General features: G+C 39.9%; 56 protein-coding genes and 2 pseudogenes (2 of these 58 only partly in view). 16 read left to right on the forward strand and 42 right to left on the reverse strand.

Annotated features, from left to right (window positions below):
- Positions 1–466, forward strand: partial view of a Crp/Fnr family transcriptional regulator gene (locus ACNAZ4_RS05635; protein WP_415813246.1) — the 3' portion only. The gene continues 158 nt to the left of window position 1, outside the view; the window shows 466 of its 624 coding nt (coding positions 159–624); its start codon lies beyond the left edge, outside the window; the stop codon is at positions 464–466.
- Here ACNAZ4_RS05635 and ACNAZ4_RS05640 read toward each other — a convergent pair.
- The 8 genes from ACNAZ4_RS05640 to ACNAZ4_RS05675 form a co-directional block, all read right to left on the reverse strand.
- Positions 463–1086, reverse strand: a complete 624-nt coding sequence (locus ACNAZ4_RS05640) for a Crp/Fnr family transcriptional regulator (RefSeq protein ID WP_415813247.1) — start codon at positions 1084–1086, stop codon at positions 463–465. The two genes, ACNAZ4_RS05635 and ACNAZ4_RS05640, sit on opposite strands and share 4 nt — an antisense overlap.
- A 507-nt stretch (positions 1087–1593) precedes the next feature.
- On the reverse strand, positions 1594–3531 hold the full coding sequence (locus tag ACNAZ4_RS05645) for an FtsX-like permease family protein (protein ID WP_415813248.1): 1938 nt from the start codon (positions 3529–3531) through the stop codon (positions 1594–1596).
- Positions 3521–4285 carry an ABC transporter ATP-binding protein gene (locus tag ACNAZ4_RS05650; RefSeq protein ID WP_415813249.1) on the reverse strand — a complete coding sequence of 255 codons (765 nt, stop codon included), beginning with the start codon at positions 4283–4285 and terminating at the stop codon, positions 3521–3523. Before ACNAZ4_RS05650 ends, ACNAZ4_RS05645 begins: the two co-directional genes overlap by 11 nt.
- Positions 4286–4516: 231 nt before the next feature.
- Positions 4517–5521 (reverse strand): sensor histidine kinase, encoded by a 1005-nt coding sequence (locus ACNAZ4_RS05655; RefSeq protein WP_415813250.1) that lies wholly within the window; start codon positions 5519–5521, stop codon positions 4517–4519.
- Between the two features lies 1 nt (position 5522).
- Positions 5523–6215 (reverse strand): response regulator, encoded by a 693-nt coding sequence (locus ACNAZ4_RS05660; protein ID WP_415813251.1) that lies wholly within the window; start codon positions 6213–6215, stop codon positions 5523–5525.
- Between the two features lie 181 nt (positions 6216–6396).
- A complete protein-coding gene (locus ACNAZ4_RS05665; RefSeq protein ID WP_415813252.1) occupies positions 6397–7704 on the reverse strand; it encodes a DUF4179 domain-containing protein in 1308 nt (435 codons plus the stop codon).
- Positions 7697–8221 (reverse strand): sigma-70 family RNA polymerase sigma factor, encoded by a 525-nt coding sequence (locus tag ACNAZ4_RS05670; protein WP_415813253.1) that lies wholly within the window; start codon positions 8219–8221, stop codon positions 7697–7699. The genes ACNAZ4_RS05665 and ACNAZ4_RS05670 overlap by 8 nt, the downstream gene beginning before the upstream one ends.
- A 258-nt stretch (positions 8222–8479) precedes the next feature.
- A complete protein-coding gene (locus ACNAZ4_RS05675; RefSeq protein ID WP_415813254.1) occupies positions 8480–8686 on the reverse strand; it encodes a ChaB family protein in 207 nt (68 codons plus the stop codon).
- 190 nt (positions 8687–8876) lie between these two features.
- On the opposite strand from ACNAZ4_RS05675, the gene ACNAZ4_RS05680 reads away from it, so the two are divergent.
- Positions 8877–9713 carry a DUF1206 domain-containing protein gene (locus ACNAZ4_RS05680; RefSeq protein ID WP_415813255.1) on the forward strand — a complete coding sequence of 279 codons (837 nt, stop codon included), beginning with the start codon at positions 8877–8879 and terminating at the stop codon, positions 9711–9713.
- A gap of 205 nt (positions 9714–9918) precedes the next feature.
- On the opposite strand, the gene ACNAZ4_RS05685 is transcribed toward ACNAZ4_RS05680, so the two are convergent.
- The 3 genes from ACNAZ4_RS05685 to ACNAZ4_RS05695 all read right to left on the reverse strand — a co-directional run bounded on the left by ACNAZ4_RS05685 (position 9919) and on the right by ACNAZ4_RS05695 (position 12683).
- On the reverse strand, positions 9919–11571 hold the full coding sequence (locus ACNAZ4_RS05685) for an FAD-binding dehydrogenase (RefSeq protein ID WP_415813256.1): 1653 nt from the start codon (positions 11569–11571) through the stop codon (positions 9919–9921).
- A gap of 284 nt (positions 11572–11855) precedes the next feature.
- Complete coding sequence (locus ACNAZ4_RS05690; protein ID WP_415813257.1) at positions 11856–12281, reverse strand: hypothetical protein; 426 nt, start codon at positions 12279–12281, stop codon at positions 11856–11858.
- Between the two features lie 123 nt (positions 12282–12404).
- Complete coding sequence (locus ACNAZ4_RS05695) at positions 12405–12683, reverse strand: DUF4362 domain-containing protein (protein WP_415813518.1); 279 nt, start codon at positions 12681–12683, stop codon at positions 12405–12407.
- A gap of 234 nt (positions 12684–12917) precedes the next feature.
- Here ACNAZ4_RS05695 and ACNAZ4_RS05700 point away from each other — a divergent pair, with 234 nt between their 5' ends.
- On the forward strand, positions 12918–13643 hold the full coding sequence (locus ACNAZ4_RS05700; protein WP_415813258.1) for a hypothetical protein: 726 nt from the start codon (positions 12918–12920) through the stop codon (positions 13641–13643).
- Positions 13644–13882: 239 nt separating this feature from the next.
- On the forward strand, positions 13883–14323 hold the full coding sequence (locus tag ACNAZ4_RS05705; protein WP_415813259.1) for a cell wall hydrolase: 441 nt from the start codon (positions 13883–13885) through the stop codon (positions 14321–14323).
- 176 nt (positions 14324–14499) lie between these two features.
- On the opposite strand, the gene ACNAZ4_RS05710 is transcribed toward ACNAZ4_RS05705, so the two are convergent.
- The 9 genes and pseudogenes from ACNAZ4_RS05710 to ACNAZ4_RS05750 all read right to left on the reverse strand — a co-directional run bounded on the left by ACNAZ4_RS05710 (position 14500) and on the right by ACNAZ4_RS05750 (position 23206).
- Entirely contained in the window at positions 14500–15183 is a 684-nt protein-coding gene (locus ACNAZ4_RS05710; RefSeq protein WP_415813260.1) for a type 1 glutamine amidotransferase domain-containing protein, read from the reverse strand.
- 247 nt (positions 15184–15430) lie between these two features.
- Positions 15431–15985, reverse strand: coding sequence for a GNAT family N-acetyltransferase (locus tag ACNAZ4_RS05715; protein ID WP_415813261.1), 555 nt, complete (start codon positions 15983–15985; stop codon positions 15431–15433).
- 141 nt (positions 15986–16126) lie between these two features.
- A pseudogene (locus tag ACNAZ4_RS05720) lies at positions 16127–16646 on the reverse strand (GNAT family N-acetyltransferase).
- Positions 16647–16826: 180 nt separating this feature from the next.
- On the reverse strand, positions 16827–17801 hold the full coding sequence (locus ACNAZ4_RS05725; protein ID WP_415813263.1) for a sigma-70 family RNA polymerase sigma factor: 975 nt from the start codon (positions 17799–17801) through the stop codon (positions 16827–16829).
- Between the two features lie 164 nt (positions 17802–17965).
- Positions 17966–18820, reverse strand: coding sequence for an alpha/beta fold hydrolase (locus ACNAZ4_RS05730; RefSeq protein ID WP_415813265.1), 855 nt, complete (start codon positions 18818–18820; stop codon positions 17966–17968).
- Positions 18821–18863: 43 nt separating this feature from the next.
- Positions 18864–19700: an aminoglycoside adenylyltransferase domain-containing protein gene (locus ACNAZ4_RS05735; protein ID WP_415813266.1), complete on the reverse strand. Its 837-nt coding sequence runs from the start codon at positions 19698–19700 to the stop codon at positions 18864–18866.
- A 214-nt stretch (positions 19701–19914) separates the two neighbouring features.
- The gene (locus ACNAZ4_RS05740; RefSeq protein WP_415813267.1) at positions 19915–21720 is read right to left on the reverse strand and encodes a S9 family peptidase; all 1806 of its coding nucleotides are present in this window, start codon (positions 21718–21720) and stop codon (positions 19915–19917) included.
- 299 nt (positions 21721–22019) lie between these two features.
- Positions 22020–22934, reverse strand: a complete 915-nt coding sequence (locus ACNAZ4_RS05745) for a hypothetical protein (RefSeq protein WP_415813268.1) — start codon at positions 22932–22934, stop codon at positions 22020–22022.
- A 125-nt stretch (positions 22935–23059) separates the two neighbouring features.
- Positions 23060–23206 carry a hypothetical protein gene (locus ACNAZ4_RS05750; protein WP_415813269.1) on the reverse strand — a complete coding sequence of 49 codons (147 nt, stop codon included), beginning with the start codon at positions 23204–23206 and terminating at the stop codon, positions 23060–23062.
- A gap of 197 nt (positions 23207–23403) precedes the next feature.
- Between ACNAZ4_RS05750 and ACNAZ4_RS05755 the strand changes: the two genes are divergently transcribed.
- A complete protein-coding gene (locus ACNAZ4_RS05755) occupies positions 23404–23529 on the forward strand; it encodes a hypothetical protein (RefSeq protein WP_264188227.1) in 126 nt (41 codons plus the stop codon).
- A gap of 47 nt (positions 23530–23576) precedes the next feature.
- Here the strand turns inward: ACNAZ4_RS05755 and ACNAZ4_RS05760 are convergent, their stop codons facing one another.
- Positions 23577–25115: a DUF4145 domain-containing protein gene (locus ACNAZ4_RS05760; protein ID WP_415813270.1), complete on the reverse strand. Its 1539-nt coding sequence runs from the start codon at positions 25113–25115 to the stop codon at positions 23577–23579.
- Between the two features lie 200 nt (positions 25116–25315).
- On the opposite strand from ACNAZ4_RS05760, the gene ACNAZ4_RS05765 reads away from it, so the two are divergent.
- Positions 25316–25825: a CBO0543 family protein gene (locus ACNAZ4_RS05765; protein ID WP_415813271.1), complete on the forward strand. Its 510-nt coding sequence runs from the start codon at positions 25316–25318 to the stop codon at positions 25823–25825.
- Positions 25826–25864: 39 nt separating this feature from the next.
- On the opposite strand, the gene ACNAZ4_RS05770 is transcribed toward ACNAZ4_RS05765, so the two are convergent.
- The 13 genes from ACNAZ4_RS05770 to ACNAZ4_RS05830 all read right to left on the reverse strand — a co-directional run bounded on the left by ACNAZ4_RS05770 (position 25865) and on the right by ACNAZ4_RS05830 (position 37248).
- Positions 25865–26083 (reverse strand): hypothetical protein, encoded by a 219-nt coding sequence (locus ACNAZ4_RS05770; RefSeq protein WP_415813272.1) that lies wholly within the window; start codon positions 26081–26083, stop codon positions 25865–25867.
- Between the two features lie 94 nt (positions 26084–26177).
- The gene (locus ACNAZ4_RS05775; protein WP_415813273.1) at positions 26178–27056 is read right to left on the reverse strand and encodes a proline iminopeptidase-family hydrolase; all 879 of its coding nucleotides are present in this window, start codon (positions 27054–27056) and stop codon (positions 26178–26180) included.
- A gap of 12 nt (positions 27057–27068) precedes the next feature.
- Positions 27069–27989, reverse strand: a complete 921-nt coding sequence (locus ACNAZ4_RS05780; protein WP_415813274.1) for a DMT family transporter — start codon at positions 27987–27989, stop codon at positions 27069–27071.
- Positions 27990–28180: 191 nt separating this feature from the next.
- Entirely contained in the window at positions 28181–28696 is a 516-nt protein-coding gene (locus ACNAZ4_RS05785) for a YhcN/YlaJ family sporulation lipoprotein (RefSeq protein WP_415813275.1), read from the reverse strand.
- A 145-nt stretch (positions 28697–28841) separates the two neighbouring features.
- The gene (locus ACNAZ4_RS05790) at positions 28842–30008 is read right to left on the reverse strand and encodes a YeeE/YedE family protein (protein ID WP_415813520.1); all 1167 of its coding nucleotides are present in this window, start codon (positions 30006–30008) and stop codon (positions 28842–28844) included.
- An 847-nt stretch (positions 30009–30855) separates the two neighbouring features.
- A complete protein-coding gene (locus ACNAZ4_RS05795) occupies positions 30856–31731 on the reverse strand; it encodes a phosphotransferase family protein (protein ID WP_415813276.1) in 876 nt (291 codons plus the stop codon).
- Between the two features lie 23 nt (positions 31732–31754).
- Positions 31755–32285: a P-loop nucleotide/nucleoside kinase family protein gene (locus tag ACNAZ4_RS05800; RefSeq protein WP_415813278.1), complete on the reverse strand. Its 531-nt coding sequence runs from the start codon at positions 32283–32285 to the stop codon at positions 31755–31757.
- A 157-nt stretch (positions 32286–32442) separates the two neighbouring features.
- On the reverse strand, positions 32443–33204 hold the full coding sequence (locus ACNAZ4_RS05805; protein WP_415813280.1) for an SDR family oxidoreductase: 762 nt from the start codon (positions 33202–33204) through the stop codon (positions 32443–32445).
- A gap of 145 nt (positions 33205–33349) precedes the next feature.
- A complete protein-coding gene (locus ACNAZ4_RS05810) occupies positions 33350–34270 on the reverse strand; it encodes a phosphotransferase enzyme family protein (RefSeq protein WP_415813281.1) in 921 nt (306 codons plus the stop codon).
- Between the two features lie 65 nt (positions 34271–34335).
- Positions 34336–35199 (reverse strand): phosphotransferase family protein, encoded by an 864-nt coding sequence (locus ACNAZ4_RS05815; protein ID WP_415813282.1) that lies wholly within the window; start codon positions 35197–35199, stop codon positions 34336–34338.
- A gap of 73 nt (positions 35200–35272) precedes the next feature.
- Positions 35273–36583: a uracil/xanthine transporter gene (locus tag ACNAZ4_RS05820; protein ID WP_415813283.1), complete on the reverse strand. Its 1311-nt coding sequence runs from the start codon at positions 36581–36583 to the stop codon at positions 35273–35275.
- 70 nt (positions 36584–36653) lie between these two features.
- Positions 36654–36797 (reverse strand): hypothetical protein, encoded by a 144-nt coding sequence (locus ACNAZ4_RS05825; RefSeq protein WP_415813285.1) that lies wholly within the window; start codon positions 36795–36797, stop codon positions 36654–36656.
- Positions 36798–36897: 100 nt separating this feature from the next.
- A complete protein-coding gene (locus ACNAZ4_RS05830) occupies positions 36898–37248 on the reverse strand; it encodes a nuclear transport factor 2 family protein (RefSeq protein WP_415813286.1) in 351 nt (116 codons plus the stop codon).
- A gap of 132 nt (positions 37249–37380) precedes the next feature.
- On the opposite strand from ACNAZ4_RS05830, the gene ACNAZ4_RS05835 reads away from it, so the two are divergent.
- Together ACNAZ4_RS05835 and ACNAZ4_RS05840 are read left to right on the forward strand one after the other, a co-directional pair.
- Positions 37381–37569, forward strand: coding sequence for a hypothetical protein (locus ACNAZ4_RS05835; protein WP_415813287.1), 189 nt, complete (start codon positions 37381–37383; stop codon positions 37567–37569).
- Positions 37570–37717: 148 nt separating this feature from the next.
- The gene (locus ACNAZ4_RS05840; RefSeq protein WP_415813288.1) at positions 37718–37912 is read left to right on the forward strand and encodes a DUF4083 family protein; all 195 of its coding nucleotides are present in this window, start codon (positions 37718–37720) and stop codon (positions 37910–37912) included.
- 181 nt (positions 37913–38093) lie between these two features.
- Here ACNAZ4_RS05840 and ACNAZ4_RS05845 read toward each other — a convergent pair whose 3' ends face one another.
- Together ACNAZ4_RS05845 and ACNAZ4_RS05850 are read right to left on the reverse strand one after the other, a co-directional pair.
- The gene (locus ACNAZ4_RS05845) at positions 38094–38369 is read right to left on the reverse strand and encodes a hypothetical protein (protein ID WP_415813289.1); all 276 of its coding nucleotides are present in this window, start codon (positions 38367–38369) and stop codon (positions 38094–38096) included.
- Between the two features lie 1067 nt (positions 38370–39436).
- Positions 39437–40000, reverse strand: a complete 564-nt coding sequence (locus tag ACNAZ4_RS05850; RefSeq protein WP_415813290.1) for a nucleotidyltransferase family protein — start codon at positions 39998–40000, stop codon at positions 39437–39439.
- Positions 40001–40172: 172 nt separating this feature from the next.
- Here ACNAZ4_RS05850 and ACNAZ4_RS05855 point away from each other — a divergent pair, with 172 nt between their 5' ends.
- From ACNAZ4_RS05855 to ACNAZ4_RS05885, 7 genes are all read left to right on the forward strand, one after another.
- Positions 40173–41168 carry an ArsR/SmtB family transcription factor gene (locus tag ACNAZ4_RS05855; protein WP_415813291.1) on the forward strand — a complete coding sequence of 332 codons (996 nt, stop codon included), beginning with the start codon at positions 40173–40175 and terminating at the stop codon, positions 41166–41168.
- 131 nt (positions 41169–41299) lie between these two features.
- Positions 41300–42280, forward strand: a complete 981-nt coding sequence (locus ACNAZ4_RS05860) for an ABC transporter ATP-binding protein (RefSeq protein ID WP_415813292.1) — start codon at positions 41300–41302, stop codon at positions 42278–42280.
- Positions 42277–43059 carry an ABC transporter permease gene (locus ACNAZ4_RS05865; protein ID WP_415813293.1) on the forward strand — a complete coding sequence of 261 codons (783 nt, stop codon included), beginning with the start codon at positions 42277–42279 and terminating at the stop codon, positions 43057–43059. The genes ACNAZ4_RS05860 and ACNAZ4_RS05865 overlap by 4 nt, the downstream gene beginning before the upstream one ends.
- Before the next feature lie 2 nt (positions 43060–43061).
- Positions 43062–43850: an ABC transporter permease gene (locus tag ACNAZ4_RS05870; RefSeq protein ID WP_415813294.1), complete on the forward strand. Its 789-nt coding sequence runs from the start codon at positions 43062–43064 to the stop codon at positions 43848–43850.
- Positions 43851–44233: 383 nt separating this feature from the next.
- Positions 44234–45322 carry a GerAB/ArcD/ProY family transporter gene (locus tag ACNAZ4_RS05875; protein ID WP_415813295.1) on the forward strand — a complete coding sequence of 363 codons (1089 nt, stop codon included), beginning with the start codon at positions 44234–44236 and terminating at the stop codon, positions 45320–45322.
- On the forward strand, positions 45309–46733 hold the full coding sequence (locus tag ACNAZ4_RS05880) for a spore germination protein (protein ID WP_415813296.1): 1425 nt from the start codon (positions 45309–45311) through the stop codon (positions 46731–46733). Before ACNAZ4_RS05875 ends, ACNAZ4_RS05880 begins: the two co-directional genes overlap by 14 nt.
- A gap of 1 nt (position 46734) precedes the next feature.
- Positions 46735–47922 (forward strand): Ger(x)C family spore germination protein, encoded by a 1188-nt coding sequence (locus ACNAZ4_RS05885; protein ID WP_415813297.1) that lies wholly within the window; start codon positions 46735–46737, stop codon positions 47920–47922.
- 140 nt (positions 47923–48062) lie between these two features.
- Here the strand turns inward: ACNAZ4_RS05885 and ACNAZ4_RS05890 are convergent, their stop codons facing one another.
- Positions 48063–50252: a PAS domain-containing protein gene (locus ACNAZ4_RS05890; RefSeq protein WP_415813299.1), complete on the reverse strand. Its 2190-nt coding sequence runs from the start codon at positions 50250–50252 to the stop codon at positions 48063–48065.
- 232 nt (positions 50253–50484) lie between these two features.
- Between ACNAZ4_RS05890 and ACNAZ4_RS05895 the strand changes: the two genes are divergently transcribed.
- Complete coding sequence (locus tag ACNAZ4_RS05895) at positions 50485–51480, forward strand: DUF3231 family protein (protein WP_415813300.1); 996 nt, start codon at positions 50485–50487, stop codon at positions 51478–51480.
- Positions 51481–51553: 73 nt separating this feature from the next.
- Here ACNAZ4_RS05895 and helD read toward each other — a convergent pair whose 3' ends face one another.
- The 5 genes and pseudogenes from helD to ACNAZ4_RS05920 all read right to left on the reverse strand — a co-directional run.
- Positions 51554–53893, reverse strand: a complete 2340-nt coding sequence (gene helD / locus ACNAZ4_RS05900) for an RNA polymerase recycling motor HelD (protein ID WP_415813302.1) — start codon at positions 53891–53893, stop codon at positions 51554–51556.
- A gap of 265 nt (positions 53894–54158) precedes the next feature.
- Positions 54159–54734, reverse strand: coding sequence for a hypothetical protein (locus tag ACNAZ4_RS05905; protein WP_415813304.1), 576 nt, complete (start codon positions 54732–54734; stop codon positions 54159–54161).
- Between the two features lie 191 nt (positions 54735–54925).
- Positions 54926–55174: a hypothetical protein gene (locus tag ACNAZ4_RS05910; RefSeq protein ID WP_415813305.1), complete on the reverse strand. Its 249-nt coding sequence runs from the start codon at positions 55172–55174 to the stop codon at positions 54926–54928.
- A 254-nt stretch (positions 55175–55428) separates the two neighbouring features.
- Positions 55429–56397, reverse strand: a pseudogene (locus tag ACNAZ4_RS05915) (NAD(P)-dependent alcohol dehydrogenase).
- A gap of 686 nt (positions 56398–57083) precedes the next feature.
- Positions 57084–57671: the final stretch of a DUF2812 domain-containing protein gene (locus ACNAZ4_RS05920; RefSeq protein ID WP_415813307.1), read on the reverse strand. The gene runs 600 nt beyond the window's last position; 588 of the gene's 1188 nt are visible here — the last part of the coding sequence; the start codon falls outside the window, past its right edge; it ends in the stop codon at positions 57084–57086.

Raw genomic sequence — 57671 nt, forward strand, 5'->3', positions numbered from 1 at the left:
AGCCACAGGCAAGGAAAACATGCTGAACATCGTCATTCCGAATCAGCTGTTGGGAGTCCAGTCACTTGACCAGAAAACACATTTCACCACCGCTATCTCAGTTAAAGATTCAGTAGTTTATCATTTTTCAGCTGATGAATTCCGTAAACTGATGATCATCCACCCAGAACTCTTCGAACTATTTTCCAAAAGTGTCATCCACAAAATGAAAATCCTTTTAGATCGCATAAATTTGAATGCGCTTACATCGGAACAAAAACTAGCCGTTTTACTCCACAACATTTGCGATGAGTTTAAAAATTACGAAATTCCTATTTCTCAGCAAGACCTTGCCTGCTGCACGGGGCTGACAAGAATAACCGTCTACAAAGTACTGAGAAAATGGCAGGAATCAGGTATTATCGAAATTCACAAGCGAAAATACTTCATAAAAAAACCAGATTTCCTGAGAAACCTGGTTGGTTAATTCGCATGATGATAACTGGCGATGGCCCTTATTTTATGAAAGTCGATGATGATGATTTCACGCTTCTTAAGCTCTATGTATCCGTTCTGCTTCCATTTTTGAATAATCTTGTTCACGGTAATACGGGACGTGCCAATGTATTTAGAAAAAGCCGTCTGGTTCATCGAAGCATTCCCGTTCTCCTGAACAAGTTTCAGCAAATAAAACGCCATTTGCTGCTCAACAGGAGAGTCCAAATGAGCAATGATTTCGGCAAGCGTCCTGAACTTATAAATCAATGAATCTGTATAAATGCTCGCAGCTTCGGGATGGTTCTTGCATATCTTCAAAATGGCTTCATCGGAAAAATAATATACAGTCGATAGGCAAGTCGTCGTCCCACTCGTCAAATATGGTTCCCGGTGAATCCCATGTTCACCAAACAGCATACCAGGGGGAACCATATTGATGATCCGCTCATCTCCCTTGTCCGAAAGAAGCGTAACCTTGATTCCACCCTTCTTCAAATAATAGATACCTCTGCCAGCTTCCCCTTGCAAATAGACAACCTTGTTCTTCCCAAACTCAAACAGTTGCCCATATGACAAATACGGTTCCCATTGATGACGAAGAATTTGCATATCATCACCTTTCTTTAGTCGATAATTTTTCTAATAATTATGATAATTATAACACTATGAAGAATATAAGCGGTTAAAGTTATAATGAGTTCAACGAAGTTTTGGAAGATTAATAGAATGAGAACAAAAGTATAATTGAGTTGTATTTCATCCACTCAGTGTTCCAATACACTCTATTGGTTACACCATTCTCCTACTTTCTTACAAATAATGTTCCAAAACACTCTATTGGTGACCNCNTTCNCCTATTTTNTTACAAATAAGNGNTCNAATACGCTCTATTGGTGACTTCATTCTCCTATNTTNTTACAAATNAGTGCTCNAATACGCTNTATTGGTGACTTCANTCTCCTATATTCTTACAAATGAGTGCTCCAATACGCTCTATTGGTGACCACATTTTCCTATTTCCTTACAAACCAGTGCTCCAATACACTCTATAGGTGACCATATTCTCCTAAAACATACAATTAAGGTCGCCAATTTGTTCTATTGGCGACCCATTTTCTAATTTTGCAACTGGTTCAACAACATGTTCTTCCTCGCATAAAAGAATGATCCTATCTGAATGATCAAGTATGTTCCTGATGTTAAAAGGAAGTGCATCAAAATATCCGGATTGTTCATGATTCCTCCTACGTCCGTCGATAGAATTACCAGGTACAGGAAGGCTAGTGTCGTTCCGAGCAAGGTTGGGACGAAGAAAATCGCACCCAGTTCTCTCGTAATATTCCCTTTTATTTCTTTTGCGGACATCCCTATTTTATTCAACTTCCGATATTTGGCTTTTTCGGTCTCTACTTCGGAAAAAAGATTTAGATACAGCAGGACGAACGTTCCCACAAAGAACATAATACTTAGGAATGTCGTAACATAGAACATCATGCCATTGATCGTTTTATTGGATTCATAGTCATCTACCTTAGATGCTACTCTGAACAATTCCTCTTCTTGGACAGATTCGTTGCCGGGATATTCAATTTTCGGAGTTTCTTGATTTCCGGCAGCTAATTGCTCTTTTAACTGCTCCACTGCAGCTCCACTCGATTTCCAGTCTTCCACGTTGAGTAAATGAAGATTTAAAAAGTACCCTTCAGCACTCTCCCCCAAATTCTTGAAAACTTCAGGGTTAATAACAATGAACTCATACGCATTAGGGAGGAGATTGATGTTTCTTTCAATGACCTGACCTTTTTTCGTAAAAGTTTTCATGTCATTTTCAACCGAAATTTCAACACGGTCAGCAATATCTGCAGGAGCATACTCTGGTTCTGAGTTTAAATAGAATAGATATTCATTTTCTCTTAATTCCTTGTTATTGGAAGTCAGCCTATTGAAATCATCTAATGACATAAAGTTATAAGTTTGGTATCCGTCCACATACACTAGTTTTTCATAGTAGTTGAATACTGGAAACGTTTCATGTTCTTTTAAATCCAATATCTTGTCGAGTTCATTGTTTGAAATCGAATTCTTGGTTTCTGTCTGAAAAAAGGCCACATCATATGGATTATTGTTTACAGCATCTTTTTCCGAAGCCTTATAAAACGTCAACAGAAGCGTGCTATAAAAAATCGTGATCATGATCATTACCGACACAAGCATAACGATGGAAGTAAGCTGTTTGAATTTATAATCAAGGTTACTAAGGAAAAGCAGTCTTCGATAATAAAACCCTGGAAATCTTTTACCAATATAAATCAGGAAACTAACTGACTGATTAAGAGAGATATACAGTCCTAGAAACATGGACATTGTCCAAAGCGGAAGGTATGAACCCGAAGAGTCCTCATAGGTTAAATAGAGGATCAGCAACGAGCCGATAAGAACTACCAGGCCGAATGCACCGAGTAGCGGGCTTCTCATTTTGATTGTCTCTGCAAATCTGTTGCTTTTCATGCTAAGGATGACGCTGCTTCTTAGCATTTGGAACAATGATTTTCCAACAGCTAGTAAAAATACAGCCGCAAAAGCGCCGATTGAGTAAGCAAACATTTTTCCAGAAAGATGGAACGGAATCCCCTCTAGTTCAATCAGGTTCATTAACAGCATGAAAAATAACCTCGAGAACACGGCTCCGGCTAAAATTCCAGAAAGAATAGATGCAAGGGCAATGATCCCATTTTCCAGGACCAGCAATTTGCTAATATCCCTCCTCGACATCCCGAGAGTCATGAACAGCCCGAACTCGCTTCGCCTCTTTTTCATGAAAACATTGTGGGCGTAGCTGATGAAAAAGACGGTGAAGATAATCAGTGCGACACCAGGGATGGAGAGAGCATCCTGGAGGCTCTCCGTTTGTTTTCCCTCGTCCACCCTGCTGTTAAAATAGACCGTAGAGAACATAAAGAAAAACATCACGGCAAAGCTGTTACACAGGTAATAAAAAATATATTTCTTATTGTTTACCTTCGCCATCTTCCATACTACTTGATTAAAGGTCATAGGATCTTCCTCCCAAAACGGCAAGATGATCCATGATCCGGTCCAGGAACTCCTTCCTGCTCCCTTTTTTCACGATGCTCGAATGAATCATCCCGTCTTTGATAAAAACAACCTTTTGACAGTAGCTGGCTGCGAATACATCATGCGTCACAAGCAAGACGGTCGTTGCAAGTTGTGCAACAATTTTTTCAAAGGATTCCATGATGACCGCGGAAGCTTTGGAATCCAGATTACCCGTCGGTTCATCGGCAAAAATGATTGCTGGATCATTCGTAAGGGCCCGGCTCACAGCTGTTCGCTGCTGCTGTCCGCCCGAGATTTGATATGGATATTTATCCAATGTCGATTGAATATCGAAAAGATCTGCCAGGCTCTTTGCTTTAGATTCCATTTCAGCCGCTGACTTCTTTTCAAGCACCATTGGAAGCATGATATTCTCTTTAACTGTCAAGCTATCCAACAGATTGAACTCCTGGAACACAAAGCCAAGCTGCCTGCGGCGAAACAGCGCTAGCTCATCTCCCGTCATCTCGCTCAATTCAGTACCTCTAATTGAAACCGTGCCTGATGTGGGCTTATCAATCCCGCTAAGAATATTCAGCAAAGTAGTTTTACCGCTCCCAGAGGGACCCATGATGGCAACAAACTCTCCTTCGTTCACAGAAAGGCTGACCCCGTCAAGAGCCCTCGTTGCCCCTTCTTCACTCGAACCGCCGTACACTTTCACAATCGTATTTGCTTCTAAAATAGGCATATCTTTTTCCCCCACTTCTCGCCGGTGAATTTTTCTGTAGTTGCATTTGATCAGACACTCCCATGGCTTCACCTGAAAAATTTGTCTCGGCTTCAGATATTTCCTCCGCTTTCCCCAGTGACATCCGAAGTTGAAGAGGCTTTCCATCAACCTTATAAGCCAATATTAAGCCGTTTGAAGTTTCACAGCCATCGATGATGCTAAAAAATACCTTACAGTTTTGTAAGGTATTCAAAGCCTATTTTGTTTCTTTCCAGCTAGCCATTGGAAGATGACGGTTGTTCCTTCATGCTGCCTGGAATGGATTCCAATGGTGGCACCTATTTTGTCAGCAATTTTTTTACTAAGGTATAAGCCAATGCCGGTTGAATTAGGATGCTTTCTTCCGTTTTCTCCCGTGAAAAACGGCTGAAAGACCCGCTCTAAATCATAGTCAGGGATTCCGACCCCCTCATCTAGGATCGAAAGCCGTACATGTTCCTTCTGTTTCTCTATCCGGAAAATTAACTTCTTGTTGCCAGGCTTCTGCCCGGAATACTTGATCGCATTTGATATAACCTGCTCAATCATAATTTCATTCCATTTTGGATCCGTGATAATAAACGCAGCTTCCTCGGCAAATTCGATCGAAGGAAAAATGGACTGGTAAATACACTCCCTTTTCCGCGCATTGATCAATTTGCGCAATGAAGCGAGTATGTCAACAGACTTAAGTTCAAAGTCGTTTTCAAAGCTGTCCATCCGAATCATAGTCAGACCTTGTTCAATCGAGGAATGGAGCCGTGAGTTTTCATTTTGGATATTATCGAGTACAGGGCATTTCCCTTCTTTACTGATCATCAACTCAATCACCGAAACGGGTGTTTTTAAATGATGCATCCAATGGGAAAGAAAATAAAATCTCTCTTTATTTTGTTCTTTCAATTCAATGTACTTATAAGAGTGCTCACTCACTGTCTTTTCTATTAACTTTTTAAAAGCCTTCTGTTCTTCCGTGTGAGCCACGATTTCCACATCCTCATTCCTTAACTGCCCGGCAACACTCCGGTTCGCCGGATAAAATCGCAGCCAATCAATCGACAAATAAATCAGCAGTAAAAAAAGCCCAATCATCAATGGATAGAAAAACTCTGTATCACCCTGCACGCTAAGGTAAAAAAACAACAGGATGCTAGCTAGATTCATTATGTATATCAGAATCAGGAGAAGACGGTCTTTTAAAAACGTTTTCACCATATCATTCACCCGCAGGATACTGAAGCATATACCCTACTCCTCGTTTGCTTTTGATCAAGTCCTTCAGCCCGAGTTCTGACAGTGTTTGTTTGATTCTTGTCATGTTTACAGTTAGTGTATTATCATCCACGAATGAAACTGAGTCCCAGACTTCTTCAATTAACTCTTCCCTTGAGACAAATGAATTCTCTTTTTCCATTAATTTTTTCAGCAGTTTAAACACTTTTTTAGAAACCTCGACCTTCGCTTCCTTATATTCAAGTGTCATTGTTTTCTCCACAAGGCACAGTGGACCGACACGTGTGTTTCTCTCGTCAATGACTGCATATTCCCCATACACCCTGCGAATGGTCGCTTTGACCTTGGAATGCAGCATATCGAATGTAAACGGCTTTGTTATAAAATCATCGGCTCCCAGTTCAATCGCCAAAATTTGGTCCATCTCCTGACTGCGCGCCGAAATCATCAGAATGGGCACAGTCGATTTCTGCCTGATACTCCTGCATAAAAAATATCCATCATAATATGGTAGATTAATATCCAGTAAAACCAAGTCCGGTTTGATATTCAAAAACTCTTCTTCTATATGGGCAAAATGCTGTGGCAAAATAACCTCATATCCATAGCGCTCCAAATTTTCCTTAATCAGTCCGCAAAGCTGGTGATCATCTTCAATCAGCATTACTTTATACATTTTGATAACTCCTCTTTTTCTAAAACTCTCTTTCCTTAGTATAAATTTTTCTGATCATAAAATCAGCAGAATTTTCCATCATGATTAAATCTTGCACCCTAAGTGCAAGACACTTTAGCCGAATATTAAACAGAAAAATGACGTATGCTTGACTGCATACGTCATTCCATTGCTGTTAATTCTATCTCTCAGGGATATCGATTTCAAATCCTTCGAACATCTCGGGTAAAGGCTGATGACGTGTTTTCAGCGTCAATCCCTTCTTTTTGCCGGTATTGAATTCTTTCTTAAAACTATGATCCTTAATTCGTTCAGCAAATGGCTTTTCATCCAGCAACAGTTTTTCACCATTTTCATCTTCAATCCAAAGAGGGTTCATGCTCGCATTATTGTCAATAACAGCCTCACTTTTGACATTATAGTAAACGATTGTGCGGTCCCCTTCATACTTTATATCCGTTATAATAATGTAACCATATTCGCCTTGACTCATCGTAAATGGCAACTCGATATGATCCAGCTTAACCGATTCTTCCTTTAGGTCTCCCAAAGGAAATTCAATACGATAAGGTATAACTTTTACACTCCGTACGCTTTCATCAAGTGGCTCATATAGTCTTTGAAGTGCACCATACTCTTTCCCATCGACTGTCTCTCCCTGAAGCCTCCCATTCAAGAAATTAATGACACTCCCTTTATCATCGATAAGGTAAAATTCCAGACTATTAGGATCAAGCAATCCAGAGTCAGCAATGATTTTCATATCCAGAACTGTGCCAGCAGGCCCAATCTTCAATGAGTTTACATTAAGCTCAGCTCCCATAAGCTTCATTTTCTCATCAAGACTGATAACCTTCACCTCATTTGATTGTCTGACAGGAAACTGAAACGACCAATTACCCGGTACTAGTCCTACTGCATCGAAGTGAATCTTCATATCGAAATTTTCAGGAAGTTCCTCCGTCGGGGTAATATCCACTATGCCCTTATACTTTTGAGGAGTTATAAATTCACCAGAATAACCAGAGCTAAAGTTGATTTCCTTTCCATCCGCTTTAATTACCGGGCGCTCAAGTTCGCCTAGCGGTAAAAGGGATTCCTGTGTGTACCCTAATGTCAATCGCGTCCCATCGTAAAATACCTCATTAATTGTCAATGTGATGCCTTTATCTTTTGCTGTCTGATCCACAGTGTGCGTTAATCCCTTTTGCCCCGCTATCTTTAAACCCTCATCACCTACATCATTGAAAAAAGTGCTTACGATAGGGATATTTGCAGCAACCTTCGCCATCGCTGGAGAAACCATGGCCGAGCCAATAAATAAACCGAAGCCTACAACCGCAGCACTCATTGAATACCAAACAATGCGCTTTTTAGGCTTCTTCACCTTCGTTCCACTAACTGTCTGTGCAATAATGTTATCCAGTTTCTCGACTGGAACCGAAATTTGGTCCATTTCATTTTTAACATTCGGGAATTGGCTACTCATTCACACAATCCTCCTTTAATCTACCTCTTAATAAGTTCACGCCACGGTGGATTTTCGTTTTCACAGTACCCTCAGGACAATCGAGAATTTCCGCGATTTCCTTTACTGATAAGTCTTTATAAAACCGAAGAATCAACACCTCTTTATACTTTTCCTCAAGCTCCATCACAGCCTCAAGCAATTCGGAGTGACGTTCACTCTCAATATATACCGGAGCCTTACTTTCAAGCGCATTCCGTTCCATCGGGATGACTCTTTTCTTTTTCCTTAATAGATCAACAGCATTGTTGATGAGAATCCTCGTCAACCACGTAGAGAAATACCGCTCTTCCTTCAAATTTCCAATGGACACAAGAGCTTTATAAATCGTCTCCTGAAAAACCTCCAGTGCATCGGCTTCATTTTTCATATAAACGTACGCTATTTTGTAAAGTTTCACTTTCTCTTCTTCCATCAATTCCTGAAAAGCCTTTTTGTTCCCTTTGATTGCAAGGCGTACCTTTTTGATATCTGCCAAACCAGTGCTCCCCCCTTCTTCCACTGTTAGACAAACGGGATATGTAAAACGTTTCATTTAATTTCATAAAAAAAGAGCAAGACTGAAATCTCAGTTTGCTCTGTAAGCTTTATTATACCAGATATCGCCAATTATAATCAGTCTACTATTTTTTCAAGTAAGCTATATACATGCTTAATAGTAAAAAAGTCTTCCTGCATTTGAAGCCCTCTTAATAGTTATACATTTAAATGAAACAAAGGAATCCTTCCCATACTTCTAATCTTCCTCTTTTTTCACCCAATCACCATCGTCATTCTTCTCATAATCGTTTTTAACCGCGCTCCAGGCGACTTTAAATGCTGTTTCTTCTTCATCATATTGCTCTGAAGCAGAATTGAATGCCTCCTTGAAAATTTCCTGGGCGTGGTGCGGCAGATTATCTTTTACTGAATCGGGTAGGTCTCCTAGAGATTTGTAAGGCATTTCTATACCTCCTAATTTAAGTAGATTTAGCTTTCATTTTCCCTCACTGTGAAAAAATGAAACAATTCGCTTACACATCCCAGCAGCTATACAATGCAGGTAAACCATTCCACGCTTCTGTTGGTTTCCTTTTTGCCTAAAGGGGGAACATTTCATGTAACAAGAGAATAATAGAGGAAGTGTTCGTTATATGAATTCACCGTCGACTGCAGAAGTTAGGAATAAAGTGAGAGAAATGAAACCGTGGGTGCGCCGATTTGGGCGTTTTGGCTTTGTTGCCAAGGGGCTGGTATACGTAATGGTTGGGGTGCTTGCTGCACTGGCTGCATTCGGTCCAAAAGGAGATACAACAGGAACATCGGGAGCCCTGCAATCCATTGCTGCAATGCCCTTTGGTGAAATTGCATTATGGTTCATAGGAATTGGGCTGATTGGTTATATATTATGGGAGTTTATCATTGCGATAAAGGATCCTGAGAATGAAGGAACTGATCCTAAAGGGCTGGTCAAAAGGACAGGATACTTTATTAGTGGATTGATCTATGCGAATCTAGCTTACGGGGCAATCAAATTAGCCAGCAACACTGGTTCCGCTGGTGGAGACAATTCCGAAAAAGCGATTTCCGCAAAGTTAATGGAACAACCATTTGGCGAATGGCTGGTTGGCATAGTAGGCGCGATTATTATTGGCTATGGAGTTTTTGAATTGTATAGCGGAGCAAAAGAAAAATTCATGTCTAAATTCAAGACCTATGAAATGGATGAAAAAGAACGGAAAATTGCGGTTGTTTCCGGCAAAATCGGATTAATATCCAGGGGAATTGTTCTAAGCATGGTTGGATTTTTCTTTATCCGTACTGCATACACTAATAATCCAAACGAATCTAAAGGACTGGGCGGTGCGTTAACCGAGCTGGCAGATCAGCCATTTGGCCAGGTGATGCTAGCAATCGTCGCGATCGGGCTGATATTATACGGAATCTATCAAATCATTCGCGGACGTTTTCAGCACATGAATTTTGGGTGAGATAAAGTGAATTTCCTAACATGGAGAAATGATAAAAATAGTAGTGAATAACATACCGTTGCAGTGCAAATAGCAAACCAAAGAACGCTAGGATTTTACTCATCCTAGCGTTCTCTTTTGTTCTTGTCTATTCAACAAAAATAACTGTCAGTATAAAGAAAGATCTCATATTTTTAAAAGATATGATTATTGAAGATTGCTAAGACTATAATTCTGCAGCAATAGTTCTACCTGCTACTCGTCCTGTAAAAAGGCACCCGCCTAAAAAAGTTCCTTCAAGTGAACGATACCCATGTATTCCCCCGCCACCAAATCCTGAAACTTCACCCGCAGCATATAATCCCGGAATAGGGTGTCCAGAAGAGTTCAAGACTTTTCCCGACAAATCAGTTTGTAAGCCTCCCAGGGTTTTCCGGCTGAGGATATTCAAACGGACTGCAATTAAAGGGCCGTTTTTGGGATCAAGGATTTTGTGAGGTGATGCCACACGGATTAATTTATCACCAAGGTAATTACGCGCGCCGCGCATAGCGGTTATTTGCAGGTCCTTTGTAAATGTATTATCGATTTCACGGTCTCTTGCTTCTATTTGTTCTTTGATATGTTCCAGATTCAACAGGTTTTCACCTGTTAGTTTATTCATGCCTGAAACCAGCTCGGCCAGATGATCGGCAACAATAAAATCTTCGCCTTTTTCCATAAAAGCTTTTACAGGAGCTGGAACCCTTTGTAACGCCCTTCCAATTACTTTACGAATGCTTTTTCCAGTTAGATCAGGATTTTGTTCTGAACCTGAAAGCGCAAATTCCTTTTCAATAATCTTATGTGTGAGAATAAACCAGGAATAATCATAGCCAGTCTTTTTGATTGCATCAAGGGTTCCCAATGTATCAAAACCCGGAAAATTTGGTGCCTGGAACCGCTTCCCTGTTGCATCCAGCCAGATGGAGGATGGTCCAGGAAGAATTCGTATCCCATGGTTGCTCCATATAGGATTCCAATTCTTTAGACCCTCGGTGTAGTGCCACATACGATCTCGATTTACGATGCGGCCGCCTGCTTCCTCCGTAATTGCCAGCATCCTTCCGTCCACATGGGCAGGTACACCTGTAACCATTTCTTTGGGAGGTTCGCCAAGCCGGCTTGGCCAGTTTTTACGAACCAACTCAAGGTTGCCGCCAATCCCTCCACTTGTTACCAATACTGCTTGGGATCGATATTCAAAACTACCAACTACTTCCCTGCTGCTATCTTCTCCGCGAGCTGCTGTACTTGGTACAAGAACAGAGCCGCTGACACCAACAACCGCACCATTAGTTGTGATAAGTTGATCAACCCTGTGGCGTGGAAGAAACTTTACTAGTCCGTTTTTAATATGTTCACGAACCCTTTGCTCAAAAGGGGCAACAATGCCTGGACCGGTTCCCCAGACGATATGGAATCGGGGCACTGAGTTTCCATGTCCATCCGCAAGATACCCTCCTCTTTCTGCCCATCCAACAACTGGAAAGAATCGGACACCCATTTCTTTTAACCAGGCTCGTTTCTCCCCAGCAGCAAAATCAATGTAGGCTTCAGCCCATTTTCTGCCCCAATAATCCTCATTTTCTTCCCGGTCAAACCCGGCGGTTCCCAGCCAGTCCTGCCATGCAAGTTCCTTTGAATCCTTTATTCCCATCCGCCGCTGTTCTGGTGAATCAACTAGAAACAATCCGCCAAACGACCAGAATGCCTGGCCGCCCATTGACGCTTCCGGCTCCTGATCCAAAAGCAAGACCTTTTTACCTGCATCTGCCATTTCTGCAGTTGCTACAAGGCCGGCAAGTCCTGCGCCTACAACAATAATATCGAAATCCACGTTTCTTTCCCCCACTCATTTTCCTTTTAAATTTTCTGATAATTGTAATATATCATATTTAATTTGATTTGGTATATTTCCAGTAATGAGTTCCCAGTCCACGTTTAAGTATTGGAAAATCTATTTGAATGAAAAGTAATGACACAACAAAAAGCAGAAGAATTTTTAATTTATTCTTCTGCTTTATTTAAGTTGTAAATCGATTGATCCTTTTTCGCCCTACTAATCTTAATTGCCTTCTTCAAAGCACAGGAACTGCTTACGATGTCTAACACTTATAGTAACTAGTCCCCATACTTTTCATCCCACTTTGCCCGCCATTCTCTATAATCTTCAGCAAGAAACTCTTCAGCTGTAAGTCCATCAAGAGAATATGGCGCCCCCGTTATCCCTTTTCCAATGGGAAAAGAGGTTCCACCGATGATTTCATCGTTAAAAATAAATACACTTACTTCAACTTTGCTGGAAAAACCGATTTGAGGCCCGTAAATTTTGCCAAGTGGATGATTCTTTACTATGAAAATTTCCTGGGTTATTTCCTTTCCAATATAATGATCAGGTTTTACTGGTTGGACGGCCCAAACCATATCATGAGGCTTATTCAATAAGTCCTGCTTTTCGAAAGAATATGAGTTTCTCCCTTCATAAGATTTAATGGAGTAACCTCTGTCTTCTAGAAATTGTTTCGCTAATTCAGCATTTTCATCCATAACCGGTCCGCACCCTGCCAGCAAAAATAAAATAGTAAGTATTAGGAATTTTTTCATGTGTACTCCCCGCATACAAAATGATATTCCATTGCAAATTAAAAGAGTGGCTGTCCAAGCTTTATATTATTCGACAAGGAGAACCGTGATTTCAGCTCCTTCGATTTCACACACTTCCAGCACATACTCGGTTTTATCCTTCAGCTCTTTTACAACTATTCTTTCGCATGTAGATTTTTCTATACTCCCGGAACCGTATCCATCCCTTGTAGAATCATAGGTTGACTGAAGGGTTTCACCGTCAAAAATCAAGTCATGTGACATAGTGTCTTCCTCTGTGTTTAGGTGACAATCCTGATATCGCTTTTTTGTCCTTGCTTGACACGATCCAAAAAAGAGTAATATACTTCAAGGTCTTTCATCTATCCTTGGATGTCGACTACATCATCCTCCGACTGAATATATAAAATTGATATTCCGGCAGATTAATTAGATCTCCTTTCTTTAAACCAAAGATTCTTAGTTAAATATTACCATTTTGTTAACTTTATGAGTATCTCAAGTTAAAATATTATGTGTTCCCCCAACGGTGATTGGGTAATCTGAATGTATGATTACTCAAAAAAGGTGTGTTAAAGAATGAAGAATAAACTTTACTCAGAAATTGCCGTCCCAATCGAGCCTCCATTTGGCTTCATGCCCGGAAAAGATTCGGAGCGGGATTTTACTTTTGATAAAGAGGATCGTTTTACGGATTACCTTCTAAAAAAAGAAGGACTATCCTACGATGTTTGTCTCGATGACCAGGGACAATGGTACTTTTTCTTTTCAATGGAATGCGACACGCTAGACGAATTGAAGCTGTCGAGGCAGATTTTTTGTCCTCCCTATTTAAAAGACGAGCATCTTGAACTTGTTAATATCATGGAAAAACTAGAGCTTAAGCCATTTTATGAGGGACATGACAAAGCTTACGGCCATGTGTTAGCGATTGTGGAAAACCTTGATACCGTTGCTGCCTTTAACCAGGCCCGGCTTGCAAATTACGATGGAACCGATGACCCGACGATCATCAAGAAAATCCATTTCATTGAGAATGAATATAAAGGAGAAAAAACTCGCTTTATCTCTGGTTTTGAAACTCGCTCATTCGCGACTGTGACAGAGAACGATTTTTACGCAAAAAAAATCCACCTTCAAGGGAATGCAAGGACTTATTTGAAACTATTCATTTATTTCACACGGTACGGCGAGCTGCCATCACAGCAAATGATGCCAAGATTCCTCGGAAACTTATGGGCATCAACACAAAGCTTAAATAACTCGGCAAATCCTGCCCTCTTTAAGGATGAAGGGATTGAGTGACAAAGATGTACTTTCCATGACCCGCTGAAGACGACTTGCAGGTACCTTGGAATTCGGTAGAAGCATGTATACAGCTGCAAAGGGGATCCAATCTATCTTTGTTTTAGTTGAGACCGTAATTCCTTTCCATTTTAATTATGGGCACATTTTAACCTCCCCAGTGACGATAAATATGTATCCTGAACCCTTTAACATTATGACAGGCTGTTACTAATATAATTTCTATAGAGGTGATTAAAATGCCAAGGGCAAATTATACGGATAATGATGTTGCACTGGTGGCAAGGATGATGAGAGCGGAAGCCGAGGGTGAGGGGCAGCTGGGAATGCTGATGGTGGGCAATGTGGTGGTCAACCGGTTAGTTTCCAATTGCCTGGATTTTAAAGATTTACGTACAATACGATCAGTGATTTTCCAGATACAAGGTGGGAACTACTCGTTTGAGGCTGTACAGAAGGGAAATGTCTTTTATAACAGAGCAAGAAGTGTTGAGAAAAGATTGGCGAAACAAACCTTGGATTACTGGAGACAGCACCCTTCCAAGTTTGCTCTATGGTATTTCAATCCTTACGCGCCATGTCCGCCAACATGGTATGACCAGCCTTTTGCCGGACAGTTTAAACAGCATTGTTATTATGAACCAAAGGCAAATACCTGCGAAGGCGTCTATACCGGGTAGGAAAGCCGCATAATTGTGCACAGAAAATTTTAGTACTATCAATCGCTAAGAAACTGAAATATCGTCAATTCTTACTAAAAATCCGACGTAAGGAATCCCTTACGCCGGATTTTTATTTCCGTCAAGATTTATACGTAAACCCTTCTACGGGAGAACGATTAAAGTCTTAACTCCTCTTACTTCCTATTCTTTTCAAGTGCCTTCACTAACTCCTGTCCCATCAACTCTGAAGAAAATGGGTCACGGCTTGTGACAAGCTGATCGTCTGCCCATACAGCATGCCCTGTTTTTTCAAGGTCACCCTGATCATATTCGCTGATTTTTCTCATTTCCTGCTCCAAACTGAAAGGCAGGATGTCCAACAGACCCTCTGGCTCCATTTCGTCTGGATAGCCTGTCACCTTTTTGCCAGCGATGAAGCTTTCCCCATTGGGACGCTTCGCGAATACAAGTGGTGCAGGACCATGGCATTCTGCTGCAACAATCCCGCCTGCATCTTGGATTTTGTTCATGATGTTATGCAAATCCTGATTTTTTGCCAGATCATACATTGCACCATGACCGCCGACAATAAGCACGACATCATACTCAACTGGATTTACATCAGAAAGCTTAACCGTGTGATCAGCTTTGCCAGATTCGTAAAGTTCCTTATAAATGCCTTTCGGATCATAATCCTCACTTATACTCACCTGATCAATTTGGGGCTTGCCTCCAAGCGGCGAAGCCAGGTCAACCTGATGGCCGGCCTCTTCAAGAAGCTGCATCGGCGCGAATAATTCCTCTCCCCACCAGCCAGTTTCATAATTATTTTTATCATCCTTATATCCACTTGATAATACTGCAAGTACTTTTGCCATTAATAAAAACCTCCTCTATTGATTCCAGGGTTTATTTTCCCTATTTTAGTCCCCATTACTCATTTAAAAATTTCCATTCAAAATGAAAACGCCTGGAAACCCAGGCGTTTAAGCATAATTCAATTTATCATTAGCCACTAGATCAGGGTCCAGGAAAAATATACAATCTTGTTTAACCGTATTTCTATATAGCTTTGTCAGTTTTCATAGGAGGTCCTGAAACTTCAATAAGTAAAAATTATTTCTTTCAAATTTTATCAAAGTCTTGCTTCAACAAAGAATACATAAATAAATCATCGAATTTACCACGGGTAAACTCATAATCCCTTAATAATCCTTCATTTATGAAACCCAACTTTTCTACTAACTTTTGTGATGAACAATTCGGTGGCTCTATTAATGCTTCTATCCGTTGGAAATTCATATGCTGAAATCCATAGTTAATAATTGCTTCAACTGCCTCAGCAGCTATCCCTTTTCCCCACAGGTCTTGACTTAATTCAAAGCCAATTTCGGAACGGAAGTGTTTAGAAACAATGTTATGAAATCCACAACTGCCAATCACGACTCCTTGTTCCTTTAAAGTAATTCCCCATCTTCTACCTGTTCTGTTGTTATGTATTGATTGATACCATGCTATCTCATCCAATGCATCGTTAATCGATTCAAACGGTTCTAATCCATAGTATTTCATTACCTCTTCATTAGACATATACTTGAAAATGCTGCTAGCATCCTCATTCATAACTTTTCTTAATACTAATCTTTCGGTCTCAAGTATAGGAAACGTATCAAAATCCATGGTAAAAGCAACATCTCCTTAAAGATATTCCATTTTATTAACCTACTTTTTTCAAAAACTGTTATCCTTTATGAATATTCCCACCTAATTGCAGGCGTGGGAATAATGCTGCCGTAATAAATAAACAGTACAATTCTACTGCTAGTTTTTCAATTCCAAATCTGAAAGCAGCATCCCATACACCATGCTATCTGTCCATTCACCCTTACTCCAATAATCCTTGATGAAATGAGCTTCTTTCCTCATCCCTATGCGCTCACAAAGCTTTTGAGAGGTTTTATTCCTTGCATCAATGGTGGCTTGTATACGATGAACATGAAACTCACTAAATAACATTTTGACTAAAGAACTCACCGCATCTGTTGCACAACCCTTTAACGAAGCTTCATTAGCAAAACAATAACCAATTTCAACAGAATCTTTCATACCTGTATACCAGACAGATAGATCTCCAATGACTTTGCTATCATTTACTACTGCTAAACTTAACATTGAATCTTTTGTCTATCTTCTTATTAAATTTCTCCTTCATATTTTCCTGTGTCCACTTATCATGCAAAAGATATCTACATATATCATCATTATTGTAAAAGTTAAAAACATCTTGTAGATCGCTAGTTTTAAACGGCCTAATTTCTAATCTTTCCGTTCTGAACTCCAAAATAAGACCTCCAACTCCAGTCCGCCATTTAATCCAGGATTATATTTAATATCTAAAATGAACGGTAAAATATTTTCGTTTTAATCCTTATTGATAAATGAAAAGTTTTACAAAAATGCGTCAATCCTTCTTGAATCAACGCATCAGTTTGAAGATACAGAGTGAATCTTTTACATATTTTTATCGATTATCAACTACAGATTCAGAACTCCAATCGACTACTGGTTTATCTAATTGAGGAGGAAAATTTAATTCATCAGCGGCAGCAAAAATAAATTCCTTACAGAAATAAAAGCTTTTATGAAGCACAATTTTCTCGTTCTCTACCTCTTGATATTGTATGTCATGAATCATCCTGGTCCCATCTGCTGCATCAAAGAAAACAATAATAACATTTTTACCCCAAAGCAGATGCTCCTCTGCTCTGAAGCCAGGCAGGCCAAAACGCATAGACCCAGAGCGCATTTCGTCTTTTGAAAATTCTTGAAAGCCCATTGGAGCCTCATTTTGTGCGTGTTCACACATCAGTTCTAAAACTTTATCAACGTCGCCCTCATTTAATGCTTTTAAATAGGATTGTACGACTTTATTATTATCTGCTTTGTCTAAGGAAGGAGGACGTTGATTTTTTTCTCGAATAGGATTCTCAGACAGTTGCTTTTGCATTCTCCTCACGGTTGCATAAACAGCACCAGGTGTCGTTTGAACCATACCTGCAACTTCCTTAGCGGTAAATGTAAAAACTTCTTTAAGAAGAAACACCGCTATTTGACGCGGGTTAAATAATTCTACTAGGTACGTTATCGCCTCTTCTGCATCAAAGCTGTCGGCATTATATTCTACCTCAACGTCCTCTTCTTCCAGGTGACCTACAATACGCTTTTGTTTCCGGCAATGATCAATCCAAGTGGTCGTAGCTATTCTGTAAAGATAAGACTTTGGATTGGTAGGGTGCCATCGTTGATAGATACTTCCATATGCCTTAACCATAGTTTCCTGGAAGAGATCCTCGCCATCCCACGGAGAACCTGTTAAATAGCGACAATATTTCCATAATCCCTCCCTAAATTCATCAATGATCTGATTAAACTCGCCCTTCAATTCGCGATTTTTCTCAGTAAATGCTACCATTTGGTTTTCTTGTGATTTTCCCATAGTTACCTCCTTTAATTCACTCACTATGTATAACGAATGGGATAGGCAAAATTATACGCATACTTGAAAAATAGCTTAATAATTTATAATAGAATGACATTTTATAAGGGGAATGCTAGATTTGACCTTAACTCCTATCAAATGAAAGATAAGCGGGGAATCATTCAAATTGAACCCGTTTCTTTCAAGTAAGTTGAGATGACTTGTCTAAACAATGGTTTTTCCTCTAGGAATGGGTAATGATTGCTTTTATTAAAAATAAACAGTTGTGATTCTGGAATTAACTCATTCATTTCAACGGAGAAAGAAAGCGGGCATTGGACATCGTATCGGCCACTTATAATTAATGGCTTAGCTGAGATCTTCCTTAACTCACGAGTTACATCAAAGATCATTTCTTCTCTAATAAAAAAATTCATTCTTGGAGCAGACATCTTTTTATGTATACCTACAGAAAAATATTCATCATACTTATCTGGATGAAATAAAGATAACTTAGTTCTCTCTTTTGAGAGCCGTTCTCTTTCACTAGCTGTTAAGTCAGACCTTTTTAACATCTCAATAAGTTGCTGCATTGAGTCGAACTGTGGGTGGTCTGGATGATAGATACAATCAGGGGATGAATTAGCATATTTCCTCGCTGCAGACCCGACAATGATCAGTGAATTAAGCGACGATGAAAAGTGAATGCCATAAAGAACTCCTATCATACCTCCTGTCGAGTGACCGGCATAGCTCCATTTGGAATAACCTAAAGCTTCACGGATTGACTCGAGATCGTATACAGCATCAAACATGCTTAGCTCATGAGACTCCATTGGTTTTCTAGAGTTTCCAGCTCCTTTTAAATTCACCAGGTAAACCCTGTTATTTTCCGTAAAAGAATCTGCAAAGTAATCACCTGTATGATTAAATTCCGAGTAATGATGCGTGACGCAAATTGGTGTACCTTCTCCTTTAACAAAAACCTCAAACTCACCTCGGGCAGTTTCAATTATTTTCGTTTTCCAGTAGGACATTACCATATCTCCCTCCTTTCAGGGGTTTTGCGAAAAATAGGGTTTAAAATGAAATTTGGTTCTTAAAGCTATTATTACAATAACCAATGAGAAATCTGGAGAATCTCAACGTAACTTCCAGTCTCTCCTTCTCTGAGTTGAAAATCTCTGACATTTCACATCTGCGTATATTCATAGCTTCTTTAATAATATCGTGCCATTCTGCTGGTAATTGACATAAACCATATTCCCCGGCATCAAGCTTGGAAACAATATCATTTTCCTTGATCGTATAGAATTGGCGAAGTAATCCGAGTACAGTCCACTCTATTTCAAAATCTAGTGTGCTGCTCGGAAGCTTTAGTAATTGTTCCATTGAAGCCTCTGCCGTTTGAACTCTGTTTGTCCAGTAAGAATTCATATTTGCAAGTACATAGGAATACAACTGATGCGGCTGAATATCAAAATGAAATCCCTCTGGTTCTTCCTCCAAAATGGAAATTCCCTTTCTTTTTAGCACCCACCATGTGATTGGGTTAAAATTAAAGTAATCACCAAAACTGATTTCACCGTTGTTGTAATACGGGTATTTATAGTCATTTTTATCACTGCCATCGTATAGTTTTCCTAAGTCCTCACGGAGTGCATATACTCCGTCCAATTCCGGCTTTTCATATTTATTTGCTATTTTTCTATGTATAAATGTTAAAGCATCTAGGTCTTTTTCTGTTAAACGTCGATTCGTCAATGTGATAAAGTCGATGTCACTTGAATCTTCGACGTAGGCATTCAGGGCAATTGATCCGTGCACATATAACCTTTTCATTGTTCCGGGAAAATGTTCATTAAATAGATTCATATATTCCTTTAAAACTGTATGTACTACTACTGGAATTCCCATCAATTAATCTCCTCTATTTCTAACTTCGCGAAAATTCATAAATTATTTACATTTCAAACTAAAATAAATTATGTTTATTTTAACATAAAATACCATATGCAGACTGATGTCCTTTTAACGAATGAAAAATGGCGTGGAGAACTCCCACGCCATACGTTTGAGATTTTATTTAACCAGAGCTTTTACTAGAGGGGTAAGTCCCCCAGCACACTCCCTATTCTGCCAATACCTTTTCCCCGACAAACTGATCAAAAAATTCAAGGATCGTCCGGTTCACAAGGATTTCATTTTCTTTTTTCGAGAATCCATGGCCTTCATCCTCCAGCACCAAGTACTTGACTTCATGGCCCTTTTCCTGAAGTGCTTTGACAATCTGGTCCGATTCCTGCTTAACAACGCGTGGGTCGTTTGCACCCTGGATGATCAGCATTGGCTTTGTCATGGTATCCAGATAAGTGATTGGCGAGTACTCTGTCAATTTATCGTAGTCCTTGACAGGGTCGCCAACCCATTGATTCATGATTGGTTTCCAGTGCTCCGGAACTGATTCAATGAATGAAAATAGGTTCGACGGCCCGAAGATATCAACAACAGCTTTGAAATATTCCGGATGACGGCCATGCAACAGAAGTGCCATATATCCACCAAAGCTTCCACCCATCAATAATGTCTTATCCCTGTCAGCCAATCCGTGCTCGTAAAGGTATTCAAGGCCAGAGATATTATCAAGCCGCGGTCCTTCTCCCCAATTTCCCTCGACCATCTTAGTGAACGCCAGTCCATAACCGGTTGATCCGCGGAAATTCGGTGCGAAAATGCTGTAACCTCTATTCACAAGGAACTGGAACATCGACCGGAAAAACTTCCTTTCAGCTGCCTGAGGGCCGCCATGCGGCCAAAGGATGACATGACCATTGCTTACTTCCTCTTTCGCTTTGAAAAATAATCCTTCCATCGCCAGTCCATCATAGGATGGGTAGGTGATCACTTGAGGAGTCACAAGTTCTTCTTCCTTCACACCTGGAACAGCAAGGTTGGTCAATTGCTTCCATTCACCACTGTCCGCTTCCAACATGAAAATATTATTCGGCTTTGTAGCTGAACCGGCCAAAATATACACATTTCCGCTCTTGGCAACCGCACCGCCCTGGATGATCGAAGCCGGATGATTCATATTTTCATATGATTTGTCCTCAAGACTGTATCGATACAAATAATCTTCCACACCCTTTGTCGTGACAAAAAAGAGATTATTGGAACTCTTATCATATCGAATCGCACCAAGTTCTTCTTTTTCAATCGAAAGGACCTTTGAAAATTCATGGGTCTCCAAATTGAACTTTGCCAGATAATCAAAATCCTCTCCAAAGGTTGTGACAAAATAATATTCGTTTCCAACGAATACTCCCTCACCGACCGTAAATTGCTCTTCCGTTTCCGGTGTCAGGGAATACGACTGCCCATTTTGAAAAATATAGCCAGGTGCATATGTATTCGCATATTGCTTGATATAGGCAAAATGATTCTCGTCTTCGTCAACAGCCACTAAGAAACATGCAGCACCTTCACCCTCAACGACAATGTCTTCCACATCGTTTTCAATATCATAACGGTATATGTTCAGGAAGGTCTGATTGCCTTTTGTTGAAGTATAGTAGAGACGCTGGTCATCCTTTGACAAAAACGGCAGCATATGGCGGTGGCCCTCAGCCGTACGGAGTGGTACCATTTCGCCTCCTGCAGGTGGAAGTGCATAAAGCTGCCCGTTTTCATCGCCATCCTGGTCAAAACCAACAACCAAAAACTTGCCTTCATTTGAATAGCGCAATGCCTGGCAAGTCTGATCAATGAACGTCAGCGGATACGGATACTGGTTAGGCAAATCCATCGCCCACAAATTATACTTGCCTGTAAAATTCGTACTGAACACCAATTGTTTTTCATCCGGGCTTACTGTAAAAGCTTGAATATTAAACGTACGATAAAAATTCTCAACATCTGGCTTCTTAAACTGAATCAATTCCCCATCCCCTATTCTTTTAGAAATTTCGATCTATACTGAAAACTTAAACAAAGTTTTCTACTTCTGTCTAGGATAATACTCATATTTCTCTCGACATAATCATGCAAAAATCTTCTCGCTGGCGTGATATATTAAGAAACCTCTAGCTGGAAAAGCTAGAGGCAGGTGCAAATATAAATCAAAACTAAAATAGCCCAAAACTCGACAAACAGTGAAAATAAAGTCAAATCCTGCGCTTACCCGAGAAATAATTTTGTAGGTTCATGACCTGGAAAACAAAAAGAAAAGTTTAATATTTATTCAAACGGCACATCATAAGGTTCCCGTGTCTCCGGGTCGTACTGGAAAATGCGATAAAAATCTTCAGAATCTGCTTCTTCATAGTCCATGTCGACTTCGACAAATTCCCATTCCCGCTCAGAAAGACCATAAACTTTCCAGGGAATTTTATGGTCCTTCAATACTTTTTTTATCGCCAATGAATCTTTCAAATTATATTTGTTATACGATAAATCCCCCATCTCGATCGTGCGGCCATCCTGCAGACGAAAATAGAAGGACCACTTAAAACTTGAGGTTGAAGTTCTGTGAAATCCGTCGCTTGACACCTGGCCGTCAATGTCCACAGTGTCGATTTCAGACCAGGGAATTTCCTCTTTTTCTCCATGTTTTGAAACGACAATGCCATCGGTCCTGACTGCCTGATAATCATCTCTCGTAATGAAACCAAAAGTAACCGCTACAGCTAACGATATGAAAAACATCCATTTAATATGTCTTTCCCTCGTTTTCCAGCCATTGATAAACAAATACATTGCCGGAAAATAAGCGAGAATCCCGGCAAACACCATGACATAACCCATCCACTCCTGGGACATCAGCTGCAAATAGACATCGTTGGGGGAAGAAACGAGGCTAATCTTATTCCTCGATGAGTCATCCACGATGTTGATTAACAACGGTGTGATTACGGAGAAAAACAAATAAAGCCTTAACGGAAATAGTTGACCTTTTTGCAATTTGAGCATTTCTTTTCCATTAACGATTAAAAGCCCCAGCCAAAAAGGTAATAAGCCAAAAACGAGATAAGTTAGTATGAATCCAATTGAGAAATCCTCATAAAGATAACCAGTCGCTATCCCTCCGGTGATAACGGAAAAAATGCAAATTATGTATCCGATAATGTTTTTAAATTTAATGAAGATCTTCAAACTCCAGCTCCCTTCTAGTAAGCGACTATTTGATCCCTTTAGTGAATATACGATTAAGACAGTGATAGGTTTCAATTATAATATAAAAGGAGCCTTCCTATATTGAAAGGCTCCCATTGATTTATTTAATGAACACGGATGATTTCATAAATATCTTCATCGTGATGAACTCTAGTATGCTTTGATTCGATTCTGTCAAACTCCTCATGCCCGACCTTTGGCAATTCTCCAATCCACCAGTTTTTAAATTCATAAATAAGGTCAGCTAACATTTTAATTCCTCCCGGAAAATGAATAATGTTTTATTTACACTCTCATTATACTTGTGAATAGTTTCACAAGTAAAGCGCTTTCACTATATCCGGAATAGCAAAATTATATTGAATTATGGAAAAATTATTCTAAATTGATAATAGAATAATCACAAGTTTTTTGAACATAATACTCCTGTTCAAAAGGAGGTGTTGGCATGCCTAATCAAAATGATAACAAGTTTAAGAAGATTCAGTCTGAAAGCTTCAAGCAAGGGAAATCACAGGAAGAATATGCTGCGGAACTTGAAATGAACAAACTGAAAGCACAGAAGAGGAAATAATATGGACAAAAAAAATGCCGTGGATTGATTCACGGCATTTCCAAGTTTTATTCAGCATTCAATAATGGAATCTGCACCTCGGCACCCAACCGGCTAAGCACCTTTCCAAGTGTCTCAAGTCCAGACTTAGGGTTGATTTTCGTCTCCAAATAATAGACTTTCCCTGTTGTTCCGGACTCAAAGGTATGCAGCTGGGTGAATGGACGTTGGTCTGGATGAATCGGCTGCAAGGCGATGGCATACCGTTTGCCGTTATCGGTGGAACCGAGAATGATACCTTCTCTGACCATATCGTAAAGAGGAAGATGGTTGTCCTCCATCCATTTCAAGGCATTCTTCCAAATCGCAGGCACACTGGTTCCCTCAATTCTGGATTTCTTACTGCCAAGCTTCACATCTACAAACAACATATCCCACTTTTTGTAGCTTTTCCGCTCTGTTGAAAAATCGTCCTCCTGTTGACCCGAGTTTTCAGCAACTTTTGCCTTCAGCTGCTCATACAGTTTTTCGACCGTGCCAACACCGACATTGTCATACTTAGCTAAAATGACTAGCTCCATTGGCAGCTGACCGACGGTGTAAATCTGGTCTTCATTCAACTGCCTCAACAAACTGGGAATCCCCGTGAATACCTCAGCAGTCAACGGAACCTTTTTCAGCTCATCTGTCACGACAAGATGATTCGCTTTGTAAAAGAAAAACAGTTCACCCTGGCGCTTCAGTGTCAAGTTCCTCCGCACTTTCTCTTCTTCAATGAAAATCCCAAGCTCCTCGAAAAACTGTTCATCGTTTTTTTCACTATAACGCTTAACATTCTTATGCAAACCTTCAAGATTACTTGGCAGTTCACTCATGATTCGAGCCTCCTGCTCGGCACCAAGTCGAATCAAAAAGGTTTCGGACTTATCAAAACGCTGCGGCAACAGGAACGCATCCCGCAGGAAATATGGAATTTTAAGGGATCTTCCTTTGTAAGCGATTGTCCTGATTGGCGTAAAACCCGGTGTCTCCTGTACTTCATTTGCTATCGGCGCAGCAACTGCCGCCGCCACTTCTTCCATTGCCTTTTTCTCAGCTTGTTGAGCTGGCGGGTTCTTCAACAGCTCCTCCAAACCCTTCAACCTGATCTCAAGTTCGGTCATATCGAAAACCTTCTCTGCCTGTGGAGAAGGATCTTGATATTCTGGCACTGCTACATCAACAGGACCGTACACCTCGACATACCATTTGACGATGCTGTACAAAGATTCCCATGATAAAAGCGCCTCAGAATAGCGGAACATCCGAGCATCATGCGCCGCCTGGTTTCCCATTCTCCGTACTAAGTGCAAGGCATCACGAATTTCAGGAATCAAATATCCCTGATCATTGAGCAAATCCAGCCTTTCCTTCAGCCCCGTACGAGGGTCCTCTGGTATTTCCTCATGTTTAGTCACCTGCAGTAAAATGTTTTCGATAAATACCCGGGAATGAGTCAGCATCGTTCTTGGACTGGAAAATATACTATGCTCCAATTCCTTGGCCAGCAAAGCTAGTTCCTTCGAAATCGGTTCTAAAAATTGATAGAAATATGTATTAGAATTCATTTTATGCTCCCTCGATTTTATTCTCCTCTGATTTTATCATATTAATGCTTCTTTGAAAGACTCGGCCCGACATTGGGAACAGTTCATCAATATACAAAAACTTACTCCAGAAACTAATATACAAATGTTTTTAGGAATGGTTTTTATCCACATATTTTTTTATGAACAGGGCAATTTATAGGTCAGGAGGCGGCGTACACATGAAAGACAGAACCATATTAAATATCTTGACCTTATTTGGTATTTTCGGAAGCATCTTTTTTTTATCGAGAAAAAAATACAAATTTAAGGATTGGGTCCTTATTTATTTTATTAAGACCCTGGTCTCTACCATTTTTGACGGTCCAGTCATAAAGACAAGGTATGTTAAATACCCACATCGCTATTTTCATAAATTTTTCGATTCCAACATTGTTTTTTTATACGTCCTTTTTCCTTTATCATGTGTGATATATAATCAATTCACCTACAAAATGAATCCTTTTAAGACTATATTAAGCGTGCCGCTATTCAGTGGACCAATGACGATATTGGAGCTTTGGCTTGAAAAGAACACTGATTTAGTTGAATATCATAAAGGATGGAATAGCTATATTACGTTTATGGTTCTTTCATTTACGTTTTTGTTGGTTAAAGGGAGCATGGAGGGAATTATTTTATTGGATAAAAAATTCAACAATTCTTCAAAAACAAATGAACATGTACATTAATGAAAATAAAAGACCCCTCAAACGTAGAGGGATCTTTCATCATGCATATTCAATACCGGCAGCCTTCACTTTATTGATATCCCCGGAACTGCATGGGGTTACGCCATATGTCATACCGCAGCTAGGGCAATTAGTGATGACCGTTGCCATTGTGAACATTTCACCACAGTCGCAGGCAATCCGGTGTGCGACACGCGGCTTGATTTTTTCTTTACCTTTGCTTTTCACATGGTCGACGATGGCCTTTCCATCTTCCAATCGAGAACATCCACAGCTCATGAAAAAAACTCCTTTATGCTTGATTAACACTGTTAACATATCACAAAGGATTCATGAGGGAATATAGTAAAAGTCACACCTTGCGATCAGCTTTTTCAAGAAACTCCCCAATCACCCGCACATACTCTTGTGGCTCCTCTATGTATGGCATGTGGGCACTTTTTTCAAAGATATGGAACTCTGATCCTGGGTTCATCTGGGCATAATACTGCGTCGATTCCGGAGTTGCCTCATCAAAACGGCCGCATGTATAAAGTGTGGAACATTCGATTTCGCTCAATTGCTGGGTACAATCGAAGGTTTTAAGATTGCCTTTTACCGTGAATTCGGAAGGTCCCCACATCGTTTCATACACAACAGTGTTCCTCATTCCAGCACCAGCCTTTATCCACTCCAAATCTGGTTCACCACGGAAGACAAATTCCTTGTTGAACACCTTGATTGCAGCATGGAACTCTTCTGAATCTGTTTCGCCGCTTTCTTCGCAGCGTAAAATGGTCTGCTGGACCTCAGCCGGAAGCTTGGCGATATTCCTCTTCTGGTCCTCTTCCCACATCGGAGCACTCAAGCACGGGCTTGAGAAAATGACACTTTTCACGGCAATTGGCTTCGTCAGCACATATGCGGCTGCCAATGTCGTACCCCAGGAATGACCAAGAATATGTACTTCGTCTAGCTTCAAGGCTTCGCGAACCTGTCCAAGCTCTTCAACAAACCGATCAATTTTCCATAACGAAAGATCATCCGGCCGGTCCGACTTCCCACAACCTAGCTGATCGTACATCACCACCGGGCGATCCTTGCCAAGTGCCTTTAATCCTTTCAATGAATACGTCGAGGACCCTGGTCCACCATGTAAAATCACCACCGGTGTCCCTTTTGCATCTTTATTGTAAATCTCATACCAGACTCTTCCGCCGGTAACCCCCACAAACCCTTCTTCGTACATCATCTCATCCCCCTCCTATGCTTCCTCTGCTAATTGTACAGTTTTCTTTTTGGTAAAAGAAGTGATGAACACTCCTACAAAAACAAGGCATCCGCCAAGGACTTGCGGCAAAGAAATTACCTCCCCGAGAACAAAGAACGCAAACACGGTGCCAAACACCGGAATCAGATTCAACGATATCGACGCCTTGGACGGCCCAATCAGCTCAACCCCACGATTCCATAATAAAAAAGAACAAATGGATGGGAAAATCCCTATGTAAAATAGCGCACTCCATTCCTCAAGTCCTACAGTGCCTACCGGGACTAGGAACAGTTCAATTGCCACCGCAGGAATCATCAACAAAAAACCAATCGTCAGCGTAAATCCAAAAATCGCTAAAGAAGGTATTTGACCGGAAATCTTCTTAATAAAAATAGAATACAAAGCCCACGATATCACAGCCAGAACCATGATCAGGTCACCAATATTAAAGTGCAAGGATAGCATCCTTTCAAAGGATCCATGCGTAATGACAACAAGCACCCCAAGCATCGAAATCGCCATCGACACCCAGTACCTGAGCTCCATCTTCTCCCCAATCAACAACGCTGACAGAAGGAAAATGAACAAAGGACTCGTGCTGTTCAATAAGGTCGCATTTATGGCCGTTGTATAATTGACAGCCCAGTAGATCAGCAGATTAAAGCCAATCACACCGGTAACCGCCAGGAACAAAAGCAGCTTGAAATGCTCACGTAAGGCCCCTCTTTCATACTTGAACAGCCTGATGATGACCGGGGACATAATCAGCACCCCAATTGCCAAACGTGTGAATGAAATTGTCACCGGCGGAAGCGAACCAGCGAGAAACTTGCCTGCTACCGCATTACCGCCCCAGAACAAAGCAGCGATGACTAATAAGAAGTAAGGTGCATTCCCAATTCTCTGCAGCATCTCTCTCCCCTCCTCTTTTTATACGGTTGGATTACCATAGTTTATATTTATTCTGCAAAACACTCAGATTACCTGCTTAATTGGATAGGAAATGCTGGATGATTGGTTTGGAACTTTTAGTATACTTCCAGTGACATGCACAAAAAAGGCGTTAATCTCTTTTTAGATTAACGCCATGTTATTTTAAACGGTTATCTAGCTGATGGGAAAACTCGTTGAACCATTTCCCTGAATTGATCATACAGGCCCCGTACAGGTTTTCCATTCTGAATTTGATTGCCATAATCACTCATACGGTCAACAAAATCTGGGTTACTTGAAACATAAACATTATCTATACTTTTATCTGTAGATTTTACTTTGTCAGAAATTTTATTTTCGAGATCTTTTCTGATATTTCCAGTTTCGCCATTATTCAAAACAACAGCTACATATGCAGTATGATCTGTAACAATAACATGTGCCCTTCTAACTTCCTTTAAATCCTCGATTTTGTTTTTAACATCATCGTGAACTCGCATTTGGACATCATTATTGTTTCCATCGAGGTTATCATTAAGAATTCTCGCCCCTCTGTCAGTCTGGTCGTAATTCTGAATCCTTGTATTATTGTTATCCCTGACATCTTCCCTGGCTCCATTGTTCATCGCACATCCTGCACTTAAAGCAACGGTTAATAAGATTGTTAACCCTTGAAAAAACTTCATGTTCTTTCCTCCTAATTTTTATTTCAACTATAGAGTTTCCAAACAATCCGTTTTTATGTATTAACCTTCATCTTGTGCTTGGATGCAAAAAGGCTCGGAGTAAAATTCATACTCCGAGCATTTAAAGCACCTTATTATTAATCAACTAACAAACCGAATCATTTTGTTTTGGATTTTTCAGCCCGAATAATGGGCGGATGAATAATGCTACCATCGTTCCAAGCATCGCCATGATTGCCCACACCCAGCCATGAAGACTGAAACTTGCGATACCGCCAAAATACGCACCGATGTTGCAGCCAAAAGCCAGCCTAGCTCCGTAGCCCATCAATAGACCGCCAATAATTGAAGCTCCTGCAACTCCAGGCTTTATTTTTCCGGGCTTGAAGTTACCTTGTGATGCTGCTGAAATGAGTGCACCAAGAATGATTCCAAAGTTCATGACACTGGTGGAATCGGCAAGAACGGAATTGTTCAGCGCAGCAATATTGGCGTCCGTTGCGAAATATCCCCAAGTCGTCACATCAATACCCAAGGTCATCAATGCTTTTCCTCCCCAAAGGGCGAAAGCAGAAGTGATTCCCCAAGGTGTTCCGCGGACTGTAAGAGTGAGAGCATTCAACACTGCAAGGACAATAGCTGCAGCAAACAGCGGCCATGACCCGCGCAATATCTTTTTCCAGCCAGTAGTGGTTGGAAGAGCCTTCATTACCGGCGCTTTCCTTCTTTTAGCAATCTGCAGTGTGATCCAGTAGATCAAGGCAAACAGAACAAGCTGGACTGCCAGTGCACCCCCGTATCCCAGACCCGTAGAGGTGGCAAGCGAGATCGGAGGAAGTGCAGGTGTATCTTCCATCCAGAATGAGAAGTGGTACGCACCGAGAGTCGAGCCTGCAACAAACGATAAAAGGGTAAGAATCATGGAAGAAGATCCTCCGCCAAGCGAATAAAGCGTCCCTGATGCACAGCCATTACCAAGCTGCATTCCAATACCGAACATGAATGCACCTACAAGAACACTGACACCGACAGGCGAGACATAACCCTTAGGTTCAATGCCGGTAAAACTAAAACCAGTGCTTAAAATAATCGCAAAAAGCGTAGAGGCCACTGCCAGCATAAGCATATGTGCCTGAAGCCCCTGTCCGTTCCCAACAGCCGCAAACCTTCTGAAAGCCGATGTAAAACCGAAGCGGGCATGCAGAAGAGTTGCTCCGAGGGCAAGACCAATAATGAACAGCACACCCTGCGTCCCATTTGCAATCGCCAAAATCGCGATCAGCAAAATCACAGAAGCCAGAACACCAAGCATGACAAACGGCTTCTGGACAGGATTCAGCTTAGTTACTACTGTCGTTGGTGACAAGTTTATATTTGACCTATTAGCAGAATTATTATTAACGTTTAGTTGAGCCAAACTAAACACTTCCTTTTCTTATAAGTTTAGTCGGATTTATAAAAAGTAATTATAACGGATGAAGTATATTATGTAAAATGTTTTTATTTGGATATAAAAATCGATTAAAAACAGAAAGGAAGTGCAAGCATAGAGCTTTAAACAAATTTAGCGGTTTCGAGTTCGGTTTTGTCCGAGCATAGTTCTACTTCAGACAAAGTCAGCGGAATTTGAGTCGATTTTGTCTGAACATGGCTCTACTTCGGACAAAATCAGCGGAATTTGAGTCGATTTTGTCTGAACATGGCNCTACTTCGGACAAAGTCAGCAGATTTAGCTACAGTTTTGTCTGAACCTGGTTCTACTTCGGACAAAGTCAGCAGATTTAGCTACAGTTTTGTCNGAACCTGGNTCTACTTCGGACAAATTCAGCGGATTCNGATTNAGTTTTGTCCGAACCTGNCTCTACTTCGGACAAAATCAGCGGCCCCGACTTCCGTTTTATCCGAACCTGGCTCTACTTCAGACAAATTTAACGTATTCAGCTTCGGTTTTGTCCGAACCGGACTCTACTTCAGACAATTTCAGCGGATCCAGCTTCGGTTTTGTCCGAACCGGACTCTACTTAAGAAAATTTCAGCGAATCTGGCTTCCATTTTGTCCGAAACTGGCCCTACTTCGGACAAATTCAGTGGATTTGGATTCGATATTGTCCGAACCTGGTTCTGAAAAGACCTTACTCATTAATTGCTGCCTAAACCACCTACCTATAATCCTGTATCCCGTTTTCAAATGCCTGTGTGTCGTCATTCTCAACTCCATGCAATGCTTCTTGCAGTGCGAATGTACTTTTATAGAATTTTACGCGGTCAGCTATTTCTGCACCGCCTGGGTAAAGACTAATGCACATATTAAAAAACTCTTCTCCATAGCTTGCAAGTATGCCTGCAAAGTCATACGCCGGATCTCCCAAGCCAGAACCACCAAAATCGATGATGCCTGATATTTCATAACTACCTGGATTCCATAAGATGTTGGACGCTCCGAAATCACCGTGTATGAGTGTTGCCTGTACATTCGAAAGTGCCTCTCCTTTTAGAAAACCCAAAAACGACTTCGATACTTTCTCCTGTGCAACATTATTCATAAAAGGATAAAGTTTTTGTTGGATCTTCTCGTAAAGTTCGTACATTTCTTCACGTGGATGATGAATCTCAAGATTCAGTTCCCTACTTACTTTTTCTCCAGTAATCGAATGGATTTCTGCAAGAAAAGCAATAAGTTGCGCTGCGAGCCCTATAACCTTCCCTTTATCCTTGATTGCTAGTAGACTTTTCCTCCAGAAAGGCTCACCATCAATAATTTTGTATCCAGTAAAGACCTTCCCTGGGTCTGACTCATGAAAGAAATTGTAAATAAGATCAGGAGTAGATACCGAAACGTTCGTTCTTATATACTTTAAAATTTCCGCTTCTCTTTTTAATTGGATAATCCCACTTTTATATTTTGGAAATCTAAATACAAGCGAATCATTAACAATCAAGACGTCATTATTCTGACCAATCTCATTTAAACGATAATCATTAATGGAAAGGTCAGGATACACCTTTTGAATGCTTACAATCAATTTATCTTTCATTTCATACTTCTCCCCCAAAAACCTCAATAAACGAATCGCGGATTTCCCAATATTTCATTGAGGGTTTGATCCAGGTCGCTAAGATTCATTTTAGAAGTCTCAAGTATGTAGTTCAGAGCGATTCCAGATTCTTTAAACTCATTCATCAAGATGATGGAGCGCTCTCCCGTCCTGTTTTCTCGTTGATTATCTCTGGCTATTAGTGTCTCGGAATCAGTCCATAAAACGATATATTTCACTTCTGCATTTTGGTTTAATAAGTGGTTGCTTAACCATTCGGCATCCTTTGGGAATGTAACAAAATCGATCACAACATCAGTCCCGGATTGTAAAAAATTCTTTGTAAGACTTAAGATATTTCGCCAAATCAGTTGATGTTCTTCTTCACTTTCCCACGGCTTTTTTCTACCATTAATATGCATATGACTGACATAATCACCAGAGATATAAGCACTTTTGCTGAGTTTCTGAGCCACTTGAAGAGATGTTGTCGTTTTACCAACACCTGCTGGACCTGAGACTATATAAACCTTATTTTTTTGAAGGCTTGCCATGAAATTTCTCTCCCTTTTAAAACGCCAAATCTTACTCTTAGAATAAAGACTTTATTTTTATTCTTTATTTTTAGGAATAATCCTGCTTTAAATTTACTGAACAATAAAAAAGATCGCCTCCCCTTAGCGACCTTTTACCTTTTCTAAACTTGCTTTCTTATAAAATTGTGTTTTTCAGATTTTCGTACATGGTCCTTACCGACTCATCAATTTCATCACGCGACATCTTTCTCGCACTTTCAGAACGTGCATAACCAATTTCCGTTTCGCCTGCTTCAAGGCCTTTAAAAATTGCATCGGAAAACTCATCTACTGGAGTGCCAAAGGTATGCAGACCTGCTCCGCCTAAATCGGTATTAACTGCTGGCGGTGCAACTTCGATGACCTCAATGGATGTATCTTCAAGCTGATGCCGTAGGCTCACCGTAAAAGAATGAACAGCTGCTTTCGTAGCCGAGTAAATCGGCGCAATCGCCATTGGGGTAAAAGCTAATCCAGATGATACATTCAGGATCGCACCATATTCTTTTCCGGCAAAGTGTGGCCCAAACAGCATGCAAAAATGAAAAGGAGCCTCGATGTTGGAAGCTATTTCTTGACTGTAATAATTCCAATCTTCCTTTGCGTTCGCTTTAAGAACATTGTATCGCTGCTGGATGCCTGCGTTGTTTACTAGAACATTCACATCAGGGTGTTCGCTCGTTACCCAGTCGAATAATGCAATTCGATCTGATTCATTGGTGACATCACAAACCCGTATGACCAGTTCAGGATATTTCTTTTTGGCTTCCTGGAGCTTCGCCTCTCGTCTGCCGCAAATTATTACTTTATTGCCTGCTTTTATGAACCTCTCGGCAAACGCAAATCCGATTCCTGCAGCCCCGCCGGTAATAAGTACTGTATTCCCTGATAGTCTCATCAAATCCCTCTTTCACTTAAGATTGAATCCCTCATAATAAGTTTAACGATCGTTTCCTGATTGATTCATTAATCTCAACGTTTCATGTAAAGTAAATCAAATATATATTCCAATACCCTGAAATCTGTATTTTTACAACATCTGTTCAAAGTAAAAACTCTTCCCAACTCTGTAGATAAACAGAAAAATCTACGATACCGGCATATGGCAGCTGATTCTCTATTACATCCTTCAGGTTATTCAGGGTATGTTTTTGCCATTCCTCCAGTTGGTCCAAGTCCCACTTATGTAAAAATAGCTGGTATAAGTAGATTTCCCTTAGTTTAAGAAAAATCGGTATTTGATTAATAGTGACCTCATGGATTAAGTTTTCAGCCTGATAACCAGCAAAGAAACTTTGTAAAAATTCGCGGCAGAAATCTTCTGTCAGCCCATTAAAGGACTCCTGCTGCCAGTATGCATGGTAGAAGAATACAGCTATATCCTGGGCGAACCAATTATACGAACATTCATCAAAATCGATTACAACGATATCCCCTTGGTTGCTGACAATAAGGTTTCCCTGATGAAAATCATTATGGATGAGTCCATATGTATCCGCAGCAATTGGATGCGTCAGCAGTTTCCCTATTAAATCCTCATATATCCTCTTCATACCAGGTTCCAAATTACTTTTGATAGAAAAAACATCCTGTTTGTCTTTTGTCCAAACAGGACGGTATACCTCGGTAACTTCGTAGGTTTTAGATAAAGCATGCATCCTTCCGAGGATCCTGCCGAACTTTTCAAATGTCTTGTTATTCCAGAACGCCTGATTCGTAACCTCTACCGGATTTCCTTCAATATATTCTAAAAAAGTACTTATACGGCCATTGTAGTTTCTTATTTTCATTTCCGCCAAAGGTACACGTACCCCGTGTTTTTGCAAAAAATCCATCCATTCAAGTTCTTGAAGGATGCTCTTTTCTGTTTTATGGACATCCGAAATTCTCAGGATTCTATTTTCACCCTTAAGATAATACACCTCGTTATGAAACCCGCCATTTAATCTTATCTTTTCCGCCACTCTATTTACCGCCTTTTTAAGAGAAATCACCTTTCCCATTTTACAAGAAACGATTTACCTCTGAGCTATTGTAAAAAGTATTTTAACCTTGCTAAATTTTCCTCTAGAAACACAGCATTTTTCTCAATGCCCCTACGTTTACACCAGCCAATACTATTGAACGCATCGGTAAATTGGTAAAAAGGGAAGACTGCTTCTAGGTCAATTAATGGTCTTATACTGTTGTAACCTTCTCGAAAGGCACAATATAATGTAGAATCAAAGCGTAAAAAATCCCTATACAGTTTGGTAAAATCAACTTCAGTCGACCCAAACCGAACGCTTTCAAAATCAATCATTCCTAAAACCTTATGACGGTCAACGATTATATTCGCAGGGCGAAAATCCATATGTACAAAGCTTGGCCCATCTGGGGATGGCAGCTGGCCTTTAAGAAGCTCAAATTGGTCAATCGCTTTATCGTATAATTGCGGATCCACAATATCTTTTACTTCAACGGCAAAACTATAAAATTGCTGTTCAACAAAATCGGACCAGTTAGCGAACTCATTTTGTATGCCAGTTAACTTTTTTCCAACAGGCGGACGAATTGAATGCATTTCCGCCTGTAGAACTCCAACTTGGAAAGCCGCTGAGGGGGAAACTTCAAGTGATAACGGTTGCCCTTTTAATTCAGATAATAAAAAAGCACCCGGACACTCCTCATCGCCATGCCAATAATCCAGCAACTCAGGAGTGGAAACAAGTCCTTTTAATATTTCATAGGCTTCCAACTCCCGCTGAAACTTCATTTTTGTATAAGGAATCTTCAAAAAAACATATTCACCATTAGACAAAGCACATCTGAAAACTGTTGAACTAAAAGAATCTTCAACCTCATTCATCGTTTGAATCGGCAATCCCAACTGTTTGACAACTTTATTAATCATTACAAGACCGCTCCTTTGTATTCAATCTCTTTATGGAGCCCCCACTAGAAGAGAAAAAAACTATTCAAAAAAGTTATCTACTGTTTCCCCTGGCAATTTCATGTTCCTGCTCATCCCACCTAAACAAAGTTTCTAGTATGATGGATAATAAAACACCCATGATGAAACCGTTCGACAGAAGTGGCTGCAGAATCACGGGAAAAACGGTAAAGAGCTTCGTATCCAAATTCATGATGCTCAGTCCCAGCAAGACAGGAGCAGCCAGACGGAAAATCGATTTGGAATCAAATATGTAGCCATTTAAACTTTTTAATGATGTACCAAATAACTGGAGATAAGCAACAAACAAAACAGCATTTCCCACTGTGATCGGCAAAGTTGCCAGCAAGGCCCCCAGGACAGGAATGATGCCAAGGATGGCCATCAAGCCGCCGCCAAGCAGGAAGGGTTTCCGGTCAAAGATTCGCGTGCTCTCGAGAAATCCCACCGACGAAGTGAACGGAGCATAAGGGACAAGGCCCAAAAAAGCTGCAACAATCGAATACGATCCGGTCAACAGATACGACCGATCCAATCTGGACTGCGAGGCCCCTTCGCCGGTAAGCTTGGAAGCTGCCTGAACCGATGCAATCGTATTGCTTAAATTAATGACACTGGCAATAAAAGTGATCGCGATGATTCCATAATTCAGGTTTGGTGACCCAAGCGGAAAGAAAGAAAATTCCATTGAGGTTTGGCTGCCCGTCCCTGATTCAGAAGGAAACAGAATCACATAAATCACCCAACCCAACAGCATTCCAATCAAAATCGAAAAATTACCGATTATCTCATTCCCTTTTATCTTCATTAAACTGACCAGGATTACCACTGCAAACGAAAACAGGGAAATCGGCAGCTCAAGCGTTCCATCCTCGGATACTTTCAACATCCCTCTGAAAAATATAAGGATGAGCTGAAATGTAAGAAGGAACAAGTAAACTGTCATCACCATTGGTGTAAATATTTTTTGTAAATAAGACAGAATTCGAAACAGCCCAAACACCAAGGTAGCAATGCCTGCAAGCAAAATTCCCGATGCAATCCCCCCGCCAATTTCAGGGAGGCTCATGCCCAGAGAAGATGATGCCAGACTCAAGTTCAGGACCAATCCCCACATCAATCCCGAATGCCCTTCCATTAAAGGAAACCGATGACCAAACCTCCCCTGAAGGACGCAAGCCAATCCGGTAAAAATTAAAGAACTTCGCAGCATGGCGGCAATTTCCCCGCTATGCAGTCCAAAAGCAGTCCCGATCGACACTGGAACAACGACGGTATTCGCAAAAATAAAAAACAACCATTGCAATGACGCAAAGATTGTTTTCACCGATGATGTATTCTTCATACGCTCACCTTTCAGATGTCAATTAATAAGGATTATGCAATATTTCTATTCACAAACATATTCTCTAATCTCAGTTAATAATATTAGCAAAGAATTCTCCCATATTAACTCCAATACGATAAGAGCCATACCAAATCCAAAGGGTGATGAACAAAGTTGTCAGAACTGGATGTTTTTTGGTTAGTCTTTTCAGTTCCTTTGTAAGATCATCCATTCACAAAGCCCCTTTTAACCAAGTAAAATATTTCCATTTTATTATCACACAAAGCCAATCATAGCTCAATATGAATTTCAAAAAATCTATTGTACCTTAATTAAAACGGCTGATCCGTTTTAGTTCCCTGATGGAAAACCATTTTCCAAACACCCTCATTGAGTTTCCAAATAGAGCTTCGTAACGCATGCTGCTTCGTTTGGTCATTGAAAGTTCGGTATGTCGCCAGCACAATCTCATCCGATAAAGGATGAATCTCGAATTCGCTCAATGTAACTTCAATAATACTAATTCCATCAACAAAGTCTTCATTTTTATACAACACTCTTCCAGAACTGCCAAACTCAAAGAACTCATCAGCTAGTACCTTTTTTAATTCCGTTTTAGATGAACGAACTTCTGAGGTTAACAGTTTTTCCTCTAACTGTAGTAAGTGATCTCTTAAGTTCATAGATGATATCTCCTTTAATGCGAATAAAAAATAATTCAACAAAAAGAAGTGAATATCCTCCTTTGGTATAATATTGAAACCTTCTCATTATTAGAAACGTATTAGGAAATATATTGAAAGGGGATGAACTTTATGAATAAATCAGAATTGAACTGCCATAGTTGTGGCGGAAATTCATTTGTCCAAGCCATGGATTATATTAACCTTCGGCCAGTGGATAAAAAAATGTCCATTGGATCAGAGAGAATCTATACAGTTTGTCTAGAATGCGGAGAAGTGGTCTCGATAAAAGTTAAAAACCCTGAGAAGTTGCTGAAGTAACTGGTTGGAGACCAATTTGATGTGTGTATGGGGATTTTCTTGACAGCTTTTTAGAGTTTCTCCGACAACCTGTCAAGAATATGGGTTTTTCTTGTTAATTTTGATACATCTTCAACTAAATCATATTACAGAAAGTGGGTATCACATCATGGAAAGTTTTAATATAGCTTCACTAATTATCTTGGGAATTGTTATTATTCTTATCATCTTGTTCGTTGTTTCCTTCACTCTTTTTATCCGCCGAATGATCATTAATACTTCTGCTAAAAGGATCCAAACCACTGAAATTGAAAAGAAACTAGATGGAATTATAGCCTTGCTTGAAAAAAACAACAAACATTAGCAACTCCGTACCATCTCATCCGTCGTATTGAACGTTGAGCTCTTTTTTTGCTCCATTTTATATCCAAACAACAAAAAAACAGCAAGGAATTCCTTACTGTCTGCTCAACCGTTCGATCTCTGTCTCAACTTTGTAAACTCTTTTATTTAATGCTTCAGTCTTATCAGATATGCTCAACAATTCAATCTGTGTATAATCCTAAACTATCGAAAAGATTCTTTTGTAATTGTTCCTGACCAATTTCCAGTCTGTTCTGCCCTTGCTTCAATTCTTTGATATACAATCCCAGTATATTCTGTCCTTGTTTCAAATCTTTGAAATCAACTTCCAGCATGTTCTGTCCTTGTTTCAAATCTTTGAAATCTAGTTCCAGCATATTCTGTCCTTGTTTCAAATCTTTAGTATCGACACGCATTTCTTTTATCTCATTCAAAATTTGCTTTAAGATTTCTTCCACAAATTTTCCCCCGTCCATTACTATAAATCTTTTTATAATATTCATATGAACTATTGAGTAAAATGATAAAAATGAAGCAAAATGAGGGCGTGCAGGCTTTTTTCAGACAGCCAACTTTATTCCCTGTGATTCTTTATGTCACCAATCAGCAAATCCACCAATGCTTCCTGATAGCCCGCTTTTTTCTTGTACGTATCATTTGAATCTATTACTTTTATTGTAAATGAAATACAAGATGAGAGGTACAGGTTAACAGAGGAATCTATTTAAAATGGAGAATTGTATATATCAGCAGAAAAAGGAGGAGTTTTTATTTAATTTGAGGAATTGGGTAGCGGAATTTCGTCTATCATGAGATTACTAAACAAATAAGCACTGATGATCCGTTTGCATGAGGATTACTAGGAAGAAGTTTGTATTATCTAGAAGTGATAAGAAGAGACGTATAAACGAATCATCCAGTTGATTGGAACTTTAATGATAAATACCAAAAACTTACACGTCGAGTCTTAATCTTGTTTCTTTTTTTCAAGTACATATAGACGCTTGTCCATATCTGTTATTCGCTTGCCCAAATAGTCAACTTCAAAGTCTGTTTTCTTTTTTCTGATTTTCAAAATCCCTATGACATCTTCCGTTTGTGCCGCTTCAATCCGATCAACTGTTGTTTTGACCTCTTTGACATCAGCTTGAACAACATCAAGTTTATGTTCTAAATTCGTCACATTACCTTTTAAATTGATGACATCAGCTTTAACATTCGTCATATCAGCTTTTAATACACTGACGTCTGCTTTTACATTCCTCATATCANCTTTTAACACACTGACGTCTGCTTTTACATTCCTCATATCAGCTTTTAACACACTGACNTCTGCTTTNACATCCTTTAAATCACTTTTTACGTCAACAAGATCTTTTTGCATACCTACTAAAATTTCTAGTATTTGTGCTTCCATTTTCCTCACCTCCTTTGAATAATAGTATAAAACATCTTTGAATTTCTGTCTCTAGCCTCTCCCCTCTCTTCTAAATAGGGAGGCTTGTCAAAAAGTTTCACGAGAGTTTTAATCCTGGACTTTGACCATGTGCCAGACTGCTTTCCAATTTTTCTTAACCAGGCGTTGCTTATAAATGGCAGCGCGCTCGTTTGTTTCTGTAAAAAAAGGAGTTGGTTTCACCTTTAAATTCAAGACATCTTCTATCCCGCATGGAGCAGTAAGGATCAATTTATTTTCCCTGTCCAGCTTCACACCGAGTGCCGTTGCTGTTTCAGGGAATTTTGAAATCGCATCTTCCGATGAGGTATATGGCGCAATCTGGTTCACACTATGCATCCTTGCCTGATTTTTCACGGACCAGGGAACTCCCGGCAATAAGTGGTTAAGCTTTTGTTCCAAAACTTTTTCATCTTCTTCGTTAGGATTTCCAGGGTCAAAATAAATCACATCAACATCCGGTGTCATTGTTCGCTCAGGGAATCCGTGTAAAGTGTCCCATATTTTCGACCGTACAAACCCGGCACAAATCCACCAGTCTGGCAGATTTAGAGAGCTTGCAGTATGTATAATCTTCATCATTTCTTCGTCGGACTGAATTAAGTTTATGATATCTTCTTTACTCGTTAACATAGATGGTCTCCTCCCACTGAACGAACGTATATTCTCATTTTACCATATCGATACGAAAGGAAGTCAATTTTCATTCTGTGTGCAAAACCAAATCACCTAAAAATGGTTGATCAAGTATCTTTTATTAGATGATTACCTTATAATAAAAGATGTACAAAATGAGGTGATCAAATTGGCAATTGAATGGGATAACCGTTCAAAAACAGGAGAAGTAGTGGTGGAACATTTTCATTCACCAGTTGTAGAATTCATTTCTTTTTTATCTTCATCAGAAAGAAATTTCGTTAAGGAACTCAATACGAATTCAGTAGAGTTTCTAAGCCTCTGGGAGTCTCGGGCAGATTGGAATTTCACCTTTCTTTTTAATTTCTTGCTTCCATGCCCTTACTTTCATGATATCGAATTGTTCCTTCAAAAAGTCTCTACACTAAGTGAAGCAGAGTTTTTGTATCACTTTTTTGGGGAGTCCATACCGGCACAGCTGCTGGAAGAATTAATTGAAGAACCAGGAAAACTTATGAATACTGACGATACCATTTGGTGGGAAACTGATGAACAAAAATCAAGTATGAAAAAACTGTTTAAAACCCTTCCTGAATTCCGCGAAAAATTTTTATCGTTCCTTCTTGATGTCTTTCAATCAAGGATCTTTAATGCGGAGTTAGAGGTCAGCAAAGTTGCCCAAGATTCAATTAAGAAAGTACAGACAATGGAAATGGAGCCTTTGGCTTTAGCGCAATACATAATGGGAAAAACATTCCGACGCACCAGTTTATATCAGATGTATTACTTTATTCCTTCGTACTTCTTTTCCGCAAATCGAATCAGGATTTTTGATTCAAAAACCTGCATCATCATCTATGGCGTTGATGCACCGCTTATCGATTTCAAGCAAAAAAGTGCGGAGCTGGAACTGCAATTAAAAGCACTTTCAGATCGCAATCGTATCTTAATCCTAAGAATGCTCGCCAGAAATAAAGAATATGGAGCTAAAATTGCTGAATACCTTGGAATTACAACGGCAACCGTCTCGCACCACTTAGAACTTTTGAAAAAAGCTGGTTTTGTGCAAGAAGAAAAAGTCGGCACAATCAAATATTTTTCTTACAACCAGAAACATACAGAATGTACTTTGGCAGATTTGCAAAAATTCATAGCTCCACAATGATGACCAATCCTCAAAACAGGATTGGTTTTTTTTTACGAAAAAATGGTTGACTTTGCCGTCTATAATAATATAATCATCTTATAAGATAATCATCTTATAAGATAATCATCTTACATTAAGGAGGCAATGTTGTGAATCATGGTGTAATTGAAGTTTCTAATGTTACACGATCCTACACTTCCGATGTAGGTTTATTCAAGAAAGAAAAAAAGACGGTTGAAGCGCTTAAAGGAGTTTCTTTTTCCGTTAAGAAAGGAGAAATATTCGGTTTGCTGGGGCCCAATGGTGCCGGCAAGACAACAATGATTAAAATTTTGTCGACGATGCTGATCCCCCATTCGGGCAATGTCTCCATACTAGGGCTTGACCCGGCAACAGACCACAGGTTTTTAAGACCGAAAATCAACTTCATACTTGGAGGTGAAAGGAACTTATATTGGCGTTTATCGGCTTATGACAACCTCTCCTATTTTGCTGATCTATATAAACTGCCAAGTTCGATTAAGAAAAAGAGGTTAGAAGAATTACTGAATTTGGTTGGACTTGAGGAGGTGGCCCATCAAAAAGTTGAGACCTTTTCGAAGGGAATGAAGCAGCGGTTGCAAATTGCCAGAGGGCTCGTGAACAGTCCTGAAATTCTGTTTCTTGACGAGCCATCTATCGGACTTGATCCAGTGAGTGCCAGACAGCTTCGCGACATACTGCGGGACCTCAACAACCAGGGAACAACGATTTTGCTGACAACGCATTACATGTACGAAGCAGACGAACTATGCGACCGTATCGCGTTTATCAATAAAGGACAGCTGATAGAAATTGATACACCATCCAACCTAAAGAAAAAGGTAGGTAACCTGTCAATTATAAAATGTTCGGTCATGGGTGCTTCACAATCACAAATAGATTCGATAAAAAACCTTAAAAGCATTCACCATATCATTATTGACCGGCATGAATTTGCCTGCTCATTACGTGTACAAACCACGGAACCTCAGCTTGTTGTGCCTTTTATATACGATTCAATGAAAAATTCTGTGATTACAGACCTAACAATCTCGAATCCCACACTTGAGGATGTATATGTCATGACAATCGGAGAGGGTGTGTCATGATGTTGGCCAGGTCCCTGCTTCATACCATTCTTGTTCATATGAAATTATCGATTGCAAGGCCTATGTTTAAGTTCATCATCTGGATTTCCCCACTCTTCTATTCAACACTGGCCATCTTTATTTATGGGACACAATCAACTGAGACTTTGTTTCACTATGTCGTCTTGGGCTCTGGATTCATGGCCCTCTGGTCTTCGATAGTTTTTTCATCTGCAAGTGACGTAAACAGAGAACGGTTTTATGGAACACTTGAAATGATTTTCATTTCTCCCGTACCTTTTGCGGTTACTCTCATAGGAAAAATATTCGCAAATACATTATGGGGCCTTGTATCGATGGTATTATCATTTCTTTATTTAAAATTTGTTTTTCGATTGGATTTAGTCTTTCATCATCCCTGGCTGTTTCTTGCAGCACTTGCATTTGTATTGGCTGCACTCTCTGTTTTTTCATTCTTTTTAGCCCTTTCCTTCACACTTTCTCGACAAGCTGAAGCACTAATGAATTTTATCGAGTATCCAATTTACTTAATCTGCGGCTTCTTATTTCCAATTACGTATTTGCCTAACTGGGTACAAGGAATTTCTTACATTCTGCCCCCAACCTGGGCGATCCAGCTTTTACGGGATGTGTCCGCTGAAAAACTATCAACAAACTCTGTAACGATTTCTTTTACAGCCATTGCCTTCCTTACAGCTCTATACATTATTATTGGTATTTACTTCTATCGTTTAATGGATAAAAAGGCAAGAATCAGCGGAAAATTGGGGGTTTATTAGGAATGGAAGCTGCTCAAAGATTTATACGCCATAGTTTTTTATCATATAAAGCATTATTTGGCTGGCTGGATCCAAATGTTTATATTTTAGTCATGGTGCTGAGCCCTCTCAGTCAGCTGCTTTTCTTTTCCACCTTAGTAAACTATGTTTACAAAGGGGAAAATCTCTTAGGGTATGTCGCTGCAAATGCTCTGCTTCTTTGTGTTTTGAATGCGGTATTTGGGATCATGTCTGTCATCACTTCTGACCGAAGGATGGGCACACTTCATTTGGTGATGACTTCACCAGCAAATAAAATGAGCTTGTTTCTCTCAAGATCCGTCGCTCACGTTTTAAACGGACTTGTTACTGCATCGATTGGACTGCTGTTTGGCATCATGCTTTTTCAGCTGTCGATCTCTTTAAAAGAAGCCCTCGTATTGCTGATTATTTGGGGGATTTCAATCTTTTCAGCGGGCGGGCTTGGACTTATAGTCGGCAGCTTTTGTCTTTGCTCCCCTTCCATGCATCTTTGGTCCAATTTACTGGCAAGCTTGTTGCTCCTCGTCAGCGGTGCTAATTATTCAGTATCGAGGATGCCCGAATGGCTGCAGCTGCTGGGACAGTTTATACCATTAACAAGAGGAGTCCAGTTGACAAAGGATGTCTTGAACGATGGAAACTACACAAATGTTTATCCCCTTTTAGGAGAAGAGTTTCTGTTAGGCAGTGTGTTTTTTGTCATAAGCATTTCATTGATCAAGTATGCTGAATACCAGTCCCGCACTAGAGGAACGATGGAGCTGGATTAATAGATTCAGTAATGTAGGAGTCATTTTTATAAACCTGTTCGAAGTGACTCCTGCTTCGGACAGATTTTCACCTTTTTNCCAGCAANCTGTCCGAACTTACCTCTACTTCNGACANCTTTTCACCTNTTCCNGNNAAACCTGTCNGAACTTACCTCTACTTCNGACAGCTTTTCNNCTTTTCCNCNNAACCTGTCCGAACTNGNCCCTACTTCNGACAGCTTTTCACCTTTTCCCACCAAACCTGTCCGAACTCAACTCTGCTTCTACACCCAACTTCCACCTCGACTCTAGACTAATAGAAGCAAGCCTAGCCCTCATGCATAAAAATATTCCAATATGCTAACGATATCTCTGTTGGGAATGAATCTGGTGGTGAATTTCGATTGAATTATAATCTTCTAAGGGCGAAGGAAGTTTTCTTTATCATGGTCCTGTCGACGGGGTTATTTAACCATGTCATTCTGATTCCTATGTTACTGGAATCGGCGGCCAGGGATGCGTGGGTAAGTGTCTTGGCTTCTTTCTTCCCTTTTTTACTTTTTATCTGGATGGTTTACTACATTACTAAAAACACTGAACAGGAGAAGATCACGAACTGGCTTAAGCACCGTTATGGAAAGTTTCTTGCCGCCCTGTTTGTGCTGCCCTTATTGTTGATTCTTTTTGTCCATGCTTCGATTACATTCCTGGATACGTCTTACTGGGCTGAGATATATTTTCTCCCGACCACTCCAAGTTTTCTTGTTTCTGCGGTATTGCTTATATCCTGTTACTGGCTTTCTACGAGGAGCTTAAAGGTACTTGCCATCATGTCAACCATTGTTTTACCGCTGGTCGTCTTTCTTGGTTTTTTTATCATGAGTGTGAATACCACCCAAAAAGATGTAGAATACTTGTTTCCTTTGTTTCTGAATGGATATGCTCCTTTTTTAAAAGGGATTTTCTATGCATTATCAGGTCTTACCGAAATCTTTGTCATCATTTTGATTCAGCATCATCTTACACAAAAAATAAAATTCAAAGATATCTTTTGGTTGGGGTTAGTTTTAATTGGCTTAACCATTGGTCCATTGTCGGCGGCTATTATGGAATTCGGTCCGGTCGAGGCAAGAAATTTTACATTTCCAGCATATGAGGAATGGAAGCTTTTGAAAATAGGAGAATTCATCTCCCGCTTGGATTTCCTGGCTATGTTTCAGTGGGTAAGCGGAGCTTTCTTCCGGATTGGATTGTTCCTTTATATTATCAACCAGTATCTTAATAAACGGAAAAATAAATTCTTCCTGCCATTTTTATTTTTGATAATCTATGGTACTACCTTTTTGAAGCTTGATACATATGACATCAATAAATTCCTGTACCTATATTTCCTTCCATTCTGCTTAATTTTAGTAGTGACTGTTACAACTGTATTAACCTTTTTGGTCTATTTATCAAAAAGAAGGGAGAATAAGCCTCTTGAAAAGTCATGATCTGATCACCCAACTAAAAGCAGAGTTCTTGAATTGTGACGACCTGGTTTTCATTCAAAAGAGGTATACCCATTTTTCCCTTGAATTCGCTTATTTCGCAAGTTTAGTCGATGTGAATTATATTAACCAGGTCATATTGCCAAAATTAAAAAACGCAGAAGGCAAAATAAAGGATTTCACGAATTTCTCCAAAGATGAATTTCTCGTCAACGATCTGACAGATGCCCCCATGAATGATATACAGCTTCAGCTTCTCTCAGGAAGCCTTCTTATTTTTTTGGATAGCTCGATACTTGCTATCAGTGTAACTAAAATCCCTTCCAGGACCCCGGAGGAATCCTCTATCGAACCATCTGTACAGGGTCCGAGAGACGGATTTATTGAAGATTTGAATACCAACCTGGCTTTGATCAGAAAGCGTTATAAATCCAAGCAATTAAAAGTGGAAAAGTTCGTGATCGGTAAAAGAAGCAATGTCAACTTGGCACTTATTTATATCGATGACATAATCAATAGAACGTTATTGGAGGATATCAAAAACAAGATCAGCAACCTTGATTTGGATGTCGTGACAAGTCTTCAACAAATAGAGAAATTATTAGCAGACCAACCCAGGTCTCTCATGACAACATCCGATAATAGCGGCAGACCTGATTTTGTTCTTGAAGCCTTAAATCAAGGCAGGTATGCGTTGATGATTGATGGGCAGCCGTTAGTTTCAATTGCCCCTGTCCATCTTGCAAACCTAATAAAATCACCAGAGGATTTAAATCAAAATTATTTATATGTCTCATTTGAGAGGATGCTGCGTCTCAGCTCGCTGTTCATCTCCATCCTTTTGCCTGGATTTTGGGTTGCTCTCACCACCCATAATATTGATCAAATCCCCTTTCAGCTGGTTGCCACTATCAGTGTTTCGCGATTAGGCATTCCGCTTTCTACATCCATGGAAATGGTCATCATGCTCTTTCTTTTCGAACTTTTCCATGAGGCCGGAATGAGGCTGCCTCGTTCTGTTGGTCAAACTGTATCGGTTCTTGGCGGCTTGATTGTCGGAGATGCAGCCATCCGCTCCGGCTTGACATCTCCTTCCATGCTGGTTGTTGGGGGTATCGTTTTCGTGAGCGGTTATACTCTTGTGAATCCCACCCTCGGAGGCGCAGCAACGTTATTAAGGATCGTCATTCTATTATTAGGTACTTTTTTCGGTATTTTCGGGATTGTCGTCGGGACACTATTGATTATTTCTTATTTCTCAACTTTGACATCTCATGGTGTACCTTATTTGTCCTTCTCCTATCCTTTTTCACTTTCAAAACTGGGTGTATCCTTTTTCAAAATGCCGTGGAATATGCTGACCAGAAGAGACGCTTCCTTGCGGCCAGAAGATCCAACCCGACAGGAGGATTAGAATGCGGCTTTTAAAGAAATTACTGATAGTACTGTTGCTCCCTATTTTAACCAGCTGCGGCGCAAGCCAAAATATCCAGGATTTCACCTATGTAGTCGCCATCGGGATCGACTTCAATAAAGAGACAAATGACTACATTGTTTATACAATGGCCCTTGATTTTTCAGGCGTGGCCAAACCTGAAAATGCAAAACCTGCGGAACCCTCCCCCATTTGGATTGGGAAAAGCTCAGGCAAAACATTGAGTGAAATCATTGCAAAATTGCAGAGAAGTTCCCAGCCGCAATTATATTTGCGCCATGTACGGACTATTTTGTTATCTGAAGAAGTTCTCCAGACAAGATTTCTAAAAGTCACACAAGAATTGGGCCGACTGGATTTTTTTCGCCAAACCAATTTCATCCTTGGCACAAAGGAATCTATTCCAGATATATTCACAACCCATGGGTTATTCTTTTATCCTCCGCTATACACGATTCTCCTGAAACCAAGAAAAGAGGATACCGAAAGCCTTCTCAAGCATTTCTCATACAGGGAATTTATTTCTCAGTTCTATGAACCAGTTGGAGCATCTTATGTACCTTCGATTGGAATAGACGATAAATGGAGTGAAGATCAATCATCCTATAAAAATTTAACCTTTACAGGAGCTTACTTTTATGAAAACCAGACTTATCAAGGTTTTAAATCTGTTGATAAAATTAAGGGGATCAGATGGAGAGAACATGCACCTACGAAGAATACCTATATCCTCGGTGAAAAAGAAAATCCGCATACCGTCGTAAAAGTGACAACTTCAAAAATGAATATTCAATTGGTCCAGCAAAAAGAAAAACCTATTTTCGAAGTTTCAGTAAAAGGTGACGCCGATATCCTTGAAAGCATTCAAAACGTATCAGAAACGAAAATACAAGAGGAAATTGAAGAAATCATCCATGAGGAAATACATCAAAGCTTTAAGGAAGGCCTAACGATCAATTCGGATGTACTCCGGCTGGGCACAGAATGGTTCAGGATCCACAAAGGGTCCTACCTGGATTTTATAAAAAGAAACAATCCAAACACACTTTATCTTGATGAGAATTCACTCAGAAATATAAAGGTCACAATCAACTTGCATTCCACCTATAATTATAAGTTAAAAACCCGGACAAACATCTGGGACCAAAAATCGATATACTCAAAATAATAGACTTAGGGGCAGGTCCTAGTTTAGGGCTTGCCCTCCGTTTTCATTTTTAAAAAAGCCCTCCAGCAAAGAAGGGCTTCATTTCATGACAATCACTATGGTAATGGTATTATCACTTCATAAAACTAGAATGAGTATTTCTATTTCAGAAAAAGTTCAACCGTGACAACTGTTCCTTTCCCTTCTTCACTGGAAAAATCGATTTTCCCATTATGATCATGCACGATTTTCAAACTACGCATTAACCCTAGACCAGTCCCTTTTTCCTTGGTGGAATAGTAAGGCTCACAAAGATGCTTTAAGCGTTCAGGGCTGATTCCATTTCCTGTATCGATGACACTTACCACGACTTTTTCTTCTATGCATTCCAGCTTGGTCGTCAGGTTTCCACCGTGGGGCATGGCATCAATTGAGTTTTTAAACAGATTGATAAACAGAAGCTTAAGATGTGGCTCAATACAGTTCACCAATAAATCCTTATTGCAGTTGTTTTCAATTTTGGTGATGATATTGCAATCATTAATTTCAGTCTGCAGGGAATTCAGTGAATATCGAATGATGCTGTCGATATCCGCCACGGTCCAGTCATATTCCTTTGAATAGGAAAGTTCGATAAATTCGTTCGTGAACCTATTGATCTGCTCTAACTCCATTTTTATGACGGGAAGATAGTCAAAAACCTTATTCTGATCCTGACCTTCCTCCACGAATTTCAGAAGTCCCATGATACTCGTCAGCGGGTTCCGTATTTCATGAACCACTCCAGAAGCCAGCCTGCCAATCATCGCTAGCTTTTGCGATTGCTGCATGATCTGGTCCATTTCCTTTTTTTCTGTAATATCGTGGAATGTTGAAAGGACATATTCTATCTTATTGCTGCTGCCCGCTTCGAATATTGCCCTGGTGTCAATTAGGATCCACCTTTTTTCGTTCTTGACAGGATTGAATACAAACATCTCGATATTACTGAACTCTTCACCAGTCTCCAACGTTTTCATTGCAGGATGCTCATTGCCACATAATGGTTCTCCTAATGCATTCTCGGCATCCCATTCCGCATTAAGGGAGGTCATATTTATTAAGGCTTTTTGGTTATATCCCAAAATTTCGCTTGCGTTATTATTAGCATAGACGATTTTCCCGTTTGTGTCCTGAAGAATCACGCCGCTTGTCAAGGCTTCATAAATCCTCTTGTGGTATTCCTGGAGATTCTTCTTATAAGTTATGTCACGAGTAACACCTACAACCTCTTTTATCATGTGGTTTTTCAATACGATTGGTGACAAAACACTATGAAAATAATGGGTTTTACCATTTATCTCTAAATCCCATTCGAATTCTGTATTTTTTCCTAAGAGAGCTTTTTGGACTTCCATTTGTTGGATCCTCGAATCGTTAAAGAGTTCGTGAATCGATTTACCTTCAAAGGCTTCCCTAGTAAAATCATTCGTCTCGATCCATTTCCCATGTACACTGGTGATCTTATAGGATTGGTCAATCGTAATGACGATATCCTGCATCGAGGAAACAAGTGCTTTATATTTTTCCCTGCTTTTCTCCAACTCTTTAAAAGAAAGAACTTTATCAGTAATATCAACACCAGTGGCTAAAATAAATTGAATATTCCCTGCCTGGTCTTTAACGGTTTCACTTTTCCATTTGATAAATCTTTTTTCACCATTTTTCATACGCCAGAAATTTTCGTAATCTGCAGGGATTTTACCGGATAAATAATTTTCCACGATCCGCTGTTTCTCTGAATTATCAATAAAAAAGTCCCAAAACTTTTTGTACTGAACTTCTTCGAGGGTATAGCCTGAGATTTTTTCCGCGTATTGGTTCCAATTATTTACTCTTCCATCTTTATCAAGAATCAATATAAACGACTGTATTGTGTCCATCACAGTACGCAAATAGCGGTTTTCTTCCTCGAGTGCGTCGTGATGGCAGTGTCGGGTTGAAAATTCTTTTAACATGCAAAATATAAATTGTTGATTGCCAATATTAATCAATGATGCATTTACTTCTACTGTAATCAGGTTTTCATTTCGTTCAGGAAGGTCCAATACAGTAGATATTTTGCCATCTTTGATAAGCAGGTCTTTTACAGTGCCTAATACTTTAGGCGTTAGGTTGCTGGATAGGGACCAAATCTCTTTGGTGAGCAGCTCCTCTTTTGAATACTTCAATAAGGAACATGCTGCATCATTCACATCGTAAAGACGATAATTATCCAAATTTCCGTCAAGTAGTTCCAAAATTAACACTGGAAATGTCAATTTCTCAAAAATCTGTTCAAAAAGTGATGGCTCATTCACTACTGTTTTCATGTAACACCTCCTGAATTTAATACTTTTATTTTAAATATTACTTTGCAAGACGTCCACCTTCCAGATTGAAAAATAGAGATGAATAAATTCGGATTATTATACAGATTAATGAGTTTTTTAATTAGGACTGTCATTAATTTCCCTTACCAACGCTCTTCATTCCTTTACATATAGGAATGAAAAATGGTTATTCAGCAAACCCTATTAAAAACATGTTCAGGGAGGATTCACCATGCCGGAAAAAGCTCCCTTAACCTCATCCGAACTAGGGTCATTATGGCTCACCTACCAGGAAAAAACGATGTTGTTAAGGATGTTGGAATATTTCATTGAGAAAGCTGATGATGATCAAGCGAAGCAAATCTTGAGTAGTTTACATAGTGAACTAGAAGTGTTTGTAAGTAAAATCATTTCCATTTATGAACAAGAAGGAGCCGTCACTCCGACTGGATATACTTCACAAGATGTGTTTAAGGATGCCCCCAAGTTATATGATAACGGCTTTGACATAATGTTTGTCCGGCTATTAAACGAAATCAGCATGGGACTTCATGCACTGAATCTAACGATGACATTCCGGGAAGATATCAATATTCTGTTGACAGATTTGACTGCACTTACCCAGAAGTATTACAGGATCTGTTCTCAGTATCTGCTCGACAAAGGTCTCCTTGTCAGGGCTCCATTCGTCTCCATGCCAAAGTCAGTGGAATTTGTAAAAGAAAAAGATTACTTAAGCGCAAGTTCCCTCAATCCATTTACACAGAAAAGGACCTTCAACACGGTTGAGGTGGCGCATATTCATAAAGGGATTGAATCAAACCTCACAGGCATGCAAATGATTTTGGGTTTCGCACAGTGTGCCAAAGATAATGAGGTGAAGAAATTCTTTTTTGAAGGAGCAGAGCTTGCTAAAGGAATCGTGAAAGAATTGAGCGAACTAATGATCCAGGATGACCTCCCTGTCCCGCAAACTGCCGGTGGAAATGCAACTAAATCTACAGAAGCACCATTTTCGGATAAGTTAATGATGTATTGTACAAGCCTGTTCTGCAGTTTCTCACTGGGAAGCACCTCCCTTGGCACCGCATTTAGTTTACGTAATGATTTGCCTGCCAAAATGGGCATTTTTACAAAAGATGTTTTTGAGTATGCACATAAAGGCGCTAAAATCATGATTAAAAATGGATGGATGGAAGAGCCGCCACAAATGATCACCCGTAAATAATTGAATGAATAGATAAAAAGCTGAAGAGACGCATTGATCCCTTCGCATCTCTTCAGCTTTTTTTGCTTTATCTTCATACAGACTCTGTTTGAATCAAATCTTCCTGAATACAGTTCCTCAAAAAAGGGCTGTGTTCACCTACACTGAATAGCTGCAAAGAATGCATGGCCCTGGTGCAGGCAGTATAAAATATTCTGCGCAGACTCTCTTCTCCATAAACTTCCGCTGATGCATCATAAATAAGGACAGCATCGAATTCGATTCCCTTGGAAAGATAAGAAGGGATGACCACTACTCCTTGCTCATACTCACTTGATCCATTCTTTATAAGTTTTATTCCTTCTATGCCAGACAGCGAATGGTATGCCTTTAAACTTTCCTCAGCAGATTTGCAGATGATCGCAATACTTTGATACCCCTGACTACGCAACTCGTCGACTTTGGAGGCAATGCATCTGTGCAATTCTGTTTGATCCTTCAATTGAGTAAGCACCGGACGGTCACCATTACGTTCAAACGGAATAATCCTTTCACCGTTTGGAACAAGCCTTCGAGTAAACTCGATAATCGGTTTCGTCGATCGGTAGCTCCGGGCCATATTGATTACTTCTGTATCTTCCGGTCCATACAGACTGGTCAATCTATGAAAATCGACCGTCTCACTGGCATGCGCAAAGATCGCCTGGTTAAAGTCACCTAACACAGTCATCCTTGCCGCTGGGAACAGGCGCTTTAAAAATTCGAATTGAAAAGTTGAATAATCCTGAGCTTCATCCACAACAATGTGTCTAATTGAACTGTTCGACTGAAAGCCAAAGATCAGTTCTTTTAAAAGTAAAAATGGTGTGGCGTCCTCATAATATAGTTTACCATCGTCAAGCATGTTTACAGTTAAAACGCAAAGATCAGGCCACTCCTCTGGTATTCCCCCAGCATACAACTGGTCGATCAGGGTGTGATCGGTGAATAGCTGCCTGTATATTCCCTTGATGTCAACAAAGTGGTATGCCTTGATCCGTTTTCGTAATGGCTGGAACTTCCGGCGAACAACCAAACGTGCCAACCCTTCATCCTCAATCTCATAATCGTGGATGGCTTCCCCTTTATATCCCTTTTTTTCAGCTAAATAGGTATATGCCTTATGATACTCTTCATCGCTAAGCAGCTCGATTTCCTCCTGGACCCATGGTTTAGTCACTTCAAGCTTCTCGGCTTCTGCAATTTGCTTCAGCAGCCAATCCTTCAATTGATCCAGACGGCTATGGAACTTTGTAGACCCCTGATAAAATTTGTCCGCTATTTGCTGGGAGGTCACAAGGGGCTCTCCTCTAAAATTGATGTTCTTGAATACCATTCCCGATGACTTAAGGGATTTCGTGTAGGACTGAATCGCTTCGAAAAATTGGACCGATGCCTTGAAGGTGATCCCGGCGACCCTCGAGCTATAAAAAGGTGCATTCGTTGCTGTTAAAACATATTCAAGTTGCTCATAAGGATTTTCAACATCAAATTCCTTACTCAAACGATGGTCAAGGTATTCCTGGAATGTTGCCTGTTGCATATTTTCTTCGCCAAGTTCCGGCAGCACATTGGATACATAACTGCTGAACATTTTGTTCGGAGAGAACAGGATTATTTGATCAGTGTTCAACTGGTCGCGGTATTTATAAAGCAAATAAGCAATACGCTGCATCGCGGCTGATGTTTTACCGCTGCCAGCCGCCCCGTGTACGATAAGCAGCCTGCCGCGGTCATGCCGGATGATCTTGTTTTGCTCTTGTTGAATCGTCGCCACAATATTATGCATATGTTTGTCAGTGCCTTTTCCGAGCACCTGCTGGAGAACCTCATCTCCAATCGTCAGACTCGTATCGAACATTGATTGAAGAACGCCACGGCGAATCAGGTACTGCCACTTCTTCTCTAAATTGCCCTCAATTGGACCGCCGGGTGTCCGATACATAGCTGGGCCCGGCTGGTAATCGTAGTAAACACTTGATATAGGGGCCCTCCAGTCGTAAATCAAGAAGTCTTCACCTTCTGCATCAACGAGTGAGGAGATGCCAATATAGATAGGTTCCGGAGCAGAAGTACCTTCTTCGGTAAAATCAATCCGGCCGAAATAAGGAATCTCTTCCATACGGCGGAGTGTGGCCAAACGCTTGGATGAATGACGATGAGTACTTTGGCTAACAGAAAGGGCTTGTGCCTCCTGCCTTAAACCGATAATGGTCTCCAGGAAATCATCAAAAGTGTCCGTATTTACTTTGACCTCATCCCAAAAGTGTTTACGGATATGAACAACCTCGTTTTTCAGCCTGGAAGTTTCTTTTTCCATTTTGCCGATTTCATTTCGAATCGTCTCCATTACCCCGTTTAATCGCTTTTGTTCTCTCTGGAGTTCCTTACTCATAGCAACACCCCTAAATTTTTTATAAAAATAGTTGACTATCCATTCGAAAGCATTGTATAATTAAAATAGGGATAATTATATTTTAATTTTATTTAACAATGCATATCTATATAAATTTATCACAGGATCCATCATTTTTCAATGTAATTCTGTGGTTTAGATACTTAAAAAGAGCAGCCTGTTACGTACTGTAACGTAACAGGCTGCTCTTTTCTTGTCCCGCTAACACAATGAAAAAAACGGTGTTGAGAGATCATTTCCAATATTATTTGTAATCTATTAAACGTTTCTTTAAATCCAGATACGTATTTACCGACTTAAGTCCAATAGTGTTCAATTGCAATGCCTTATTTTTATAGCTGATTCCAAAATGGCTAATATGCAAATGTTTTTCGTTCAATGCTTTTAAAAGTGTTAATGCCTTTCTCAATTCTGTTTCTTCGTTTTCTTCGTTAATCTCGGTAAGATCCATAGCAATACCGATTTCTAAAATGACCATTTCTTGATAGTTAGGCACATTCGAACTGTTGGTAATTCCGGGATTCAAGAAATCACTAATCTCAACTGCATGATTAACCTTATCAGGGAAAGTTTCTTCAATTAGAGGTGTTATCTCAGTTTCTGCCTGGTACTTCCACATTTCATAATGATAGGCATCATCAATTCCAGCTGATGTTAAGTTTTGTCCTACATGAAAAGTTACTTTTGGATTATTTTCTGAAACAGCATAAGCATGATAAGTTCTTCCATGCAGAATGTCATAAGAAATCTTTTTTATTGTAAAATCCTGATTATATTTTTCTTCTAGATAGGTCTCAAATTTGTTTTTATTGGAAATCATGCCCCATGGTGTACCATAAAAGAAATAAAAAATTAATCCAATCATACTAAATAATATTGCAGTTAAAATTAGGAGTTTTTTTGATTTCAGAGATTTCACCTCATTTGTAACAAATGTTTAACCCTTACCTGCCGAGCAACCAAATTGCCCCCTAAGGCCAATGTTCCCTCTATTTTATCCACAAAAAAAGGTCATTTTATTTCCCAAGGCTTTAGATAAAAAGGGATAAACACCACATCTTTTCGTCCGTCGAGTTGATTATAATCAATGACATTGTAGCCTATACCTGTATAAACTTTTGTTCCTCCGTCTTTATAAACTTCTGTTAATAAGGAACAGTTAGGTGGATGATCTTCTTTTGCCAAATAGAAGTCTCTTCCACCCATAATGAAAATGGCCATTACCAAAAGAGCGCCAATTAATAACTTCTTTCTTCTCATAATTTTTCCTGCCTATTGATTTATTTAAGAATTACTAATTAATATACAACATAAATATCTTAAACTCCTTGTTAAACTGTCGCTCCAGCTGGTTAATATTTTATTCTATACGAAAAGCGTTAATCCACTCCGGATTAACGTACCCTTTACTAAAATTACATCCGATTTAATCAAGTATCATTCATTTAAAAAGGCGATACCAACCTATATATCGCCAGCCTTCATTCTATTCACTTTTAAATCGAATCAAGTTTTCATATAGTGATCACTACTTTTCCTTGAGCGCACCCTTGTTCAAAATATATGAAAGCTTCTTTCACTTCACTCAACTTAAAAGTTTTATCTATGACAGGTTTCACTTTTCCGGCTTCAAGGAGTTCTTTCATATAAATTAAATCTTTTTGGTTTTGCCTCTGTAATAAGGTAGACATATTTTTCTTTCCGGTGAGTGAGAACCAGGATCCCAAGGTCATTGTTTGAAACATTTGGGACCCCGAACCCCCAACGTGTATAAAAGTTCCATCGTCATTCAATGACCGCTTTTATGCATTAATTGGATGGTGTCCGTTAACTCCAAGAATCAAATCATACTTCTGCCCTTTTTCGGTAAAATCCTCTTTCGTATAATCAATGATTTCATCTGCACAAATGGATCGCAGAATATCAATATTTCTCGTACTGCAAACACCTGTTACGTTTGCCCCGTATGATTTGGCGATTTGTATGGCAAAAGTTCCAACACCACCAGACGCACCATTAATTAATACATTTTGTCCTGCCTGAATCTTGCCTTTATCCCTTAGACCTTGTAAGGCTGTAACTGCGGCCATAGGTACCGAGGCTGCTTCTTCAAAAGTGGTGTTTTCCGGTTTTAATGCCAGTGCATTCTCGGGAACAGTTACATATTCAGCAAATCCTCCCCAGCCACAGCGAGATAGGTCTCCAAAAACATTTTGACCTGGCTTAAACTGTTTAACGTCTTTACCAACTGCTTCTACCCGACCTGCAATGTCACCTCCGGGTATGGAGTATTTTGGTTTTACAAGGCCAAAGGCGAAGCGCGCTAAGAAGGGCTCTCCTTTAAGAAGCACTAAATTCCCATAATTTAAGGAGGCAGCATGAATCTTTACCAATACCTGGTTGTCTTGAGGAATAGGTTTATCGACGTCTGTAAACTGAAGAACATCGGGTGAACCATATTTGTTATAAACGATGGCTTTCATTCATTTTCCTCCGAATTCATTCGAATTAAAATCCCACCCCTTCTTTATAAACTTATTTATATTGAAAATAACATTTTAAATAACTTACTTATCGAAATATTTTTGAGTATATCTTCCTAGCTATACTGTTACGTGTTGTTCAACAAAAATAAGCGTTAATCCTTGATGGATCACGCTCGATAAGATGACAGTCAAAATAAAAACGGGTTTTTGACAGCTTTTCACTCAACATCTCTCAACCTGTCAAAATAACGATTGTTTCTTGACAACTTTTCGCTCAACATCTCTCAACCTGTCAAAATAACGATGGTTTCTTGACAGCTTTTCTCTCTACATCACCAAACCTGTCAAAATACCAACGGTTTCTTGACAGCTTTTCGCTCAACCACACCAAACCTGTCAAAATAACGACAGTTTCTTGACAGGTTTTCACTCAACATCACCAAACCTGTCAAAATAACAACGGATTCTTGACAGCTTTTCAATCAAAAACTCCCAACCTGTCAAAATAACAACGGTTTCTAGACAGCTTTCGCTCTACATCTCCAAACCTGTCAAAATACCAACGGGTACTTGACAGCTTTGCCTCCTACAACTTAAAACCTGTCAAAATCACCAATGCCTGCTTATCCGCCCAATCCCAGCCGAATGCTTAATTACAATCTCAAGAAAACTTATACTGGAAATCAACGAATCTTTTCAGCTACATTATCTATTACCGTGCCTACGTTCGCATTCCCATGATACTGGACATACATGACGGTGTTTCCTTTTGATGCGAATACTTCTTTCATTTCTTTCTCGACATGGACAATCAGAAGGTCTAAGTCTGGATGATTCTTCTTCAAATACTTTTCCTGGCGGTTTTCATATTGGTATCGTTTGATCAAATCTGAAACCAGGTTGTCGGCCATGTCTGGAAATGTCAATTCGAAAACCTGTGTATGAATTGCTGGTGAATATTCACCACTTTTATCGTCCCACAGTTTACCCGGAACCTGCCCGGATTCATCAGTCTCATATTGCACGGGCGCCAGCGGACTCCACTTGTACGAGTAACGATTCCCCCAATCAACATTGTCACTCATATAGGTTGTTCCTGAACGAACCAATTCCGGATTCCTCTCTACATCTGCCAACCTGATAATTGGCAAGTCGACACTTGTTTCAGGCAAAGTTTTCGTATCCATTTTTACAAGCTGTATGAACGGAATGACCGCGCTCACCCCCACCAATACTGTAAAAAGAAAAGCAGCAGTTGTGTGAATGCGATG

The sequence above is a fragment of the Mesobacillus thioparans genome (assembly GCF_965138835.1).
GTDB classification, from domain to species: Bacteria; Bacillota; Bacilli; order Bacillales; family Cytobacillaceae; genus Mesobacillus; species Mesobacillus thioparans.

Excerpts from the sequence above, each read along its gene's own strand:
- ACNAZ4_RS05650 (WP_415813249.1), bottom strand. The coding sequence starts at position 4,285 with ATGCCTATTTTAGAAGCAAATACGATTGTGAAAGTGTACGGCGGTTCG.
- ACNAZ4_RS05910 (WP_415813305.1), bottom strand. The coding sequence starts at position 55,174 with ATGAGAAGAAAGAAGTTATTAATTGGCGCTCTTTTGGTAATGGCCATT.
- ACNAZ4_RS05780 (WP_415813274.1), bottom strand. The coding sequence starts at position 27,989 with ATGCTGCAGAGAATTGGGAATGCACCTTACTTCTTATTAGTCATCGCT.
- ACNAZ4_RS05840 (WP_415813288.1), top strand. The coding sequence starts at position 37,718 with ATGGAAAGTTTTAATATAGCTTCACTAATTATCTTGGGAATTGTTATT.
- ACNAZ4_RS05895 (WP_415813300.1), top strand. The coding sequence starts at position 50,485 with ATGCCGGAAAAAGCTCCCTTAACCTCATCCGAACTAGGGTCATTATGG.
- ACNAZ4_RS05795 (WP_415813276.1), bottom strand. The coding sequence starts at position 31,731 with ATGAAAGATAAATTGATTGTAAGCATTCAAAAGGTGTATCCTGACCTT.
- ACNAZ4_RS05870 (WP_415813294.1), top strand. The coding sequence starts at position 43,062 with ATGGAAGCTGCTCAAAGATTTATACGCCATAGTTTTTTATCATATAAA.
- ACNAZ4_RS05690 (WP_415813257.1), bottom strand. The coding sequence starts at position 12,281 with ATGGATGAAAATGCTGAATTAGCGAAACAATTTCTAGAAGACAGAGGT.
- ACNAZ4_RS05805 (WP_415813280.1), bottom strand. The coding sequence starts at position 33,204 with ATGAGACTATCAGGGAATACAGTACTTATTACCGGCGGGGCTGCAGGA.
- ACNAZ4_RS05790 (WP_415813520.1), bottom strand. The coding sequence starts at position 30,008 with ATGCTTGGTGTTCTGGCTTCTGTGATTTTGCTGATCGCGATTTTGGCG.
- ACNAZ4_RS05710 (WP_415813260.1), bottom strand. The coding sequence starts at position 15,183 with ATGGCAAAAGTACTTGCAGTATTATCAAGTGGATATAAGGATGATAAA.
- ACNAZ4_RS05865 (WP_415813293.1), top strand. The coding sequence starts at position 42,277 with ATGATGTTGGCCAGGTCCCTGCTTCATACCATTCTTGTTCATATGAAA.
- ACNAZ4_RS05765 (WP_415813271.1), top strand. The coding sequence starts at position 25,316 with ATGAAAGACAGAACCATATTAAATATCTTGACCTTATTTGGTATTTTC.
- ACNAZ4_RS05890 (WP_415813299.1), bottom strand. The coding sequence starts at position 50,252 with ATGAAAACAGTAGTGAATGAGCCATCACTTTTTGAACAGATTTTTGAG.
- ACNAZ4_RS05830 (WP_415813286.1), bottom strand. The coding sequence starts at position 37,248 with ATGAACTTAAGAGATCACTTACTACAGTTAGAGGAAAAACTGTTAACC.
- ACNAZ4_RS05750 (WP_415813269.1), bottom strand. The coding sequence starts at position 23,206 with ATGTTAGCTGACCTTATTTATGAATTTAAAAACTGGTGGATTGGAGAA.
- ACNAZ4_RS05735 (WP_415813266.1), bottom strand. The coding sequence starts at position 19,700 with ATGGGAATTCCAGTAGTAGTACATACAGTTTTAAAGGAATATATGAAT.
- ACNAZ4_RS05730 (WP_415813265.1), bottom strand. The coding sequence starts at position 18,820 with ATGTCCTACTGGAAAACGAAAATAATTGAAACTGCCCGAGGTGAGTTT.
- ACNAZ4_RS05660 (WP_415813251.1), bottom strand. The coding sequence starts at position 6,215 with ATGTATAAAGTAATGCTGATTGAAGATGATCACCAGCTTTGCGGACTG.
- ACNAZ4_RS05700 (WP_415813258.1), top strand. The coding sequence starts at position 12,918 with ATGAAGAATAAACTTTACTCAGAAATTGCCGTCCCAATCGAGCCTCCA.
- ACNAZ4_RS05775 (WP_415813273.1), bottom strand. The coding sequence starts at position 27,056 with ATGATGTACGAAGAAGGGTTTGTGGGGGTTACCGGCGGAAGAGTCTGG.
- ACNAZ4_RS05715 (WP_415813261.1), bottom strand. The coding sequence starts at position 15,985 with ATGGATTTTGATACGTTTCCTATACTTGAGACCGAAAGATTAGTATTA.
- ACNAZ4_RS05655 (WP_415813250.1), bottom strand. The coding sequence starts at position 5,521 with ATGGTGAAAACGTTTTTAAAAGACCGTCTTCTCCTGATTCTGATATAC.
- ACNAZ4_RS05665 (WP_415813252.1), bottom strand. The coding sequence starts at position 7,704 with ATGAGTAGCCAATTCCCGAATGTTAAAAATGAAATGGACCAAATTTCG.
- ACNAZ4_RS05705 (WP_415813259.1), top strand. The coding sequence starts at position 13,883 with ATGCCAAGGGCAAATTATACGGATAATGATGTTGCACTGGTGGCAAGG.
- helD (WP_415813302.1), bottom strand. The coding sequence starts at position 53,893 with ATGAGTAAGGAACTCCAGAGAGAACAAAAGCGATTAAACGGGGTAATG.
- ACNAZ4_RS05905 (WP_415813304.1), bottom strand. The coding sequence starts at position 54,734 with ATGATTTCCAATAAAAACAAATTTGAGACCTATCTAGAAGAAAAATAT.
- ACNAZ4_RS05640 (WP_415813247.1), bottom strand. The coding sequence starts at position 1,086 with ATGCAAATTCTTCGTCATCAATGGGAACCGTATTTGTCATATGGGCAA.
- ACNAZ4_RS05825 (WP_415813285.1), bottom strand. The coding sequence starts at position 36,797 with ATGGATGATCTTACAAAGGAACTGAAAAGACTAACCAAAAAACATCCA.
- ACNAZ4_RS05645 (WP_415813248.1), bottom strand. The coding sequence starts at position 3,531 with ATGACCTTTAATCAAGTAGTATGGAAGATGGCGAAGGTAAACAATAAG.
- ACNAZ4_RS05815 (WP_415813282.1), bottom strand. The coding sequence starts at position 35,199 with ATGATTAATAAAGTTGTCAAACAGTTGGGATTGCCGATTCAAACGATG.
- ACNAZ4_RS05800 (WP_415813278.1), bottom strand. The coding sequence starts at position 32,285 with ATGGCAAGCCTTCAAAAAAATAAGGTTTATATAGTCTCAGGTCCAGCA.
- ACNAZ4_RS05835 (WP_415813287.1), top strand. The coding sequence starts at position 37,381 with ATGAATAAATCAGAATTGAACTGCCATAGTTGTGGCGGAAATTCATTT.
- ACNAZ4_RS05785 (WP_415813275.1), bottom strand. The coding sequence starts at position 28,696 with ATGAAGTTTTTTCAAGGGTTAACAATCTTATTAACCGTTGCTTTAAGT.
- ACNAZ4_RS05760 (WP_415813270.1), bottom strand. The coding sequence starts at position 25,115 with ATGAATTCTAATACATATTTCTATCAATTTTTAGAACCGATTTCGAAG.
- ACNAZ4_RS05680 (WP_415813255.1), top strand. The coding sequence starts at position 8,877 with ATGAATTCACCGTCGACTGCAGAAGTTAGGAATAAAGTGAGAGAAATG.
- ACNAZ4_RS05850 (WP_415813290.1), bottom strand. The coding sequence starts at position 40,000 with ATGTTAACGAGTAAAGAAGATATCATAAACTTAATTCAGTCCGACGAA.
- ACNAZ4_RS05675 (WP_415813254.1), bottom strand. The coding sequence starts at position 8,686 with ATGCCTTACAAATCTCTAGGAGACCTACCCGATTCAGTAAAAGATAAT.
- ACNAZ4_RS05755 (WP_264188227.1), top strand. The coding sequence starts at position 23,404 with ATGCCTAATCAAAATGATAACAAGTTTAAGAAGATTCAGTCTGAAAGC.
- ACNAZ4_RS05885 (WP_415813297.1), top strand. The coding sequence starts at position 46,735 with ATGCGGCTTTTAAAGAAATTACTGATAGTACTGTTGCTCCCTATTTTA.
- ACNAZ4_RS05725 (WP_415813263.1), bottom strand. The coding sequence starts at position 17,801 with ATGGGAAAATCACAAGAAAACCAAATGGTAGCATTTACTGAGAAAAAT.
- ACNAZ4_RS05820 (WP_415813283.1), bottom strand. The coding sequence starts at position 36,583 with ATGAAGAATACATCATCGGTGAAAACAATCTTTGCGTCATTGCAATGG.